This window comes from Nitrospiraceae bacterium (assembly GCA_020632595.1).
Classification (GTDB): Bacteria; Nitrospirota; Nitrospiria; order Nitrospirales; family UBA8639; genus Nitrospira_E.
Map to the genome: position 1 here is coordinate 115,343 of JACKFF010000010.1, position 44,339 is coordinate 159,681.

49 protein-coding genes and 1 tRNA gene (1 of these 50 cut by a window edge) are annotated in these 44,339 nt (G+C 51.2%); 28 read left to right on the forward strand and 22 right to left on the reverse strand.

Annotated features, from left to right (window positions below):
* The 4 genes from H6750_16315 to H6750_16330 form a co-directional block, all read left to right on the forward strand.
* Window positions 1–877, forward strand: partial view of a hypothetical protein gene (locus tag H6750_16315; GenBank protein ID MCB9775871.1) — the 3' portion only. 635 nt of this gene lie to the left of the window's left edge; the window shows 877 of its 1,512 coding nt (coding positions 636–1,512); its start codon lies beyond the left edge, outside the window; it ends in the stop codon at window positions 875–877.
* A gap of 144 nt (window positions 878–1,021) precedes the next feature.
* A tRNA-Leu gene (locus tag H6750_16320) sits at window positions 1,022–1,108 on the forward strand.
* 131 nt (window positions 1,109–1,239) lie between these two features.
* Complete coding sequence (locus H6750_16325; GenBank protein MCB9775872.1) at window positions 1,240–1,524, forward strand: hypothetical protein; 285 nt, start codon at window positions 1,240–1,242, stop codon at window positions 1,522–1,524.
* Between the two features lie 499 nt (window positions 1,525–2,023).
* Entirely contained in the window at window positions 2,024–2,203 is a 180-nt protein-coding gene (locus H6750_16330) for a hypothetical protein (GenBank protein MCB9775873.1), read from the forward strand.
* A gap of 197 nt (window positions 2,204–2,400) precedes the next feature.
* On the opposite strand, the gene H6750_16335 is transcribed toward H6750_16330, so the two are convergent.
* From H6750_16335 to H6750_16355, 5 genes are all read right to left on the reverse strand, one after another.
* Entirely contained in the window at window positions 2,401–4,323 is a 1,923-nt protein-coding gene (locus tag H6750_16335) for a Na+:solute symporter (protein MCB9775874.1), read from the reverse strand.
* A 54-nt stretch (window positions 4,324–4,377) separates the two neighbouring features.
* The gene (locus H6750_16340; protein ID MCB9775875.1) at window positions 4,378–4,788 is read right to left on the reverse strand and encodes a hypothetical protein; all 411 of its coding nucleotides are present in this window, start codon (window positions 4,786–4,788) and stop codon (window positions 4,378–4,380) included.
* Window positions 4,785–5,279, reverse strand: coding sequence for a gamma-glutamylcyclotransferase (locus H6750_16345; GenBank protein ID MCB9775876.1), 495 nt, complete (start codon window positions 5,277–5,279; stop codon window positions 4,785–4,787). The genes H6750_16340 and H6750_16345 overlap by 4 nt, the downstream gene beginning before the upstream one ends.
* A gap of 104 nt (window positions 5,280–5,383) precedes the next feature.
* A complete protein-coding gene (locus H6750_16350) occupies window positions 5,384–6,688 on the reverse strand; it encodes an MFS transporter (protein ID MCB9775877.1) in 1,305 nt (434 codons plus the stop codon).
* Between the two features lie 312 nt (window positions 6,689–7,000).
* Window positions 7,001–7,606, reverse strand: coding sequence for a hypothetical protein (locus H6750_16355; GenBank protein ID MCB9775878.1), 606 nt, complete (start codon window positions 7,604–7,606; stop codon window positions 7,001–7,003).
* A 607-nt stretch (window positions 7,607–8,213) separates the two neighbouring features.
* Between H6750_16355 and H6750_16360 the strand changes: the two genes are divergently transcribed.
* The 3 genes from H6750_16360 (at window position 8,214) to H6750_16370 (ending at window position 10,308) form a co-directional block, all read left to right on the forward strand.
* Window positions 8,214–8,810, forward strand: a complete 597-nt coding sequence (locus H6750_16360) for a hypothetical protein (GenBank protein ID MCB9775879.1) — start codon at window positions 8,214–8,216, stop codon at window positions 8,808–8,810.
* A complete protein-coding gene (locus H6750_16365) occupies window positions 8,797–9,759 on the forward strand; it encodes a hypothetical protein (GenBank protein ID MCB9775880.1) in 963 nt (320 codons plus the stop codon). Before H6750_16360 ends, H6750_16365 begins: the two co-directional genes overlap by 14 nt.
* 132 nt (window positions 9,760–9,891) lie before the next feature.
* The gene (locus tag H6750_16370) at window positions 9,892–10,308 is read left to right on the forward strand and encodes a thiol-disulfide oxidoreductase DCC family protein (protein MCB9775881.1); all 417 of its coding nucleotides are present in this window, start codon (window positions 9,892–9,894) and stop codon (window positions 10,306–10,308) included.
* On the opposite strand, the gene H6750_16375 is transcribed toward H6750_16370, so the two are convergent.
* Window positions 10,301–11,215, reverse strand: a complete 915-nt coding sequence (locus H6750_16375) for a metallophosphoesterase (GenBank protein MCB9775882.1) — start codon at window positions 11,213–11,215, stop codon at window positions 10,301–10,303. The two genes, H6750_16370 and H6750_16375, sit on opposite strands and share 8 nt — an antisense overlap.
* 207 nt (window positions 11,216–11,422) lie before the next feature.
* Between H6750_16375 and msrA the strand changes: the two genes are divergently transcribed.
* The gene (gene msrA / locus H6750_16380) at window positions 11,423–11,986 is read left to right on the forward strand and encodes a peptide-methionine (S)-S-oxide reductase MsrA (protein ID MCB9775883.1); all 564 of its coding nucleotides are present in this window, start codon (window positions 11,423–11,425) and stop codon (window positions 11,984–11,986) included.
* Between the two features lie 36 nt (window positions 11,987–12,022).
* On the opposite strand, the gene H6750_16385 is transcribed toward msrA, so the two are convergent.
* Entirely contained in the window at window positions 12,023–12,457 is a 435-nt protein-coding gene (locus H6750_16385) for a hypothetical protein (GenBank protein ID MCB9775884.1), read from the reverse strand.
* Window positions 12,458–12,628: 171 nt separating this feature from the next.
* On the opposite strand from H6750_16385, the gene H6750_16390 reads away from it, so the two are divergent.
* Window positions 12,629–12,946 carry a hypothetical protein gene (locus H6750_16390; GenBank protein MCB9775885.1) on the forward strand — a complete coding sequence of 106 codons (318 nt, stop codon included), beginning with the start codon at window positions 12,629–12,631 and terminating at the stop codon, window positions 12,944–12,946.
* A 21-nt stretch (window positions 12,947–12,967) separates the two neighbouring features.
* Here the strand turns inward: H6750_16390 and H6750_16395 are convergent, their stop codons facing one another.
* The 3 genes from H6750_16395 to H6750_16405 all read right to left on the reverse strand — a co-directional run bounded on the left by H6750_16395 (window position 12,968) and on the right by H6750_16405 (window position 15,181).
* Window positions 12,968–13,447 (reverse strand): CDP-archaeol synthase, encoded by a 480-nt coding sequence (locus H6750_16395; GenBank protein MCB9775886.1) that lies wholly within the window; start codon window positions 13,445–13,447, stop codon window positions 12,968–12,970.
* 116 nt (window positions 13,448–13,563) lie between these two features.
* Complete coding sequence (ttcA, locus tag H6750_16400) at window positions 13,564–14,400, reverse strand: tRNA 2-thiocytidine(32) synthetase TtcA (protein MCB9775887.1); 837 nt, start codon at window positions 14,398–14,400, stop codon at window positions 13,564–13,566.
* A gap of 220 nt (window positions 14,401–14,620) precedes the next feature.
* Window positions 14,621–15,181, reverse strand: a complete 561-nt coding sequence (locus H6750_16405) for a hypothetical protein (protein MCB9775888.1) — start codon at window positions 15,179–15,181, stop codon at window positions 14,621–14,623.
* Window positions 15,182–15,535: 354 nt separating this feature from the next.
* Between H6750_16405 and H6750_16410 the strand changes: the two genes are divergently transcribed.
* Window positions 15,536–15,730 (forward strand): DUF2892 domain-containing protein, encoded by a 195-nt coding sequence (locus H6750_16410; GenBank protein MCB9775889.1) that lies wholly within the window; start codon window positions 15,536–15,538, stop codon window positions 15,728–15,730.
* 146 nt (window positions 15,731–15,876) lie between these two features.
* Here H6750_16410 and H6750_16415 read toward each other — a convergent pair whose 3' ends face one another.
* The 4 genes from H6750_16415 to H6750_16430 all read right to left on the reverse strand — a co-directional run bounded on the left by H6750_16415 (window position 15,877) and on the right by H6750_16430 (window position 22,556).
* Entirely contained in the window at window positions 15,877–17,694 is a 1,818-nt protein-coding gene (locus tag H6750_16415; protein MCB9775890.1) for an OPT/YSL family transporter, read from the reverse strand.
* Window positions 17,695–17,775: 81 nt separating this feature from the next.
* Window positions 17,776–18,984: an osmoprotectant NAGGN system M42 family peptidase gene (locus H6750_16420; GenBank protein ID MCB9775891.1), complete on the reverse strand. Its 1,209-nt coding sequence runs from the start codon at window positions 18,982–18,984 to the stop codon at window positions 17,776–17,778.
* Window positions 18,985–19,009: 25 nt separating this feature from the next.
* Window positions 19,010–20,746, reverse strand: coding sequence for an N-acetylglutaminylglutamine synthetase (ngg, locus tag H6750_16425; GenBank protein ID MCB9775892.1), 1,737 nt, complete (start codon window positions 20,744–20,746; stop codon window positions 19,010–19,012).
* A 37-nt stretch (window positions 20,747–20,783) separates the two neighbouring features.
* Complete coding sequence (locus H6750_16430; GenBank protein MCB9775893.1) at window positions 20,784–22,556, reverse strand: N-acetylglutaminylglutamine amidotransferase; 1,773 nt, start codon at window positions 22,554–22,556, stop codon at window positions 20,784–20,786.
* A 525-nt stretch (window positions 22,557–23,081) separates the two neighbouring features.
* Between H6750_16430 and H6750_16435 the strand changes: the two genes are divergently transcribed.
* From H6750_16435 to H6750_16495, 13 genes are all read left to right on the forward strand, one after another.
* Window positions 23,082–23,345 (forward strand): hypothetical protein, encoded by a 264-nt coding sequence (locus H6750_16435; protein MCB9775894.1) that lies wholly within the window; start codon window positions 23,082–23,084, stop codon window positions 23,343–23,345.
* Window positions 23,346–23,410: 65 nt separating this feature from the next.
* Window positions 23,411–23,815, forward strand: coding sequence for a RidA family protein (locus tag H6750_16440; protein ID MCB9775895.1), 405 nt, complete (start codon window positions 23,411–23,413; stop codon window positions 23,813–23,815).
* Between the two features lie 254 nt (window positions 23,816–24,069).
* On the forward strand, window positions 24,070–24,393 hold the full coding sequence (locus H6750_16445; GenBank protein MCB9775896.1) for a glyoxalase: 324 nt from the start codon (window positions 24,070–24,072) through the stop codon (window positions 24,391–24,393).
* Between the two features lie 87 nt (window positions 24,394–24,480).
* Entirely contained in the window at window positions 24,481–24,930 is a 450-nt protein-coding gene (locus H6750_16450) for an OsmC family protein (GenBank protein ID MCB9775897.1), read from the forward strand.
* A gap of 334 nt (window positions 24,931–25,264) precedes the next feature.
* Entirely contained in the window at window positions 25,265–26,524 is a 1,260-nt protein-coding gene (locus H6750_16455) for an RNA polymerase sigma factor (protein ID MCB9775898.1), read from the forward strand.
* Window positions 26,525–26,748: 224 nt separating this feature from the next.
* Window positions 26,749–27,135, forward strand: coding sequence for a YciI family protein (locus H6750_16460; protein MCB9775899.1), 387 nt, complete (start codon window positions 26,749–26,751; stop codon window positions 27,133–27,135).
* Between the two features lie 77 nt (window positions 27,136–27,212).
* Window positions 27,213–27,584, forward strand: a complete 372-nt coding sequence (locus tag H6750_16465; protein ID MCB9775900.1) for a YciI family protein — start codon at window positions 27,213–27,215, stop codon at window positions 27,582–27,584.
* Window positions 27,585–27,780: 196 nt separating this feature from the next.
* The gene (locus H6750_16470; GenBank protein MCB9775901.1) at window positions 27,781–28,206 is read left to right on the forward strand and encodes a YciI family protein; all 426 of its coding nucleotides are present in this window, start codon (window positions 27,781–27,783) and stop codon (window positions 28,204–28,206) included.
* 80 nt (window positions 28,207–28,286) lie between these two features.
* Complete coding sequence (locus H6750_16475; GenBank protein ID MCB9775902.1) at window positions 28,287–28,886, forward strand: DUF1579 domain-containing protein; 600 nt, start codon at window positions 28,287–28,289, stop codon at window positions 28,884–28,886.
* 124 nt (window positions 28,887–29,010) lie between these two features.
* A complete protein-coding gene (locus tag H6750_16480; protein ID MCB9775903.1) occupies window positions 29,011–29,367 on the forward strand; it encodes a YciI family protein in 357 nt (118 codons plus the stop codon).
* A gap of 86 nt (window positions 29,368–29,453) precedes the next feature.
* On the forward strand, window positions 29,454–29,939 hold the full coding sequence (locus H6750_16485; protein ID MCB9775904.1) for a VOC family protein: 486 nt from the start codon (window positions 29,454–29,456) through the stop codon (window positions 29,937–29,939).
* Window positions 29,940–30,052: 113 nt separating this feature from the next.
* On the forward strand, window positions 30,053–31,231 hold the full coding sequence (locus H6750_16490; GenBank protein MCB9775905.1) for an exo-alpha-sialidase: 1,179 nt from the start codon (window positions 30,053–30,055) through the stop codon (window positions 31,229–31,231).
* 5 nt (window positions 31,232–31,236) lie between these two features.
* A complete protein-coding gene (locus H6750_16495; GenBank protein ID MCB9775906.1) occupies window positions 31,237–31,530 on the forward strand; it encodes a MoaD/ThiS family protein in 294 nt (97 codons plus the stop codon).
* A 64-nt stretch (window positions 31,531–31,594) separates the two neighbouring features.
* Here the strand turns inward: H6750_16495 and H6750_16500 are convergent, their stop codons facing one another.
* Entirely contained in the window at window positions 31,595–32,344 is a 750-nt protein-coding gene (locus tag H6750_16500; GenBank protein MCB9775907.1) for a 2OG-Fe(II) oxygenase, read from the reverse strand.
* The gene (ada, locus tag H6750_16505) at window positions 32,341–33,420 is read right to left on the reverse strand and encodes a bifunctional DNA-binding transcriptional regulator/O6-methylguanine-DNA methyltransferase Ada (protein MCB9775908.1); all 1,080 of its coding nucleotides are present in this window, start codon (window positions 33,418–33,420) and stop codon (window positions 32,341–32,343) included. The genes H6750_16500 and ada overlap by 4 nt, the downstream gene beginning before the upstream one ends.
* A 278-nt stretch (window positions 33,421–33,698) precedes the next feature.
* Between ada and H6750_16510 the strand changes: the two genes are divergently transcribed.
* Window positions 33,699–34,028: a hemerythrin domain-containing protein gene (locus H6750_16510; protein MCB9775909.1), complete on the forward strand. Its 330-nt coding sequence runs from the start codon at window positions 33,699–33,701 to the stop codon at window positions 34,026–34,028.
* Window positions 34,029–34,256: 228 nt separating this feature from the next.
* Here the strand turns inward: H6750_16510 and H6750_16515 are convergent, their stop codons facing one another.
* On the reverse strand, window positions 34,257–35,267 hold the full coding sequence (locus tag H6750_16515; protein ID MCB9775910.1) for an SDR family oxidoreductase: 1,011 nt from the start codon (window positions 35,265–35,267) through the stop codon (window positions 34,257–34,259).
* Window positions 35,268–35,374: 107 nt separating this feature from the next.
* Window positions 35,375–36,748 (reverse strand): mechanosensitive ion channel, encoded by a 1,374-nt coding sequence (locus H6750_16520; GenBank protein ID MCB9775911.1) that lies wholly within the window; start codon window positions 36,746–36,748, stop codon window positions 35,375–35,377.
* A gap of 684 nt (window positions 36,749–37,432) precedes the next feature.
* On the opposite strand from H6750_16520, the gene H6750_16525 reads away from it, so the two are divergent.
* Complete coding sequence (locus H6750_16525; GenBank protein MCB9775912.1) at window positions 37,433–38,554, forward strand: AI-2E family transporter; 1,122 nt, start codon at window positions 37,433–37,435, stop codon at window positions 38,552–38,554.
* A gap of 12 nt (window positions 38,555–38,566) precedes the next feature.
* Window positions 38,567–38,821, forward strand: coding sequence for a GlsB/YeaQ/YmgE family stress response membrane protein (locus tag H6750_16530; GenBank protein MCB9775913.1), 255 nt, complete (start codon window positions 38,567–38,569; stop codon window positions 38,819–38,821).
* Between the two features lie 151 nt (window positions 38,822–38,972).
* Here H6750_16530 and H6750_16535 read toward each other — a convergent pair whose 3' ends face one another.
* The 3 genes from H6750_16535 to H6750_16545 all read right to left on the reverse strand — a co-directional run bounded on the left by H6750_16535 (window position 38,973) and on the right by H6750_16545 (window position 41,828).
* Window positions 38,973–39,713, reverse strand: coding sequence for an HAD family hydrolase (locus H6750_16535; GenBank protein ID MCB9775914.1), 741 nt, complete (start codon window positions 39,711–39,713; stop codon window positions 38,973–38,975).
* A gap of 766 nt (window positions 39,714–40,479) precedes the next feature.
* A complete protein-coding gene (locus H6750_16540; GenBank protein MCB9775915.1) occupies window positions 40,480–41,238 on the reverse strand; it encodes a methyltransferase domain-containing protein in 759 nt (252 codons plus the stop codon).
* Window positions 41,239–41,327: 89 nt separating this feature from the next.
* On the reverse strand, window positions 41,328–41,828 hold the full coding sequence (locus H6750_16545) for a GNAT family N-acetyltransferase (protein MCB9775916.1): 501 nt from the start codon (window positions 41,826–41,828) through the stop codon (window positions 41,328–41,330).
* A gap of 524 nt (window positions 41,829–42,352) precedes the next feature.
* On the opposite strand from H6750_16545, the gene H6750_16550 reads away from it, so the two are divergent.
* The gene (locus H6750_16550; GenBank protein ID MCB9775917.1) at window positions 42,353–42,901 is read left to right on the forward strand and encodes a hypothetical protein; all 549 of its coding nucleotides are present in this window, start codon (window positions 42,353–42,355) and stop codon (window positions 42,899–42,901) included.
* Window positions 42,902–42,987: 86 nt separating this feature from the next.
* Here H6750_16550 and H6750_16555 read toward each other — a convergent pair whose 3' ends face one another.
* Complete coding sequence (locus H6750_16555; protein MCB9775918.1) at window positions 42,988–43,386, reverse strand: YjbQ family protein; 399 nt, start codon at window positions 43,384–43,386, stop codon at window positions 42,988–42,990.
* Window positions 43,387–43,594: 208 nt separating this feature from the next.
* Between H6750_16555 and H6750_16560 the strand changes: the two genes are divergently transcribed.
* The coding region (locus H6750_16560; GenBank protein MCB9775919.1) for a hypothetical protein at window positions 43,595–44,339 on the forward strand (745 nt) is incomplete at its 3' end.

The window sequence follows — 44,339 nt, forward strand, 5'->3', positions numbered from 1 at the left end:
GGCGGCCTTGCCCTATCGAAGTTTGCTCTGCCGGTATGAACTGCCTTTAGTAAAAGATGCGGGTGGGATGCTTCTCCAGGACTTTGGCTTTGAAGCACAGATGTCTCATTTTTTTGCCAAGGCCAACGCCAAAAAAGTCTCATTGCGAAAAAAATATGACCGGTTCAGGGAACTGACTCCAATTCTGGCCTACAAACGCGACAAGCAAAAAGATCTGAACGAAGTAAAATTGTTGGAATGGCGATTACTCACCCAGCTCAGTGACTGGCAAGGGAAAGTCAAAAATATCGATAAAACGCTCCGGGACTATGAGGCCCTTCCCATTTGGACACGGATGAGTATGCAGGTAGCCGGCAAAAACATCGAGACTCTGGCCGAATACCGGGAAATTTACCAAGGCAAAATTCTTGGACTCATGAAAGAAGTCGAAGTTGCACAAAAGCGAATTAAAGAGTTGATCCCCGAAGCGACCGTTCCCAAAAACCTGCGACCGGAATACGATGAATTGAAAGAAGAAATCAAACGATTGGGCGGCACAAAAAAAATTCGGGAAATGCTGGCCGCTGGAGAAGGCACCAACCGCCAAGCCTTCGCACAAAACAAACGCATCATAACCTGCACACCGGGCCGCATCCTTACAGACCCGCTCTTCCGAAAAGTTCCGTTTGATTTACTGGTTATTGATGATGCCCCACGCATCCCTGCACCTCTTTTGCTTGGTGCCACCGGTACCATTCGTGAGCGAATCATTCTCAGTGGTGACACCTCCGACCTGCTGCCTGGAGAACCGGGGACGACGGCTTCTCCTGGCCGCTGGCCACAAGCCTTTCTGGAAACCCTTCTGGGTCCTTCTTCTCAACCTACCAGCGTGGGATAACTTTACAAAAAGTTCCCTCATGCTTGTCTCACCGATGTCTCATGCAGGAATCATGGCTGGAGGGGATAGATACAAAAAAACCTCAACAATCGAATAACGACAACTTGACCGCATTTCTATAAAAGATGATAATCGCATTCACGTGCCGAAGTGGCGGAACTGGCAGACGCACTAGATTCAGGGTCTAGCGCCCTCCGGGGTGTGCGGGTTCAAATCCCGCCTTCGGCACCATCCTTCTTATCTCTTTCGTTTTTTCGGGTCTCCTAAGAGTACTCCTTCATCAACCCGTTGTTTGAAATGTTTAAACTCAGGGACCATGAGAACTGCGGGAGAAAAGAATTCTTTTATAAATAGGAGGACGTATGAAATCAGGAATACTTTTAACATTCTTCGGACTCATTCTTTTCCCTGTATTTGCTCTGGCCCAGGGTGGTGAAAACATGGAGCCGAAGTGCCAAAAATTAGCGCATGAATTTGCAGAAAATCCAGAGTCTCTCAATGAAATGCAACTCAGGCAACTACAATTCTGCGTGACTCAAATTATCGACCGGCGCTATAAAACCGATCCTCCCGATCTACTCAGAGGGACGATCATTGAGCCTCCCGTTTCTACAGAAAACCCAGACATGAAAACTCCCACTCCATAAAAACATCCAGATAACCAATAATTAAAGGGTCACTCCCTCCCTTTTAAAGAGAGCATCAGAAATTCCTGACGTTAACAAAGACAAAAGTCCGAGTTAGCTTCTAACCACGACATCCCTCCCTTTCCTGCTGTCCGTTGCATCAAATCATGTAACGTCGTTGGACATCCTTTCCAGATAGTTGCCGTTATTCCCCCGGTTAGACATAAGCCATCTAGAAATATTTGACAGGACTTTTTAGGAATGGAGCGCAACCCTCCGCATGAGTAATCTGGGAGTGTTGAATAATTAAGATTAACAAGGACAAATTTGCCCAGGATTAAATTACTCATCAAAGGCTCCGGGTCGGTTCAAAAAAGTCCGTCCAGCAAGGCCGCAGCCGTTTTTACGCGCGGAGCGTACGCTGAGTACGTGAGCACGGAAAAATGGCAAGAACGCCGCTGGCGGCTTTTTTCAACAGACCCAATCTGGCAGATAACCAATATTGAACCAGGAGATAGTCATGTGGATAGATGAAATGGATACGATTCAAACGTGGGTCAATGGCGAAGAAATTATCCTCAAAAAAATTGGCCGAGAATATTCGTACCGTCCAGCAAATGAAACCGGAGATTGGCTGAGGGGACTCCCGGAAGGGATGGTGTGGGCGGATGCTCAAACCCTCTTTGAAGACTCCCTATAACCATTCTTTTCTTTTTGCTTCGTCCGGCCCGATATCCCATTTCCTCTGGTACAATCAACCCCTTCTGCAATCTCAACCTGCATGGATGCTTCTTCAGGACACGAGTTGTCCTCCATCCGCAACTCCCCGGAATACGGACTATGCTCTTTATTTCATGGCGTTCGAATCCACAACTATGGATTGTTCCTCTCCATTCTCTATCGGGTCTGCGTCACAGAATCAGATTGGCGAAAACCAACGGTGATCCAAAGGGGAATTAAGAGGATTCCCAGCAGCAAGAGTCCGGTAATCCACGCCTCACGCCAGGGCATCCATGCGGGGGCAGGACTTCCCACCAGCCAGGTTCCGATACCGGTGAGCAAACAGAAGATGGACAATGCCGTAAGCCCCATGGCCATAATCGCCCGCCAAAATCGCCGAACTCCATTTCGCTGCTCAGATTGAACCCGCAGTTCGATGGGGCCCCAAAATCCCGGAGGACGTGCACGCCGGTAAAAGGTCTCCAAACGATCGAGATTTTCCGGTCCGGTGAACCAGGACACGGCGATACCAATCGCACCGGCTCCCAGGCCCATGATCAACAACCGCAATTCCTCTTGCTGTCCTGGAAGTGCCCACAGCAAAAGGGGAGCCAAGAGCACAGAAGCCGCAATACAGGCTAATTCGCCCCATGCCGTAATTCGCCACCAGATCCACCGAAGCACCAACACTACGCCCATTCCCGCTCCCAGCAACAAACTGATTTGCCAGGCAGTTTGAATCGATGACAACCACGGAAGAATGCAAAGGGCAATCACGAGAATCAGCAGGTTACTCGCACGGGCAACCCACACCAGTGCACGTTGCGAAGGTTCGCGCTTGAGCCACCCCTCACAAATGAACCGGCGATAAATATCATTAGTCCAATAAGACGCCCCCCAATTCAAATGCGTATCGACCGTGGAAGCCAGGGCCGCCAACATTCCGACGACCATCAACCCTTTAATTCCGGGTGGTAACAGTTCATGAATGCCTTGCACAAAGGTATATTCGCGAGCCGCAATAAACTGAGGGCCTATCATTTCCGGTGGTGGTGGAAATACTACAAGTAATCCCAAGGCCAAGGGCAACCAGATCAAACTCCGAAGCACCACTTGGGCCACGGTAAACACCACCGCCGCGACCCGCGCATCGTGATCGCTGCGGCATGCCATGGATCGTTGAGCCAAATACCCCGTCCCATCCGCGTTCATTTGTAGGAGCCATTGAAATCCATAGACCAATAACACCATCATGGTCGCATCCCTGGCCCCAAAGGGAGTAAAAGCCAGAATCTCATTCCCCGTCAGTGGGTACCCAACCGCCGCCGAAAACTGTTTCTGAATGTGTTGAGTCAAGGACGCCAAGCCTCCCACATGATCCACCACTACCCAGGCAAATGCCCCGCTGGCAACGATCCCGATTCCAAATTGCACCAGATCCGTGGCGACGACGCTTCGGAGTCCACCTGCGGTGGAATACAACACCGTCACAGACACAATGGCCCCGATCGACAAAAGATTATTGGCCGAACGCACCCACACATTGTCCGCCTCCAACCCGCCAACCGTAAAAGGGACCCCTCCCCATTTCACCATGTGAACAAACACCTCAAAAAAGCCGGCAGGAAGCCATTGATCCCAAAGAAGAAATGGTTCAGCGAGTCGAGTGGCCGCCAATAGCACCATAGCGAGCACCGTGCAATTGACAATGGTGCCGAAATAAATGGCTTTGATGCCACGGAGCGCCGACGCTGCCCCCTGGCCATAACGCACTTCCGTCAGCTCGGCATCGGTGAGCACCCCTACCCGCCGCCAGCTCGGGGCCAGGAGAAACCCCATCAGGAGAAAGGCCAAGGCAAAAATCCATAAACGCCACAATGCGAAAATGCCGGCCGTAGCCACCAACCCTGTAACAAGCAGTGGAGTGTCAGCCGCAAACTGCGTGGCCGCCATGCTTAATCCGGCCTTCCAGCCCGAAAGACTGCGTCCTGCAAGAAAATATTCTTCCAGATTCTGGGATGCGACTGCTCGCTCTCGAAACCCCGCTTGCAGGGCATAGAGAATGAAAACGGCGAGAATCGCCCAATCCCATCCAGTCATAATTTTTGGCTCATCATGATGGGTGTACTGTCAAAAAAAAATGCATTCAGTCTATTAAACAATGTTTCCGAATTTCCAACCCACCACCGGCAACGTTACTCCACATACCACAAGAACAAACCCAAGCCCTGTCACACCCCATCCGACGAGCGTGGCCCGATCCCCCAGCATGACCGGTGTTTCTGCCCCAAATCCCATCCCCGCTGGAGGCCACCTCTGTGTGAGACGAATACGTGACCCAAGGTACATAACATAGGCTCCCATTCCCACTGCAGGCATACCTGCCAACATGGTCACGACCAACAGCAACATCCTGATTTGATGACCCGTGGATTCCGTCAGTTTGCTGTCCGGCTTGGTGACCTGTGAGAGATACTCCATGGTGAAATAGACTAAGGCCCCGCCAAAAACAAGAAACGTCACCAGCATCACCAACAGGAACAGTCGATTAGAAGACTTCATCATATCTGAGAGTTCTGGGAAGAATCCGTTAACGTCCACAACGTTTGCTTGCAGCTTTCCGGTAAGCCCTGGGAAGTGATCGTCTCATAAAACACGCGACACCGACTCACATATCCATCCAAATGGACATCGCTAAACCAATCCATCTGCCACAGTTCTGAAGAAAGCAAATGTTGCTGTTCGACTGGTAAGACATAGGCATGAGCCGTTATTTTAGAGCCATCTGAGCGGTAAACCTCAAGCAATTCTCTGCGATAGACCGGGTCTTCAAACCGGTCCAGGAGCTCCCAAATTTGATGACTCATTGAGCTATAGACGCGACCCTGTGTCAGAGCGCCTTCCCGGGCCACCATTCCCGGATAAATGCGGTCACTAAACCGGAACTGGGCGAACCCCGGCGCTTCCGCGGCCACCCATGGCAACGCCAGGCCGGTCACCGCTTCCATCACTTCGGGAAATTGCAACGTCCCATAAGTAAACAAGGCATCACTCATCTCATGATTCCAATCGAATGACCTCGGATGATTGGCCGTAAGCATGGGGTTCTTTTGCAGGCGACAATTTAAGCTCCATGCCAATTTTCACTCGGGAACAAGACTCATCGTCGCCGGATCGCTTCGTGTCGTCGCCCAAGCCACATACCGGTGGCAAGCCATAGACCTGCAATGGGCAGGGCGGCAAATGCCATGTGAGACAAGGTCATTCCCCAGCTATGAAGGACGGAAACAATCCCTGTCCCCGTCATATCAGCTCCTCGATGAACAACCGTATCAATCACATTTTTCGCCTGATATTTTTCTTCACGTGAAACGACGGTAAAGAGAGTTTCTCTCGTCGGCTTGGTGATGGAAAATTCCCCCGCACGCCGCAGGACACCAAACCCGATCAAGACCGGCAGGACTGTCAGCAAACCAAACACCCCAAATCCAATCAATGATACCAGGGGCATGACAGCCAACATGATCCCGACGCCAAAGCGCGTCAACAGCCAGCCTGTCGCGAAAAACTGGAGCGTGAACGCGAACACATTGATCCCAAGATCCACCGATGCGAACAATTGCATGCGATCTTCCGAACTCGGCATGACTTGGGGAATTAATATGGTTTGCTGCGAATATAAGAATGTTGACAGAATTGAATAACACATGAGATAGAGGGCAATGCCTTTCAAATAGGGCGAGCGAACCATGCACACCACTCCTATCCATAAGCTGGGAGGAGTGGCTTCAGTATTCCTGATGGAAGAAAGGTGTCGGTTTCCCAGATCAACCCCATGATGACCGTGATACCATTTTAACAACGCCATAATGCATCCCACCGCAATCACTAAGAAGCCCGCTGACACCAGGAGTAACCCGGAAACTCCGACCCCTTTTACCGCCATTGCGGTGATAAACGGGCCTGTCATAGCGCCAAGACTGCCTCCGGCGGAAATACACCCAAACAGTCGCCGAGCCGCATCAGTGGGAAACACATCGGCCATAAAACTCCAAAACACCGACACAACGAATAAATTAAACACACTCAACCATACAAAAAAGATCGGCCCAAAGGCTTGCAACCCGACTCCACTTTGCAAAGCCACAAAAAATGCCAGAAGATTCAGGATGAAAAACACATAGACAGTTGGCAATAATCGACGGATCGGAAAATGCCCCGCGACCCAGCCAAACATCGGGATCACGGCTAGCATCGTGATAAACACAACTGAGAACAACCACGGGAGAGTATGAGCCCCCGAGAGCACTCCCATTTCATCGCGAACCGGTCGCAAAATATAGTAGGCCGCCAGCAGACAAAAAAAATAGACAAACGACCAAATAAGCGCAGGGAGTTCATCCCGGTCAACCGGTACCACCCGGCTGATCGACCAATGAAGAAACTGTTTAGAAGATTTCACCATTCTGTAGAAATTCGTCTTGGTCACTATAACTGAGCCGCATCGATGGGTACATTATGACGAATGCCATCCTTAGAGTCTTCAGACATCACACTTCATATCGCCCCACCATGCGTTTTCGATACCCATAGATGGATTTTCAGAAAAATGGAAATGGGACTTAAAAATTGGAGAAGAATCGCAGTGGCAATGATTGAAACCAATGGGAAAAGCCTAGAAACGACCTTTCACAATCCCCATCAGGATTCTCAGAATCCACCACATCATGATTGGAAGGTGAAACCCCAAGGGTTCGCAAAAAACCGAAAATTGCAGTTAGTGGGAAGGGGAAAAGGATAGGAGATGGGTGATTTCAGGATGATCCAGGATGGCTTGCACATGAGCCAAAAGCTCCTCCTGGTCTTCGGTTCGTTCAACTCGCTGTTGAATGACGCATGCCACCGTATTCAACGCGGCGTGCAGTGTATCAGAGGATGCGGGAGATGGAGAAAAGCCGAGGTGTCCCAACGAGCCGAAGGAAGGCTCAGGATTGGTACCCGAAATATCCGGCCATTCCTTCTGTGATGCCAGGGGAGAATGAGGAGGCCGTTTTTCTAGCTCAGACAGCATGTGCTCAAGATCATTTAAGATAAGGTCAAGATGCTCAGCCTGACATTCTTCAGACAACGCACGGACATAAATATCCTCCCGGCCACTTGAATCTAAATGAATGCGGTATCGACCCTTGCTAAAAGTTCCTACAGATTCCTCTATGGAAGCAAACTGCTGACAAAGAGTATCCCGTAAGGCCTTTGACGGTGATGCGTCCACCTCACCTGAGCCGTTGCGGGGCAGTCCCTGATCCGACCCGGTTATTGCCCTATACTGAAGAACTCCCTGTCGAAATTCTTCGAGACGATCAATGAACACAGCTACTGTCATTGACTCCCATTCCCTACCTATTTGTAAAATTGGACCTTATATGCGGATGCACCAGGGGCAAACCCCGACAGCAATCCACAGATTGAAACCATCTGCCAACCGGGAAGCACTACTCAATTTTTAGAGAGAACATTGCGACAGGAACAACTAGAGCAGATCACTGAGGACGCACCATCTTCCTGCGATAATCAATTCTTTAACACAGAAACTGCCAGGGGCACAAGTCAATCAAGATCCATTGCTAGATTCCCAAATCTTCAAAAATTGAAACCTATCCCTAAGACCAACACTCAAAAAGAACCAAAAGGCTCCAGCACTATATAAATCCTGACAGAACGACTCGCGAAAATTCCTACTCCTCAACAGTTCTATCTCAGGCTATCTCGTATCGGCGCCTCTTTAATTCTAATAAAACATTCGACAACAATCCCCTTGCCTCTCCTGCCCGATTCCTGACTCACCTGACCAATAATTTTTTGCACCCTCTTTACTATTGAGTTCTCTTATCTTTCTTAAGATAATGGGCTTTCCCGTCACTTGGACCTTCACCTCAAGGGGGAGACACCCACATGAATACCCCGCTCAATACATCGCAAGAAAGGTTTGCGTGAGCAAGCGGACCACCAACCTGATTCTTGTTGTGTACTTGACCATCATTTGGGCGGCGGTCATATTTCGAATCGATTACTTTCCCTTAACCTGGGTCCCCATGTATAGCGTGTACGAACCCAGCGAAACCATTTCGACAAGCATCAAGGATAAAGCCGCCATTAAGAAAGGGTTTCGTGTCACCCACCGCGATGGATCAATCAGTTATGTGTCGTACAAGGACCTGAATATGCCCAAGCCTAACTTTGGTCGGTTATACAACGCCATCATATTTGGACATGATCCCCCAAAACATAAACAAGGGAATACGTCCCTCGGGTCAATCAACCGGTGGATTCGAGGACTGGATGACAATGAGCGCAACTTCTCTGTGGACTGGGAGTGGCGAATGTTTTGGACCATCAACAAAACGCTTCGATTGGAACCTGGCGACCCACAATTCATCACCCGCATTGAGTCCTCCCATCAAAAACGAGTGTACAAAAAAGCGGATTTATTAAAGGGCGATACCCACAAGGTCGAGATTCAAACCAACACCGTTGTGATCGACTGGCAAGAGCAATGGATCGAAAGATGGAACCATGGCCTCCTGTAAATCCCTAAATCGAATCTGGAATCAATTTTTCTTTACCGGATTTTCAGGGGAAAGTCTTGGCCTGTTACGCATGTACATTGGGATTGGACTCCTCTTCTTCCACACGTATCAATTTGCCACCGTCCTGACGCTTAACCCGATTGGGGCCATGTATTACTTTGTTGAGCCCATTTGGTACTTCAAGTTGTTAGGTATTCAGTATCATATACCCGCCCTGTCGTTTGTGATGTATATCATTCTCATGTGGGCAACGGTATCGATGATTATAGGGAAAAACACCCGGGCGTCGATCCTCGTGATCATTCTCTGTATTTTTTATCTGAAGGGCGTGCGGGATAGCTTTTCAGGAGACGTGCACCATCGGTATATCATTCCCATGCAGATTCTTTTTCTCTTTTTGCTTTCCAAGTGCGGAGAAGTCCATTCTCGTGATGCCAGGCAACGTCATATGCACAAAGACATTCAGGAATGGGAAGCCAGCTGGCCCATCAAAACCATGCAACTGTATGTGGCGCTGTTTTATTTCTGGAGTGTGATTGCTAAAGTCCGAGTCTCTGGATGGGTCTGGTTTGCCGGCGAAGGCAGAATTCAGGAAGTCCTCATCAAACGATCCGTTCGATGGGGTGTGAACGATCAAGGAGAAGTCGTCAAAAATGGGCTCAGCTTTGAGCTAGCCCAGCACCCGGACCTCATTCAATTTTTCGGAATTCTCGTCCTGGCTTTCGAACTCGGCTTTCCCCTGCTTCTCCTCATCAAATCCGTCAAGTTGCGGCTCGCATTTATTTTGGGTGTTACCGCATTTCATATTTCCACCTTTGTCTTGATGGACGTCAACTTTTTATTAATTCCATTTGTCTATCTGATTTTCTTTGACCTTGTTCCCATTCATCAATGGCTCACAACCCGCGCATGGCCATTATTCAGGCGAGGTCCCTCTATAGCAGGGTAGGCCCGAAAGCCTCACCCATGCGGAAATATTCACCTCCACCGTATTATAATGGGATATGCCATGCCAGATATACCGTCACACAGCAAGGAAAGATCTGACAACTAAGAGGAGCACGTGAAACAGGGATCTCTCATACAATCCCACCAATGGGGCCAGCACGCGAAGGTGATTGTCTTTGACGGGGTGTGTAATTTTTGCAATGCGTTTGTCAATTTTGTCCTCGAGCGGGATTCCCGAGGATTATTTAAATTTGGAACGCTTCAATCCCAACCGGCACAAGCCATTCTTACTCAATTACACCTTTCCACCCAGGACTATGAAACATTTTTACTCCTGGAACATGGGAACGTCTTCACAAAATCCACTGCTGCCCTCAAAATTCTTCGCTGCCTACCTGGAGCTTGGCCCTGGCTGTACGCCTTCATCATCATTCCCCGCCCTCTTCGAGATATGGTGTACAGCTTCATCGCCCGGCATCGCTATCGGTGGATGGGAAAATCGGACACGTGCCGTGTGCCTACTCCGAAAGAACGGGCCAGATTTATTTAGCGGAACCTGATTGCCTTCCGGACGCATCAGTTTCTACCGATGGCCCTCCTTCACTATGTCTGCCTTCTACTAACATTGACTGAGGAAACAGTTCTTCAAGGTCACAGCTCTCTTGAATACAGGGAGCGCCATATTCGGCAGAACCCGTCAGAACCCGTAGATTGGGTCGCAGCTGAAGGGTCCCCGCATGGTGGGTATGGCCACACAAGACGGTGATCTGGCAATCCGGTCGTTTCCGTGATGCGTAGAGTAACACCTCGCCAACCGCCTGGCAGGCAAAATAGGGAAGCCAATCATCATTTCCCATTTTCCCCTGATACCAGCAGGCTTCTTTAAACGGCGGGACATGGGTCAGGCAAATGACGCGCTGATATGATGACAAGACCTCATCCAAACGATCCCGCAAATAGCAAGCCGCCTCATCTCCCAACGCACGGAGTTTGCGTAACACTGCCTCCCGATCTAAATCCTGAAAATCCGCGATCAACCCCTGATCACTGAGCCTAACCGGGGACCGATGATAGTTCCCATAGCGCCCGTCTCCCCATCCGTCGTGCCCGACCAACGCCGTCGTCGGAGTCAATTCAACCAATCCCCGTGTCGAAAGATAGGTGAGTCCCGGCTGAATCTGGCACCAGCCTTTCAAATCATGTCGAACTTGGGAAACCGACCCATAGTAAAAATCATGATTCCCCAGGACGAAATATAACGGCGCGTGAATGGCTTGACGCATTTCATGGAGCAGCGGGGTCAGCGATGGAGCTTCAGCAATGTCTCCGGTCACAAAAACGACGTCCGGCTGCTGAGCACGAATGGACGAAAAAAAAACCTCCCGCCCCTCGAAACCCAGAAAATTCAAATGGATGTCGGTCGCCCACACTACCCGCATATGACTTGCTCCTCTCATCACCAGTCAACAGTCTGGCAGAAAATCTTCCAAGCCTATAAAGAGGCCAAACAAAAAGTAAAGCAAAGAATGTCAGGGGAAAAAGTCACTCCCGCCTCTCCCCCAATGAAACAAGCAGTGGCCCAAGAAAGCAGGGCGTGGTATAAATTTGAAGCCTGACACTTCCACCTCACAACTTCAGTCATTTTCATGAGCAAGGAGTAACGCATGTCTGACTCGGCCATAGGTTCAACAGGGAAGGAACTCGCCACATTGGGTGGCGGCTGCTTCTGGTGCCTCGAAGCCGTATTCGATCAGGTCAAGGGCGTCGAGTCCGTAGAATCCGGCTATATGGGCGGTAGTCGCCCCAATCCCACTTATGAGGCCGTCTGCAGTGGAAACACGGGTCATGCCGAGGTGATACAAATAACCTTTAATCCCGGAATCATCACCTACCGGGAACTCCTGGAAATCTTTTTCGGCACCCATGACCCCACCACGCTGAACCGGCAGGGGAATGATGCGGGCACCCAATATCGCTCTGTCATTTTCACCCATTCATCAGCACAAGACGCGACCGCGCACGAGGTCATTCGCACGCTGACGGAAGCCAAGGTCTTCGACGATCCCATTGTAACTCAGGTGGAACCCGCCTCCCCCTTTTACATGGCCGAAGCCTACCACCAGGAATATTTTGTGCAGAACCCGTCACAACCTTACTGCGCCTACCTCATTAATCCCAAAGTGGCGAAGTTCCGGCAACGCTTTTCAGACAAGCTCAAATTCTCCTGAGCACACGGGGATAAACAGCTTCAGGATCGATCCTGTTCAGCGACCGGAGGAAAAGCGCCCAAGCGTGTCCCGCAGGCCACCCCACAGGTCCGGCTGTAAGGTCACCTGATGGGGATACACCATAACCGGCTTCCCCGGTAGGCAAAAGGGTGGATCAGTCTTTTCAAGACCAACCGGTTCGGCAATCATCGCCTTTTCTGAGGGAGGTCCCATTTGCTGCACCACTAACTGTACCCGTGGCTCAAGAACACACATCGCAGGATCTGTTTCAATCTCCTCACCTTTAGAAACCATTATCCGTACACGATGACGATCCTTGGCAAACACCACGTCACCAACTTTGGCAGGCCCATCCGGGCCTATAGAATACAGAAATACCGGCACCATGAGGACGGCGAAAACCGCAAATCCTATTGATATGAGGGGTGTCCGGGAATTGCCCGAAGAGGTTTCTTCAGATGAGGGATCCATATTCATCTCTACACCAGGACCTCCGCATATTGCCCTCGCTGTCCCTGATTCATCTGGATATCATTTCATGAACCATGGCATGAAGCACACGCCGGAGCCATCCTCTCTTCCACTAAGATTGCCAAACACATCCCTGTTGGAGTGGAATGAGCATGTCAAGAAAGCGTTCCTATGACCTTTGAGGAATTACGAACCCGTTGGCCCTGGCGGCCCATCCGAAATTGTCCGGGACGGCTTGTTCTCCGTAGGTTGGAGCCTCGCGTTTCCTTCGAAATGCTACTTGGCAGAGCCTGTTCACCTCAAGCCTTTTCCAGCCCTCAGGCCAAAGATCGAATACTCGTCTGGCCGCTACAGGATGGTGGACTTATTACCTATGAACAGCCGGATGGGCGCTTAATCCATACACTCAACACGCCTGCGGGATTTAGCCGGAAACTCGCCCAATTGGGGATTACCCTCATCAAAACCAAAAACTTTGACAAGGAATAGGTCCGCAGCGTGAATACAAAATTAATGTGGATTTTTACGAATGCGGAATCGATATAAAATCGGAGAAATAAACAGTTCGAACACCATAAACGCACCTGCAGTGGCCATTATGCCGATAGCCGACAACGACAGGGGTCCCCATAGCCCCAATAGGGGAAAAAGGCTTTCCGGAATTTGATCCAAGCCCAAGGCCATTCCGCCTGAGGCATAACCCAACCGTCGCTTGATAAAACTAGAAAGGCAGTCGCCGGTCATCGCCAACCCTCCCGTCAACAGCCCTATGTCCCAGGGCATAGCCAGGACATCCGCCGCCAGAACCGTGCCCACCAATGAAAAAACCACGCCGCGATAGGTTTTCGAGGGTCCCAACCACGGCTGCCCATCAAAAAAGGTTGCTCCCCCGTCAAGAGGAGCATTCCAACGCCCTTTCATAAGCAGCCGCCCGAAAATCGGGGCGGCATTGGCCGCCATAATTAACAAAAAAACCTGGAGATAGACCATGATGATGCTCGGCAACAACCGCACACACAGGAGGGGCGAGGGAATACACACCATCGGATAGGATCTGGCAGGTCGGTCATCATTCGCACGGGAACCACCTTCAGGCCAACCTACGACTAGAGCTCGCGAACAGTCTCAAAATCAAATAATTGACGATCGAGAAGATGACTGGGTATGACCTTGGACAGGGCCGCAAATACGCTGTCGCCCGAGCCGGGATACCGGATATCCCAATCCTGGAGCAGGGCCTTCACTTCTTTGCGTTTCAAATTTTCCTGTGAACCGCACAGGTCGCAGGGAATGATGGGAAAGTTTCTCATTTCCGCATAGCGGGCCAGGTCGGCTTCCTTCACATATGCCAATGGTCGGATCACCACATGTCGTCCGTCATCAGATCTCAGTTTCGGCGGCATGCTTTTAAGCGTTCCGTTAAATAACATGTTCAGCAGTAAGGTCTCCATCATATCGTTACGATGATGGCCAAGAGCAATCTTGGTCGCGCCCAACCGTTCCGCCAACCCGTACAGGATGCCACGACGCAACCGTGAACAAAGCGAGCAGGTCGTCTCGCCTTCGGGGACCAGCCGTTTCACCACCGAATAGGTATCGCGTTCTTCAATATGAAACGGCACACCAAGCCTCGTGAGATAATCCGGCAGCACATGTTCAGGAAATCCCGGTTGCTTCTGATCCAGATTCACCGCAATCAGTTCATAGGACACCGGAGCACGAGACTGCATGGACATCAACACGTCCAACATCGCATAACTATCCTTCCCCCCGGAAAGGCACACCATGACCTTATCGCCTTCTTCAATCATGTTGAAATCGGCAACAGCCTGCCCCACCATCCGGCACAAACGGGTATGAAGCTTCTCGCTGGATCCGGTCAAATGGGACAATGGTTGGATGGGTTGAATATTCTGCAACATAGCTTCGACTCTACTCCTCATTTCTGAAAAAGATGTATTCGTTATAATTCACAGAGACGTGCAACAGCTCCTGCAACCGGCACGATGTCCGCATTCTACCCTCGGAAACAATCAAAGAGATAGACAGTCAGAGTCGGAGCAACCTAATGGAATGGCAGGAATGGCCGGGGGAAAATCGTGTCACGCACCAGTTGAAATTAAGACAAGGAAGTGGGACCGACTGAAGCACGACCAGGCAACATCAAATCTTTCGTTGCTTTTTTTTACCCGTCTTGGACGTGTGGCCTGTCCCCCAAGAGGCAGTATCGACCAACGATAAGACTTGAGACGCTAAACTAGCCTCACGACCATAAAAGCCCTTGGTATGAAAGGAGTCTTTCAGACCTAAACAATCGTAATCCAAATGATGACACAGTTCGTGCAACAAAGTGCGCAAAAACGTGCGAAAGGCGACGACTTGATGCCGTTTTGCCGTGCGCATCCACACTTGAATACGCGGGATCCGCCGTCCTTCCATGGGATAATACAGCCCATACAGTTCCATCCGGGGATTGGAGGGTCGGATATCCAACAATTCAAATCGAATAGGCCGAATATGGAGTTGGCTCGTTAACATATTCAGAAGGCGTTGAGTCCATTTTTGTGTGCGCAAATGACTTTCGGCCTGTAACGCTTCAAATATTTTTCGCACGACCGGTCGAACGACAGAGACATTGGGCAATTGAAAATCCGACACCTTGTCGCTTGCCCGGTAGATTCGCTGCGCCTTGGCGTTAAGCTGGTGGTAATAGCCGAAAGGCATGTCTTGGTCTCCATTCTGCTTAGTGAAGGTCTTCGAGCACCCCAAAGAGTAGCACCCCTTGAACCTGACGGAAAAGACGGGAGATCTACTGAGGCAAATGATGAAATTCTTGTTTATTTACAATGCATTGCCTAGAAATTAATCAACTTGAAATTCACGAGAAAATATAGATAAAATTACGTATTTTTCAAAAAAGTACCCGGCGTAAGACACCGCCTATGGGTTTCTCATTTCAATAAACATAAAGACTAAAAAAAGTCTAAAAAGGTGAAGAATTGTCAACAACACAAAAAAAGCTCTTGGCTTGGATAAGAGGGAAACCCGGAAGAACGAACGTTTCTACAAACAGGCGGAGTGAAGGTAAAACAAAAACGCCAACTCCATGACGGAATCGCCGGTGCGCTTATTACGGCAGGCGTCACACTCGTGTACGACGTGAATCCTATATGGTTGTCACCTCCGGGAATCCTTGGAATCACATTTTTGCAAAGCCGGTTCACCGGGTTTTGCCCGGTCTATATTCCCGACACAACCTGTCCTGAGGAATAGAAGCAGGCCAGGTATCGGCGGGGGATGGTCAAACATGACCGGATGTGGTGTTTGGAGGAAAATGAATAACCGGCAGGAAAGTTTTGAGAACACCGCCAGGCCACAGCGACTTTCAAAAACCTCTGTGGGCCCCTATTTGGATCAGGTCAAAATAATATTTTAACAAGAACACTCGCAACACCTGCGAGACTTTCCCCAGCAACGAGCCCGGCAGCCAGCGCCATGACAAATCGTTCCGCCCAGGTTTTCACATACCTCATTAAAATGGCCCCAAGAAAGGCACCGAGAAAGAGGGATACAGAGTTCCAGGCAGGAATGACAAACGCCAGACCCATTGTCGAGGCGCTGGGGATCCATCGGCTAATGGATGGTGGAACAGATTGATCGAGAACCACCATCCCCACGCCTAGTAAACCCGCAATGCTCATGGCCAAAAGACTTCCTGGAGGGATAGCCTCTGTACCGAGTTGAAAGACCTCCGCCACAGCCTTCCAGGTTGCTACGGCAGGCGCCGGCCATTCGATGGTTAACAACATGGATTGAGGATCAGGGATGAGCACCAGATATACCGCACTGCCCACAAGCGAGCCCGTTAACACTCCGAAAATTTGTGCCAGAGCTTGAAAGCGCGGCGAGGCGCCCAGGAGCAGACCGGTCTTCAGGTCGTGAAGAAGATCTGCGCATTGGCCGGCCGCTCCACCGGTGACGTTGGCCGCCATCAGATTGGTCGTGACATGACCCGGAATGAGGAAACCAAACGTGAGTTGTGTAACTTTCCCCATGGCACCGATCGGCGTAATCCCGGTTTCCCCCGAAACTCGACCCGCCACAATCGCCAACACAAAAGAGAGAAGGACCGCGAGGACCGCAATACCCATTGAAATGTTGAATAACGTTATCTGGGTCCCCACCGCAAAGACCAAAGCAATACATAGTCCAATCACAAACCATTGCCGTGGAATGACAAAAGGATCATTCGGGGTGAAAAGAGATGCTGGGGTTTTTCGAGAAACCATGTTACCGGTCATCATTGTCCCCCAGGAGCAGGCAAACGACGTGAGCGAGGCCATGACCATCAGAGTCACCCCCGGCCAGAGCAACCATTCCACCAGGGGTCCGAACCAGTAGCCGTCCGGCGTCAGATTTTCCGCAGGAATCCAGCCCCGAATTAAGACCCATGGACCAATGATGCCCCAGGCAAGGATCGCTCCAATGAGCAGGGAGAGTCCGGCGCGAAGCCCGATAATGGCCCCAAAGCCCACCATCAAAAGCGAGGGATCGAGAACGAACCCAAGATTGGAAAGGGACACAGTAGATAACCCGGTCTTGCTGAGCGCTCCCTTAAAGGGAATGGCCAGGCCCGTTGCCATTTTAGGGATTGGTAGAATAGCTTCGTTGAAAATTTTTATGACCCCGGCAATCCCGCCAGCCGTAAGGAGAACTTTCACGCGAGCCAGGGCTTCCCCCCCTTTTCCGTAAATTTCCCTCACGGTTTCCGCTGTGGCAACGCCGGCGGGAAACGGCAATCGGTCACGAATAAGCATTTGTTGCCGGAGACCGACCGCAACCACAATACCAATCAGGCTAACGGAAAAGACCCAGACAGAGAGGAGGGACCAAGGTAATTGCTCGCCCGTCAACATGGCCAAGGCGGGAATCGGGGCCACCAGGCCTGACGAGATAATGGATGCAGCCGAAGAGGCCGTGGTTTGATTGATATTATTTTCGAGAAGACCCCAGCGCTCGGTTTGGGCGGTGGTTTCGAATATTTTCCAAAACGCATAACTGAGTAATGCTGCCGTAATAGACATATTAAATGTCCAGCCAATCTTCAGCCCGCTATAGATATTGCAGGGGGTAAGGAGCGCTCCTAAGACCATCCCGGTGACAATGGCACGAAGCGTCAACTGTGGATGGGTCGTATCAGGTGGAGGAAAAGTAGAGATGGGCGGATGAGAAGACATCAAACCAGGAAGAGAAATAAGGAGAACATCCGCATAGAGCGTGCAACGAACATCCTGTCGTCTATCCTCAGCGAAGAAGCCCTATGGGTCATCATGGGGTTCACCATGGCGTCGGACCATGTCCTCGAGGGTATGAGGAAAAGACGTTTCTTCAATCGGTTGAGTAGGAAAATCATTATCGGACCCTAACGTATCGCGATCTCTCCAAAACACCGGCTCATTTTGCATATACACGACCAGTAATTTCGCAATGGCCTCGAGTCCACTCACATGAGTCCGCTCATACCCGTGAGAAGAATCGACCCCAAACGTGAGGAGGGCGGTCCGAATGTCGTTCCCGGCCTCTACGGCCGACGCACTGTCACTTCTGTAGTCACAAAAAATGTCGCGCTGAAACGTAATGTCATGTTCTACACATAAGGCGATGAGCCGCCTGACCAGATGATAATCAAAAGGCCCGGCTGAATCGGCCATAGCAATCGTCGCACCAAATTCGCTCGAGGCTTGAAAGGGAGCGGGAGTGCCGTTATCGATCGTAATCATTTCTGCAACATCTCCATGTAAGATCGCCGAGGCCCCTGACCCAACCTCTTCGGATATCGTAAACAGTAAATGGCAATCCACAGGAAGCGTGGCCCCTGACTCAAGAATGGATTTGGCAGCAGCCAGGATGGTAGCCACTCCGGCTTTATCGTCCAAATGCCGCGAGTTGATAAATCCATTGGGTCCGACTTCAGGTGAGGGATCAATGGCAATGAAATCACCAACATGAATCCCGAGTCGCTGGAGATCCTGTTCGGTCGATAAGGGCTGGATACGTCCGTTGACGTCCGTCACAGTTTCATCGAGTCGAATTTCCAGATTCTTCCAGGAGACCGGTTGCGTATCAATTTCGTCCCCATAGGTGTGGCCCGAGGCTTTCAGGGGCAGGATGGTGCCACGATGCATACTGGTATCGGAAAAGACGGTCACACGGGCACCCTCGGCAAAACGGCTGGACCAGGTTCCGATTGGCACAATGGCCAGCCGGCCATTGGTTTTGAGCCATTTGACCAGAGCCCCCAGCGTATCCAGATGCGCCACAATCGCTCGATCAGGCGTACTGACTTTTCCTGCCATGGTGGCTCGAATGGCTCCGCGCCGCGTGAGTTCGAAGGGAATTCCTAATTGTTTCAGCTCACCCGACACCGCATGGACAATTTGATCGGTATAGCCGGTCGGACTCGGAATCGCCAAGAGTTTTTGGAGAATATGAAGGAGGTACTGCGTGTCAATTTTTGAATCGATCATACAAGTCCCTATCACACCCAAAGAACTACTTCAATTTTGTGGGCGTTTTGGTTTGAGGAAATAACAGGTCAATAAATCGTTCCGCCGTCGGTTGCGGTTCATGATTGGCGAGACCCGGTCGCTCATTGGCTTCAATAATGACATAGTGAGGCTTGGAAACTGTCGTGACGATAAAATCGAATCCCACCACCGGAATAGCCAGCGCTTTGGCGCCAATCACCGCCGCAGCGGCTAAATCAGGATGCAGTTTTCCCGTCACGTCATGGATCGTTCCTCCGGTATGCAGATTGGCCGTCTTACGCACCGTGATGGTTTTGCCTTTGGGCAAGACCTCTGTGAGGGTATAACCCCCTTCCTTGATACACCGCTTGGTTTCTCCGTCCAAAGGAATGCAACTCTCGCCGCCGGTCAATCGTGCCCGTCGCTGACTCTGCCGATCAATCAATTCGGCAATCGTATGATGTCCCGTCCCGGTAATTCGTGGTGGTCGTCGAACGGCAGCGGCAACCACTTCATAATTGATCAACACAATGCGTAAGTCCTCACCTTTCACATACTGTTCCAGAATAACGTGATCACCATATTTACCGGCACGGGTGATGGCGGACTCCATTTCCTTGACTCTACGCACATCTACACTCACGCCGGCTCCCTGTTCCCCCGTTGCCGGCTTGACAACAATGGATCGATACTGGTCAAGAAATTCGCCATTGCGCTTCCGCCCATTGGCCACTCTCTGAGCGGGAACGGATAGGCCGGCGTCTTGTAACACGCGCCGGGTAAGCGTCTTATCCGCACAACGGCTCATCGCAATCGCCGTGGTCAATTCGGACAACGATTCTCGACAGGTAATGGACCGCCCCCCAAACGTCAAGCGGAAGTAACCATTCTCGGCATCCAGCACATCGACGTCGATGCTTCGGCGTCTGGCCTCATTGACAATAATGGTGGCATAGGGGTTGAGGCGCTGGTCCGGTGAGGGGCCTGCAAACAGTTTTTCATTAATAGTATTTCGCGTTTTCACTGCAAACACAGGAATTCGTCCGAATCCCAGCTTTCGATATAGGGCAATAGCTTCATGATTGTCATGCAGCACCGAGAGATCGACATAGTTGCACCCGCGGGCTTTCATCCGTTCGGCCGCATGACGAATCAACGCTTCCCCCACTCCGGGATGGTAGGCTTGAGGGTCAACGGCCAGACTCCAGATGCTACTGCCTTTTTCGGGGTCGTCAAAAATCAAGCGATGATTCACAGCTAAAATGACCCCAATCACTTCATTTGTGGCCTGGTCTTTCGCGAGGAAATAGCAGAGTTTTTGGGAGCGGCGATGCCTCATAAGGAGATCGCTGTCGGCCGTGACCATGCCCCGTGCCGCATAGATCCGATTCAAAGCCGTGACATCGGCCTCCGACTGGATGGGAGTGATCACCATGTCTGATTTCTGAATGGCAACGGATTGATAATCACCCAACCACAATCGAAACGTATGGGATGGATCCAGAAACAGCTTGTGCGGGCGCAGGGCCAGGACCACATGAGGATCCCGTAAATAAAAGGCAATATCCCGGTGCCCGGGACGTTCCTGCATCAGGGTGGAAGCCACCTCTTCGGGTCCTGTAAAGGTGTGGGCAAAAATGAGCCGCCCCCAGCCGCAATCCAGGACCACCTTTGGTTTCACTCGCCGGCCCTGGTAGGTCGCCGGCCCAACTTCCCAGTTTTTGACCGTCGGCCCGATCGGTCGTTGGCGGGGGCTCGTCATGTGGAGAGCTTGCGTGGCCTTCAAAACATCGCGATCCTTAGATGCCATGGGACTGAAGCCACAGTTCCAATAACCCAAGCTGCCAAAGCTTTGACCCACGTAAAGGCGTAAGATGGTCATCCGGATTCTTTAACAATTCATCAATATAGTCCCGCTGAAAGATCTCGCGGTTTTGACTGGTCTGTGATAAAAGCACCTCTTTCACCATGCCCAGATACGGACCCCGCAGATATTTCAAGGCGGGGACGGGGAAGTACCCTTTGGGCCGATCAATGACCTCTGCAGGAATCACCCGGCGGGCAACTTCTTTGAGGATACCTTTCCCCCCTTGCGCAATTTTCATTTCCGCAGGCACTCGTGCCGCTAATTCGACGACTTCATGATCTAAGAACGGCACTCGCGCTTCCAGGCTCCATGCCATCGTCATGTTGTCGACACGCTTGACCGGATCGTCGACGAGCATAATGGTCGTATCAAGCCGTAAGGCCTTATCAATCGGTCGAGAAGCGCCCGGTTCGGAAAAATGCGTCTCCACAAAACGCTGACTATGATCGTCTCCATGAAACCGTGGATGAACGACTCGAAGAAATTCTTTCTGGTCGCGATCAAAAAACACCTGGCGATATTCATCAACCGGATGTTGACTGTTCAACAGTGGGGGATACCAATGATATCCTGCGAAAATTTCATCGGCTCCCTGCCCACTTTGGACCACCGTGACATGCTTGGATACTTCTTTGGAGAGCAAATAAAACCCGATGGCATCGTGGCTGACCATTGGCTCAGACATGGCATGGATGCAACCCGGCAGATTAGGCAGAACGTGCGTCGTATCAACGGGCAGCTTATGGTGACGGGTGGAAAATTCGTTGGCAATGATATCGGAGTAAAAGAATTCGTCCCCTTTTTCCTCTGCCACCGTTTCAAACCCAATGGAAAAGGTATTCAGGCCCGTGGCGCCTTCAGCCGCTAACAGGCCCACGATAAGGCTCGAGTCCAGCCCACCGGACAAGAGGACCCCGACAGGCACATCCGCAATCAGCCGTCGGCGGACAGCCAAACGCAGGACCTCATACAGCCGGTCCTGCCAGTCTCCTTCCTTCCACGTCCTCTCATCTTCACGCGGTTCGAAAGAGAGTTGCCAATAGTGATCATGTCGTCGTGCTCCCGTTGGCTCGATGACCATCATGGTGCCTGGCGCTAACTTCCGAATGCCTTTCAGCAAGGTGTATGGTGCGGGCACCACGGCATGAAACATGAAATAGTGATGAAGGGCCACGGGATCCATATCCGTGGAGACGCCCCCCCCCGCTAATAGTGCCGGCAAGGTCGACGCGAATCGAAACTGCTGAGCCGTTTCAGTGAAATAGAGCGGTTTAATTCCCAAACGATCACGCGCCAGCACAACCCGCTCTGAATCTCTTTCCCAAATAGCGAACGCAAACATCCCGTTCAGGCGATGAATAAAGCCTTCTCCCCACGCATGGTAGGCCTTGAGAATGACTTCGGTATCCCCCTGGGAAAAGAAGGTATAGCCTTTCCCTTCCAGCTCGTGTCGCAATTCCTTATAGTTGTATATCGCCCCATTAAACACAATTCCCAGCCCCAAGGTAGAATCCACCATGGGTTGCTGGGACGATTGGGTCAAGTCAATGACTTTGAGACGTCGGTGCCCGAATCCCAATCGGCCCTGAACATACAGTCCCACTCCATCAGGACCGCGACTGCCCATGGTCGCATTCATGGCCATCAAGTCTTTGGGGTCCACAGGACACCCGGAGAAATTTATCTGTCCAAGAATTCCGCACATCTGCTCATCAACCTTTTTATCATCTTGAAATGCTTTTATCCCACATGTGATTGTTGACGATCACATTTAAATACAAACATACCTGGCTCATCCCCTTTGAAGAGGAAATCTTCACCAGGGATAGTCTTTTTAAAAATTGGCCCATTGTGAACGGGAATAATGTCCGGAGGATAGGAAAACTTACCCTAATAATTAATCTCGGCTTTGTCAAACAAATCCAATGGACATGCACGCATCAGAGGACTGAAAATACTCTATGCGAAAGGGATCTTCTGCGTGATATTTTCAATCATTTAAGGGAGCATATTGGGGAGGCTCCAGGTTTCAAAATTTTTCGATGTTCAATGTAGCGAAGCGGGAAACAGGAGGAGGGCCCAGCCAGAGTGACGGAGATCGCTCCCGGTCACTATTCAATTTCGATCTATGTTCCGGAAATCAATCTCCGATTCAATCATTTTCTGATGAGGGACGAAAAACCACTTCCTGCATGGTCTCGCAGATCAACAACCCAAACAGTTGGCCTTTATGCATGGATCCGCATTTGTGGGAGACATTGAACAGGCACTGCGGGACCTGGTAGAGACTATGCGAGAGGTGTTGGGTCAAGGAGCCAAGAGTGACCCTCAACAACGACTCACAGACCTCTCGATCTTGGACGTGTCGAGGGATAATCAGGTCGGTTTAGAAATTCTGGATTTGCCTTCAAGAGTGAGACGATTCAACGCACCGATACCAGGCCAAATGAATAGCCTCCGATTAGATATACTGAACCATCTTCGTGTGTCATGAATGAGCAATCGCAGCGCCAAGACGTTTTTTGAGGTCTTTTTTGATAGCAATAAGGAGGTGGTACGATGAACATCACACAAATCCGGATCGATCCCGATCCCTACGAGCCCTATCGTCTTTCACAGGGGTATCGGGTCGGGGATCTGCTCTTTATCTCAGGTCAGACTGCCATCGATACGAGCGGTCGAATCGTTGGCGCAGGCAACTTTGATGTCCAGGCCAAACAAACTTTTGATAATCTCGAGCGGGTACTGCATGCGGGAGGATCAAGCCTACGGAACGTCATCAAAGTGACGATCTTCCTGACCAACATGACCCATTTCGATAAAGTCGTTGAACTTCGCGGTCAACGGTTTACGGCACCATATCCGGCAGACACCATCGTGGAAGTCCGCTCACTTTATTCTCCCGACGCGATGATTGAGATTGAAGCCATTGCCGTTGCCGATTCTGCGGCTGAGCGGAAGTAAGAGTCATTCGGGTAAAATAAACTATGAATGCATTCTTGAAAACAGAGTCGGCGGCCCGCTTGGTAGAATCCGACCAGCTTCCCATGGAACTTCCAGGCACCGGTACAATGAAAATATTGTCTGGCGGACATTTTCTTCAGACGAACGGCCTCATATTTGGATGCACAAATTACACATCATTAATAGTGGATCTGTGAATGAGGGAAAATACCCGAGTACGGAAAACCGCGGCAATTACTGCGAAATGAAGGGTATTGTTTTATGAAAAACTTTTGCCGGCGCTCGGGTTCACGCAAGAGACCGGCATTGAGGGATGGGTGACGTATGAGGCGGCCGGAACGGATGGGGCTACCGAATTTTTCGGGGTGACCGAATCGCCACAACACGTTCCCAATGAAAATCGGATCGCGTTTGGGGCCGATAGCATCCGCAAGGTCGATCGGCTGGCTGCGATTGCCATCCAGGCTTACGCGCGAAACGTCGAAGGGCCAGTTTATGAGGAGCGGGGCTATTATGCTGTTTTCTTTGAAGATCCCAGCGGCAATCGCCTTGAAATCTGTTACCGCGAATGCCCATAAGTTCCCGGATGGGTTTTCGATCGTTCACGCACAGGTAATTTCGCTTTATTAAGCAAAGATTGTCACGTTTTCGAAAGGGGTCAATCAATGACTGAACATAAGATCACGCTGGAATGGAAGAGGGAATCAGAGAACTTTTCGTACGAATCGTATAATCGAGACCACGAGTTGGTCTTTGAAGGTGGCTTTCACGTTCCCGCATCCGCCGCATCGGCCTATCGGGGGAATCCCGCTCATGTGAATCCTGAGGAAGCTTTCGTGGCGGCCTTGTCGAGCTGTCATATGCTGACTTTCCTGGCGATGGCAGCCAAGAAACGGTTCGTTGTGGATCGCTATAGTGATCATGCTGTTGGATTGTTGGAAAAAAATCTTAACAAAAAACTGGCTATGACACGTGTCATCTTACATCCTCGAGTAGTATTCAGTGGGCCGACTCTTCCGACTCAGGAACAGATACACGCTCTCCATGAGCACGCTCACAGCGAATGTTTTATTGCCAATTCGGTGACAACAGAGGTCACGGTTGAAGCCGAATAACGAGCAATATCCTCTCTCATCATCCCTCCGCAGAGGCGATCACTCCCCCGAACGCGCGCCTTACCTCAGTGGTCTTTCCGTGCCTCTCAACGTGAGGCCTTCTCGATCATGAGGGGAGTGTTGAAAAAAGCCGCCAGCGGCGTTCTCGCCCCTAGGCCGTGCTCACGTACTCCTCCGTACGCTCCGCTCGTCCAAGCGGCTTCGGCCTTTCCTTCGAGAAGCCTCAGGATAGGACTGGACCGGCCTTTTTGAACACTCCACCATTTTCTCTGGTGAGCCTCGGTGACTCGGAAGCAAATGAAAAAGCAAAATTTTTACAATATTCAACAGCCCCATGAATAAAAAACCGGCCAAACAGGTGCGGGAGGTGGTGGAAGAAGTGTACCGCACTGAATCACGCCGGATTCTCGCGACCTTGATCCGGCTGCTCGGCGACTTTGATGCGGCTGAAGAAGCGTTGCACGAGGCATTTGCGGTCGCCGTCGAACAATGGACCAGGGATGGGATCCCGGCCAATCCTCGCGCCTGGCTCGTGTCGACCGGACGCTTCAAAGCGATCGATGGGCTGCGGCGACGGACCAGGTTTGACGCCTCTCTCCCAGAACTCGCCACGCAGTTGGAAGCCGGCATTGATGACGCTCAAGAAAATCCGGATGAAAGTATCGACGACGACCGGCTGCGTCTGATCTTTACCTGCTGTCATCCCGCACTTTCTCCGGAAGCGCAGGTGGCGATGACTCTCCGGGAGGTTTGTGGCCTGACGACCGAAGAAATCGCGAAAGCCTTTCTCACATCCCCGCCCACAGTGGCTCAGCGGATCGTTCGCGCCAAGACAAAGATTCGGAAAGCACGCATACCCTATGAGGTGCCTTCTGAGACCACCTTGCCCGACCGTCTGGATGCGGTGCTGCGGGTGATTTACCTCGTGTTTAACGAAGGATACTCTGCCTCTTCGGGGGAATCTCTCACACGTCATGACCTCTCGGCTGAAGCTATTCGCCTGGGGCGATTAGTGATGGAATTATTGCCGGACGCGGAAGCAATAGGACTCTTGGCATTAATGCTGCTCCATGACTCCCGCCGCGCCGCACGCATCTCGCGAACGGGAGACTTGATTCTGCTTGAGGACCAGGATCGTACGCTGTGGAACCGGGATCAGATCGCAGAGGGGATAGCCCTGGTAGAACAGGCGTTTGCTTCACGCCAGATCGGCCCCTACACCATCCAGGCCGCGATTTCCGGGTTACATTCCCAGGCCACACACCCCGCGGCCACGGACTGGGCTCAAATTGTGTCACTCTACGACCTGTTGATGCAGGCGTCTCCTTCACCTGTGGTGGAACTGAATCGCGCCGTCGCAGTGGCCACGCGTGACAGTCCCCTAGCGGGTCTTACCCTCATCGACGCAATCTTCGCACGAGGGGATCTCACGAATTATTACCTGGCACATTCGGCGAAGGCGGAGCTCTGCCGACGATTAGGCCGAATTGCGGAAGCCAAGGCCGCCTACAAACAGGCTCTCGGCCTCACTCACCAGAAGCCCGAGCAGCGATTTCTTGAACAACGGCTGGCCCTGTTACAAGATGACAATTAATCCCCCTCCCCCTCCGCACCAATAGTGACAACCAGGAGCTTTTCCGACTTTAAGTGACCAGACCATGGCCACCCACAACATATTGTTGAGAATTTTTCGAAGCTCTCTATTCCTAGAGTGCCAATGGCGCCGCCAGAATTCAGGATGACCGTTGTCGAATTTGATCCTCCTGAACGACTAACTGGCAACACGACCGATTAACCACCTATTCGGAGACGGAAGTGATGCAATATCTTCTCTTTTGTTGCCACGAAGAAAAGAAGTTCGACAGCATGCCCAAAAGCGAGGGCGATGCTCTCATGAACGAAACGTTGACCTACTGCGAGAAACTCAAGAGAAGCGGCCACCTCATTGTCGCAACACCCCTTGAGCCAATCCAGATAGCGGTAACCGTGCGGGTCCGTAATGGCGGACTGTCCCTCACCGATGGTCCCTTCGCCGAAACGAAGGAACAGATCGGCGGATTCTTTCTGATCGAGGCCAGAGACATCAATGAGGCTGTCCAGATCGCTTCCAGATTTCCATCAGTGCGCCTCGGGAGTATTGAGGTTCGGCCGGTGAGGGAACTGCCCCGGCAAGAGACTGAAGGGGAACCTTATCAGAATGAGTAAGTTTTTAAGAGGAGCGATGAGATCGGGGAAAGTCGATAGGGTCATTCCTAGTATAACCACCTGATAGAGGCATTCACATGAAATATTTATTGTTGGTGCACCATGACGAAAACGCATTCAGCACAATGAGTGAGACCACCCGCAAGGAGATGCTTGAGGAATCCGTGCAACTCACCCATCAGCTCCACTCTAAGGGGCAGTATCTAAGTGCGTCGCCGCTTCATCCGGCATCGACGGCTGTCCTCGTTCGTGTGCGCGAAGGCAAGCCATTGGTGACTGACGGTCCTTTTGTGGAAACACGCGAGCAACTGTCGGGGTACTTTTTGATCAATGCCAAGAGTTTTGACGAGGCGATCGGTATCGCATTGCGGGTTCCAGGAGCACGCATTGGCACTGTCGAGGTGCGACCGTTGATCGAGATCTCCGGTCTGCCGACTGAGAAATGTTGATGATCAGGAAAGAACCCGCTGCAATCCTGTCCATTCTGCCTTGTGGCTCTAAGATCAGAAACACATGGTGGCAGAGCGGCGACTACAGAGTATTTTCACATGTCGATTTTAGCAGCCCCGTTCGACAATTAAGGTGAATCCGGATAGGGCTATTTTTTCATTCAGTTCAATGAACTAAAACCAAGGAGATTGGGTGATGCGATTCATGATTATGGTCAAAGCCACCAAAGACTCGGAAACCGGCGTGATGCCAAGCGAGCAACTTCTTACTGAGATGGGAAAATTCAACGAAGAACTGATAAACGCCGGCGTCATGCTGGCGGGAGATGGCCTCCACCCGAGTTCAAAAGGGGCGCGCGTGCAGTTTTCAGGAAACAAGCGCACAGTTATCGACGGACCCTTTGCCGAGACCAAGGAACTGATCGCCGGCTATTGGGTCTGGCAGGTGAATTCGAAAGAAGAAGCGATCGAATGGGTCAAGCGTTGTCCGAATCCTGCCGGTCATGACAAAGAGGGCGAGATTGAGATTCGCCAACTCTTCGAGGCGGAGGACTTCGGACCGGAGTTCACGCCTGACCTGAGAAAGCAAGAGGAGCACCTGCGCAAAAAATTGTCTTCATGAATGTAGCCTGTGGGACAATCATTTACAGCATGGCATACTGATCTCAACTGTGTTTTTTATCTCATCACAAGGAGGCATCTATGCGTTTTACGAATATCACATTCACCTGTCTCTGTATGGTCCTGACGGCCATTCCCGTGTTCGCCACAGACAAAGACAAAGAAAAGCAGATGGACCCACAAGCCATGATGGAGATGTACAAGAAGCTGGCCGCTCCCGGCGAACCGCACAAGTTGTTTGCCAGCCTAGCCGGGAGCTGGACGACCAAATCCAAAGAATGGATGGAACCAGGCAAACCTCCCACAGAATCGACCGGCACCGCAGAAATGAAAATGTTGCTGGACGGACGCTATCTCTACCAAGCCTACACTGGCCAAATGATGGGACAACCATTCTCCGGGATTGGAATCGACGCCTACGACAACATCACCAAGAAATATGTCACGGCCTGGATGGATACGATGGGGACGGGGATTTTCATCATGGAAGGGACGGCGAGCGACGATGGCAAGACCATTACGCTGAATGGATCGCATCCTGAGCCGGGCGGAGGGCAGATGACGCATCGAGCGGTCTGGAAGATCGTCGACAACAATACTCAGACGTTTGATATGTATGGGACTCATCACGGCGGCAAGGAAATGAGGATCATGGAGATCACCTATACCAGAAAGCAGTAGCGGAACACATGGCGGGACGAAAAAACCTTCCGTTGCTATCCGTCGCATCGGTCGCCCTTTTGTCCAGCAAGGTTTGGGGCTCATTTGAGCATTGGCATTCATTCGTTCTAGAGGAGGAATTCATATGAAATACATGCTGTTGATTTACGGAACTGATCAGGCATGGGACGAGGCCGGACGTGAAAAGTGTTACAAAGAATCCACGGAGCTTGCACACCGGCTTAAAGCTGAAGGGAATTATCTGGCGGCCGCTCCTCTGCATCCTGTCACTATGGCGACCAGCATCCGTATACGAGAAGGCAAACGGCTCATCACCGATGGTCCGTTTGCTGAAACACGAGAACAACTGGGCGGCTATTTTCTTATCGAAGCCAAGGATCTGGATGAGGCAATGGACATCGCCGCACAAATCCCGGGTGCCCGGGTGGGCACGGTCGAAATCCGACCGGTTTTGGAGATCGGAGGTTTGCCAACGGAATAGGGACATTCCGCTAAGAGTACAATGGCACCCGGCAGGTCGCGAATTTGACAAACAGATCATATTAACACTCAGGGAAGGCGCAAAACATGATACAGAAAATCAGCCCGTGTTTGTGGTTCGATAATCAGGCTGAAGAGGCAGTGAATTTGTATGTGTCGATTTTCAAGAATACCAAGATAGGGAATATCACCCATTATGGAGAGGAAGGCGCAAAGGTTTCCGGTAGACCCAAGGGATCGGTGATGACCGTGACATTCGAACTTGACGGGCAGGAATTTATGGCGTTAAACGGCGGGCCGCATTTCACATTTACGGAAGCCGTATCGTTTATCATAAATTGCGAATCCCAGGAAGAGATCGACGAGCTATGGGAATCACTCTCAGAAGGTGGTGAAAAGAGTCAATGCGGTTGGCTGAAAGACAAGTATGGGCTGTCATGGCAAATAGTTCCCACTGTGCTGAACGAAATGATGCAAAGCCACGATTCTAAAAAAACCGAGAGAGTCATGAGGGCCCTTCTTCACATGAAGAAACTTGACATCAAACGCCTACAGGAGGCTTACGAACAATAGTAGGTCAGCACGACTCGACGACAACGGTCAACACGATTAACGATGAAATACGATCGCATTAGTCGTAAAAACTTTAAACGATAATCGCCCTAATTTTCAGAAAGGAGTGAGGTATGAGTGGAGTACGAGTGCTTGTTGGAACACGCAAAGGTGCGTTCGTGCTGACATCGGATGGCACACGCAAGCAGTGGGACGTTCATGGTCCCCACTTTGGCGGATGGGAACTGTATCACGTGAAAGGATCTCCAGCCGATCCGAATCGGTTGTATGCATCGCAATCGAGCAGCTGGTTCGGACAGATCATCCAACGATCCGATGATGGCGGCAAGACGTGGAAAATTCCCGGCGGAGAGAAGCTTCCTGAACCATACGATCCGCCTGGCGGCATGAGCAACAATTTTATTTATGATAGTTCACCGGAAACGGGCAAACCCCTCACCACCCATCAGTGGTACGATGGCACGCAGCACCCCTGGGAATTCAAGCGTGTCTGGCATCTCGAACCGTCATTGACCGATCCGGATACGGTATACGCCGGCGTGGAAGACGCCGCCTTGTTCCGCTCAACCAACGGCGGCAAGTCGTGGCAGGAGGTTCCTGGCCTTCGTGAGGCCAAAGGGCATCTTTGGCAACCGGGCGCCGGGGGAATGTGCCTGCATACCATCCTACTGGATCCAAACAATCCGGAAAGGATATTCGTCGCCATATCGGCAGCGGGCGCATTTCGAACCGATGACGGAGGCAAGACGTGGAGGCCGGTCAACCGCGGCCTGAAATCCCAGATGGAACTTCCTGACCCGCATGCCGAGGTTGGCCATTGCGTTCACTGCATCGCTAAACATTCGTCGCGCCCGAACGTGCTGTTCATGCAGAAGCACTGGGATGTCATGCGTAGCGATGATGCGGGCGAGTCGTGGCACGAAATTAGTGGAGACCTGCCCTCCGATTTCGGATTCCCCATCGCCGTGCATGCCCACGAGCCGGAGACCATCTATGTGGTCCCGATTAAGAGCGACTCCGAACATTATCCGCCGGAGGGGAAACTGCGCGTCTACCGCAGTCGGACAGGCGGAAACGAATGGGAAGCCCTGACAAAAGGATTACCGCAACAGGACTGCTACGTCAATGTCTTGCGCGACGCAATGGCCGTCGACTCGCTCGAACCCTGCGGGATCTATGTCGGTACCACCGGCGGACAGGTGTATGCCTCGGCCGATTCGGGAGACAGCTGGATGCCCATCGTCCGCGATCTTCCACCCGTATTATCAGTCGAAGTCCAGGCGTTACCGTGAGCACGATTCGGATTGTCCTTCCGGCTCATTTGCGAACACTGGCACGTATCGACGGCGAGGTGAACCTGGAGATGGAGGGTCCTGTCACCCCACACGCCATCCTCAACGCGCTCGAAACACGTTACCCGATGTTGCGGGGGACAATTCGTGACCAGGTGACACAACAGCGACGACCGTTCATCAGGTTCTTTGCCTGCGGGCAGGACCTCTCCCATGAACCAGCAGACGCCCTGTTACCCGACGCGATCACAACTGGAGAAGAACCGTTCCTCATCGTGGGAGCGATGGCGGGTGGCTAAACCGGCAAGAGTATTCCTTTTTCCGGCCAGAGAATTCCGTTTTGGAGGGGATTTTCCATCCGGTTTACTTGGCGTCGTGGAATATAATCCCGACCGTGTAGCGCTGCCCTGAGCGAACGCGGCTGACCCCATGCCGGAGGTTCACACGATACCAGCCTCTTCCCCCTCGCACAGGGCGATGATGAACTGCGAAAATGACGCCATCGCCTTGTCGCATCGGGACCACAATCGGCCGGGATTGCATACGTGGCCGCTGCTCGGTCATGACAAATTCACCACCCGTGAAATCTTTGTAAGAGTCAGATAAAAGAATGGCAAGTTGGAGCGGAAACACGTGTTCGCCGTAGAGGTCCTGATACAGGCAGTTGTAATCGTCAGTTTCATATTTGAGCATTAATGGGGTTGGCTTATCCTGCCCGGCGTGATGACAGCGGGCCAAAAAATCTTCATGCTTCTTTGGAAAGTGCATCTCAATACCCATAGCCGCATTCCACCGGTTCGCAACCGGCACAAGATAGGGGTATATCGCATGTCGAAGTTGTTCGATGAGATCAGGGAGGGGATATCGAAAATATTGATATTCCCCACGGCCAAAGTTATGGCGACTCATCACGATGCGGCTACGAAATATCTCAGGACGGAAATACAACATGGCCAATGTCTCACATTCTTTCGAAGTGAGGAGCCCCCCGGTCACGGCACTTCCTTCAGCGTCTAGATCGCCTGAGACCTGTCCCCAATCAATCGCGTGGGCCCGTTCCAGTATAGTCGCAGGCAACGCGACGGAAGGTGTTGACTGCCCGCTCTCATTCATGTGTGTGACTCACGTTCAAGCAACGCTCGTTTTCGTTCGATGCCCCAACGATAGCCCGACAGTTCCCCATTCGTGCGCACCACACGATGACAAGGAATCGCCACAGCTATTGCATTGGTGCCGCAGGCCCTGCCGATGGCCCGAACCGCTTTCGGTGCATCAACGCTCGCCGCGATGTCAGCATAGCTTACCGTCATGCCGGCGGGAATGTTTTGTAAGGCTTTCCAGACCCGCTGTTGAAACGCCGTACCTTGCACGTCCAACGGCAGATCCAACCCCCGCCCCGGCGCTTCGACAAAACCGATCACTGTGGCAACCAGGTGTTCGAAGTCACCATCACCCCCGATGAGATGAGCCTGAGAGAATTGCTTCTGCAAATCGCGCGTCAGTTGCTCCGGGTTATCCCCAAGAAGGATCGCACACACGCCTCGCTCACTCATGGCAACGAGGATTGACCCGAGAAAACATTCCCCCACGGCAAATCGGATGTCTATCCCGGAACCACCGGCACGATATGAGGAAGGTGTCATACCCAAAGCAGCATCGGAAATTTCATAAAACCTTCCGTTGGAATTGAACCCGGCTTCGTAAATAGCCTCCGTCACGGTGCCTGTATGATTGAGGTGCGACCTCACCCGTTTTGCCAGATGTGCCGCCGTGTAGCCTTTGGGAGTCAATCCCGTGACCGCTTTGAACACCCGATGAAAGTGATACCGGCTTATTCCGGCATGATGTGATAACTCTTTGAGGCCTGGCGCATGGTCCGAGTCCTCGATGAACCGGCAAGCTGCTGCGACTTTCTCCGCATATCGTTCCTGCAATCTGGGCTGGTTTGGCGTGCACCGCTTGCAGGGACGAAAGCCAGCCTTCTCGGCATCATCGCATGAAGCATGGAACCGGACATGTTCAGGCCGGGGCAAGCGGGATGCGCAGGACGGGCGGCAGTATACTCCGGTGGTGTTGACGGAATAATAAAATGTACCGTCAGCTGTTGAATCACGGGAAACCACGGTTGTCCAACGGGGATCATGGTGCGTTGCAACGGAACATTTCCCCCGGCTCGCTGTGTTTCTCATAACTACTACCTGTTACAGACGGCGAAAATTGAAAGGATAATTTACCAAGAAATCTCCCATCCTGACATTCCACATTTCCGAATATCGATATTCTTATACAAAAGTCGGGGGCCGAGCACACTCCGTTTCTTGCTTTTCAATTCGCATTTCCCTGTCGGTCCCAGGGTTCTTACCAGTTCACGTGTGGAAAGGTACAAGATTATTCTTCGAGCAGGGAATCGAAGTTTCTATTTTTTCAGTGAGTAACCATCGGTCATTGACCGGAAAGGAACCAGGGAATGGACATTTTTCAAATTTTAAAAAAAGATCACCAAACGGTAAAGGACTTATTTAAAAAATTGGAAACCACCGGGCCACGTGCAATGAAAAGCCGGGAGAAATTATTCTCTCAGTTAAAAGATGACCTTGAAGCTCACTCCCATGGGGAGGAGGCCGTCTTCTATCCTGCCCTCAGAGAAAATGCAGAGATGGTAGACCTGATTAATGAAGCCACGGAAGAGCATGCCGAAGTCGAAAACCTTCTGGAAGACCTTGAGGCGATGGGCGCAGAATCCGAGGAATGGAGTTCAAAACTTGCCGAGCTCAAAAAAGTGTCCTGCACCATGTGAAGGAAGAAGAAGGCGAAATTTTCAAAAAGGCCAAGGAGATCCTGGAGAAGGAAGAAATTCAAAAAATGGGAAAAGAATTTCAGGAGGCAAAAAAGCAGGCCACGGCAGGCTAACATTTACCATGTTCAAATGCCCAGGGATGGGCCTCCAGGTCGAGAGGCTGATCTTGCATCAAGCAGATCAGCTTCTCGATCGGAGAATGGATTTCATTGAGGTTTCCTTCATTCTCTACTGATTTACCTGTGACCACTTGCGGGCCCAACCTAGCGCAAGAAGACACCCGACGCCCGCCACCGCCAACCACCCCCGGTTCATGGAAGCCCATAGTTGAAAACTGGATGACCGGGCCTGGTCATCAAAAGTACCATGTGCCCCTCTGTCCTGCGGGACAGGCCTGAATAAATTATCAGCGCGATCAGGATTGACGGGGATATTTGTCTGTTGGCCTGTATAGGCTACTTCGGCGAGATAATGGTCCAATAACCCCGGAATAAATTTTTCCCCGATGATGGTTTTAACTGTCGGCATTCCAACCCACAACTCTCGACGATCGTGATCAGCCGACCAGACGATAGCCCGTGCCATCACCTCCGGCTGATAGATGGGCGGGACCGGCTGTGGCTCATAGGGAAGGCGGTTTTTAATCCATCCAAATTGAGTCGTATTGACTCCCGGCAAATGCACCATGGAAAGGCGGACCCGGCTTCCCTCGTGAATCAGCTCCGATCGGAGCGACTCCGTGAATCCTTTGATAGCATGTTTGGCACCACAGTAGGCCGATTGAAGTGGAATCGCACGATACGCCAACGCGCTGCCGACTTGAATAATGACACCCCGATCCCGGGGAAGCATCCGACGGAGTGCTGAAAGGGTTCCATAGACATATCCGAGATAAGTGACGTTAGTCACACGCTGGAATTCCGCAGCCGTCATATCTTTTACGGGCGACAGTACGGAAACCATGGCATTATTGATCCAAATATCGATCGGGCCAAAGGTCTCCTCAACCTGGACAGCGGCTTTTTCAACCTGATCGGGATCGGCAACATCTGTCGGAATCACGACAGCTTTCCCTCCAAGCTTTTCAACCTCCCGGCGGGCTCCTTCCAAACCCTCCTGGCCACGGGCCAGCAAACCGAGAGATGCCCCCCGTCGAGCATAAGCCCGTACGGTGGCTCGACCGATACCTGCAGAAGCTCCTGTGATGACTACTACCTCTGGTTGTCGATTGCTTTTCATCTCTTTTCCTCTTGTGTTTCAGGGGCTACGGAATGGAGGAACGGGGGCGGTATAGGAAGTTCTCCCGCCAGGGTGAGAAGGGAAATATCCTTCGAAAATCAAAGCTCTCACTTCAGTAAATCCTTTTCCTGATTCTCTGCTCGATCATGCGAAATTTGCTCAACAATATGATTATCTTTAGTGACATCAGCCTGAGAACTTACTAGCACAGCGGGTGCCGGAGCATCCCTTTTATGATCGGTCTGTTCAACAACAGCCTGTGCATCGACAGGGGGAGTCCCTTGCATCTTCAACCGATAGATGGGTTCGGGCATTTCATAATTGGCCAGGTCAAAAGCCTCTTTCACCGCTCGAATGGCTTCACTTCTGACCTTTCCGAAATCATATTGATCCTGGGTCGTCCAGGCGAACATTTTTAGAACCACGTTCGAATCGCCTAGTTTTTCTACCGAGCACCGTACCGGGGGATCAGCAATCACCCCTGGGGTGTGTTCCAAGGTGGTGAGAGCCAGTTTCAAGGCAGATTGGATGTCGACAGCGGTATCAATACCGACCTCAAAGGAGAAACGACGTTTTGGATTTCGGGAATAGTTGAGAATAATACCCTTGTAGACGGTCGCATTCGGAATGCGAACATGATTTCCGTCTAAGGTCATGAGAATGGTCTCCCGGGACGTTAACTTCATCACCAACCCTTCGTAATTCTCCAGAACAATTTGGTCCAGTGGCCGAAACGGTTGTCTGATACTCAGCAGAATACTGGCAATGTAGTTTTCCACCGTGTCCCGGAGGGCAAAACCTATGGCCAGGCCCATGACCCCGGCTACACCCACGAGAGTTCCCAAAAGAGCCGTGGCGTCAAGGATTTCGAGCATGACGACAAAGCCAATAAAGATGACCGTCCCTTTGACGATTTGTTTGGCTAATGATTGTAAAAACGCATGTGGAGTAATTTTTTCATACAGGTTATCCCATTTGGTCATAAAGGATGCGAGGAACCAGAACACAAGAAATACCGTGAGGCCGATGATCAGAAGTGGCAGATAGGAGATGAAATTATTGAGTTGATCAACCATTTTTTCCTGCACAACGGTCAACCGTTCACGGACTTCCCGTTTCTGCGTGATTTCATCTGTCACGCTGACCACACCATCCACGCGTCCGGCCAGTTCAAGAGCCTGTTCGTGAGCTTCCTTTGTGTAAGTCTGTCCGGTTAGTCGAACCACACCCGCATTTACGTTGATAACGACACCGGCAAGGGCAGGTAAGTTCTTAAATACATCTGCAAGACGTTGCTTGATAAGCCGATCTTCAACCTTGTCTGCTCCAACCGCAATTTCCTGTGGTATATTGGTGGCGCGTGAATCTGTGGGAGCCTCCAGCTTACCCACAGGCTCCTGGGACCACACGGGTTCAAACCGCACACTCCATGCGCCAAGGATGAGGAATACGATGATTATCGAATAAAATCTGAAGTGCATACTATTCACCCGATCCTTGTTCTTATCATTGACTGCTCCCGGAAACCGAATAACAGCGTGCTGGACCTCTCTCGAAAAAGTCTCATCACCGCCTCAAGCGAGGCCAGAATTTATCCAGCCGCGAGAAAACGCAGCGCTCCTCTTGAGAGAGGAATTCGGCATTGCCATATAAGAGAACACCACTTCAGTATGCGATAGATTGGTCAACTGGAGAAAGGGAACACACATGCAGCTCAGAATAATCTCAGAAGAATGGCCGTAGGCGAAATGACACATGATTCAAGGCTTGTTGAGATTATCATTTTTTATAGTTCACGAATAGCTATAAATTTTTCAACAGACAAATTCAGGTCTTACCATCTGAAAACATCCGTCACAATTGCTCTCTGAATAGGATGGGGTTCCCGAAGTAGGGAGATGGATTCTAGAGAAGTTCCACCGGGTGATTTGTCCATAATAAGTGACAGGCGCGGTTTCTTATCACACATTTGAGTGCGGTATGCGTGGCAACATTCCAGACCATAAAGATTCCTAAGATGCGAATACTAGACAGAGCGTGAATCATGTTACACTGCAAAAATGTATCATGCAGATGATCGTCATGATGATCCTGTTTCCGTCTCCGCGACAAGTCGGGTATCCTTTGGTGTGTCCATCCACCAAACCTTAGGGGTGACACCATAAATGTCTCCACAAGTTCTCTCAGCGGCATTCCTTTTGTTGTGTTCCCTCCTGCTGTACGTGTTGGCTCTAATTTTTGCCCCCTTCATGACACCCATTTTATGGGCCATGATTTTGGTTCGTCTCTTCTATCCTCTCTATCAGTGGCTAACCCATAAACTGGGTGACAGAACAACAGCTTCCGCGGCTCTCAGCACTCTGAGTGTCATGTTGCTTGCCGTCTTGCCCGTGGCGTATCTGGTCTTTCTGGTGGTGACAGAGACCCTTAATGCCTATCAGCTCGCCATGAATTGGGTGCAAGAGGGTGGACTGCAACGACTGCCCGATCTCGTCGCCAGACTGCCTCTGATCGGAAACGTGTCTCAAGAATTGTTGGGCCGACTTGTTCTGGCTTACGCAGACCTTCAGCCGAACCTTGTTGAAGGCGGGAAAGCCGTCAGCGGAGTTCTGCTATCCGGTGTCGGTGGGTTGGCCACAAACGCCATTGATCTCGTGATGGATTTTTTTGTAATCCTGTTTACCCTGTTCTTCCTGTTTCGCGACGGACACAAACTCTATCGTGCCTTTTATGAGGCGCTCCCTATCGAAGAAAGCTATAAAGCGGTGATCATGGATCGCCTTGACAATGTGATGGGGGCTGTCGTTCAGGGCACCCTGCTCACGGCCCTGGCACAGGGTTTCACCGCAGGGCTTGCCTACTGGGCGTTGGGCGTCCCGTTTTCCGTTTTTCTGGGAGCCCTGAGCGCCCTTCTTTCTCTAGTGCCGATCGGCGGCACGGCATTAGTCTGGGGCCCGGTCGCCGCATATCTTGTCTGGACCGGCCCCATTTGGAAAGGCATCGTCATGATCGGCATCGGGATCGGGTTAGTCGGGCTCATGGATAATTTATTGAAACCGTTTCTCGTCGGATCGAAAGCGGACTTGCCGGTCCTGTTTCTCTTCTTCGCCTCGTTAGGGGGGCTCGCCTACTTCGGGTTCATCGGATTGTTTCTTGGCCCGATTCTGCTTGGGATCGCCGTGGCGGTCTTTCAAATTTACCGTGAGAACTATCAGGCTCAGGCCGGGCTTTTGGTAAAAGCAGAATCGGGACACCCAAAAGAGCCGGGCAACCCCATCATGAAATAGGAGGGTTGACGTATGAGTGTCATCGGTTGGATCGTCTTCGGATTAATTGTGGGAGTCGTTGGAAAAATCCTCATGCCCGGCAAAGATCCGGGAGGGTTTCTCGCTACTGTCGCTATCGGGATCATTGGGGCGCTCTTCGGTGGAATGCTCGGGCGAATGATCGGCATGTATGGCCAGGATGATCCCGTCGGGTTTGTCATGGCCGTTATCGGGGCCATCCTGTTTCTCTGGCTCTACCGGGTGGTAACCCGACGTGGAGACACCTGACGTCAACCATTTCCCCCGGACTGTGTGGACCTGTTCTTTCACTCACTGACGAGTCATGTGTCCTGCTCCCACGTGAGGAGAATGACCCAAGATGGGATCTCGCCTGGATTCCGGGTGCAGATAATCACCTATCGCAGAAAGCCGCCAACTTCTATCTCACCTCAAATGTAGCAGGAAACCCGGATGCCAGAAGTTCTGCACAATCCTTATAGACCGCCACCGCTCCAGCCGCATAGAGCTCCTCTCGACTGAAGGCTCCTCCTGTTTTGACCGCAATCGTCTGAAGCCCACAACCTTGAGCAGATTGAATATCCCAAATCGTGTCACCGACCACAATACTTTCCTGCGGAGAACAGCCAGCTCGCTCCAGAGTAAGTTGAAAGATATCCGGTGCGGGTTTCGCACTGGCTACATCCGCCGACGACACCAGCCCGGCCAGCTTATCTTTCGCCTCAAGTGCGTGAACATGATGTTCCAATTCTTCAGACTTCGCACTCGTCGCCAGCCAGATGGCGATGCCTTGCGATGAAAGGCTTGCAATGATTTCTTTGGCGCCAGGCAATGGATACGTATGATCTTTCATCTCGGCAAAAAATTGGCTGTGTAACTCATTGGCCCGTCCGTGCAAGGCCTGATCCGTAAGAAGGGCATCCAGCATCAGGCCCGATCCCTTCCCAATCTGACGATGGATTGCCGCACGCGGGACTGGATGTTTGACTACCGAAAAAGCACGGGCCCATGCCTCCACATGCAAATAATTCGTATCCATAAGCGTGCCATCAACATCAAAATCACCACTCCTATCATGGGGAAATCTCCCGTCAGTCAGGCCGAAATGCCAGAGCTTGACTTCGCCCTCATAGATGTAATGCCCGGTTTTCTTTGCCATCATATCGGACATCATGAAATCCCTTACTTTCCCGGTTGCACACCAGGCCGGTTCTCATCTTTGACATATCTAAGCCCAGTCGCCTTTACCCAACAAGGCAAATCATGCTTCGGTTGCAGATGATGGCCCCACGGTCAGAGGATATGTCATCCCTTCTATGGACAAGGAATCTCAAATTCTCAATCCATAACGGATAACCGTCTTAGACCCGGGCTCAGCTTTCCTATTATTAGGATATTTTCTCTATTGATTGAAATGGATACTTTTCAATTTTCATCAGAGGATTCGTCTGTCCCTTACTCATCGGCCGCATCATCTCTACGGTCTTCCCAACCGGGATTAGCTGAACGTCTCACCTAACCGGCATCACCGGGCTTAACAGGACACACTCATTGCTTAAAAAAAGTTAGATAACAGACTGCATGCGGCAGGTTAAATTTGACAGAAAAGCTGACAGGGATTGCCCGCTGAAACGGCATCCTATTCTGACATCACGAGTAACCACGTGACAGGCAACAATGGCGGCTCAAAGGTTGATACGTGTTTGACGTTTCCAATTCTTCAGGATTTTGTGTGGGTAAACGCAGGGAACAATGATTGAGACTATGGGTTTCCCCATCCCTTCCCGTTATAGAACGAGGGGATCCCGCACAGATCCGTCTTGCCCGATTAACCATACGATTTCCTGAAAAGCCACCTTTCAGAGATCACTCATGGAAAGTGATGAATCATGGATGATTCCCCTCCTTATTTCTCTCAGGAAACCTACTCAAGCAACCTTTTGTCCAACCGTGATAAGAATCGGGTAAGCGAAATGAATCTCACTACCCATGCGATGCACACCAACACCCATGGCATCTTTTCCAATGTCAGACTCAAACATCCGGCGAAGCTTGTCTTTGTCCCCAGGGTGAGGGAAGGAAGCAGCCAGCTGACGTTCCAGCTCCATTTCGACCTTATAGCGTCCCGTTTTGATATTAGTCAGGCCCGACGTCTCAATAGCTGTCGCCATTTCGGCAAAACTGAGAGCTTTGGTATGGGAGGGGTCCCGGAGTTGCTCCATCCGATTGTACGCCTCGGTTTTTTCTGATGGAAGGACCGCGTCCACCACCATGACTCTCCCGTGGGGCTTGCAAACCCGAACCATTTCCAACAAGACGGCCATGGGGTCAAGGAAGTGATGGAAGCTATAGCGCGTCACCACACATGAAAAATGGGCACTAGGAAACGGGAGTGACAATACGTCACCAATGTGCCAGGACACATTGGTGAGATTCTGTTCCTGCTGGCGTTTCCCCGCTTCCTCAATCATGGTAGGAGTGAGATCGAGACCTGTCACATGAGCCGCATGCTTTGCCAATTCGCACGCCACAATGCCGGGACCACAGGCAACATCAAGAACCGTATCCCTGGCACCCACCCCACTGAATTGCACCAGCATATCCATCGATGCGGAATGCCCGGGAAGCTCCGCGAAAGGCACGGCCTGCAATGTAAACTGGGAAATGATCGTGTCGTGGTGTTCCATGGTTTCTTTCTCTCGTCAGAATGCTGGCTTCATGCCAAGTTCAGGGGCATGCCTTTATTGACCCGATCGGTTTGAGTGGCGGGTAAGGCTCAAGGCTTGAACAGGCGCAAGGCCATTTGTTCTTCGTCTAAGTAAGAATCACCCATTTTTAGTCCGCGTTCTTCGCGTGCGAATGATGTGAAGCCTTCTGATGCATAGAGGCGCTTCGCTCGTAAGTTGAGCGAAACCACCGTCAAGTTGATGTTCTCCAGACCTTCGATGCCTCTGGCACGCCTCACCACTTCCTGGACAAGTTGTCTGCCAATTCCTCTCCCGGAGCACTCCGCATGCACATACATTCGATACAACAATCCTTTATGTCTCAGCTTTTCCTGCGTCTCTCGCGCAAAACTCACCACTCCAGCCAATTGTCCTTCATGTAACCAGGCTCCCAGCGTAAAGGAATCCCCACGGTTCGACGCAAACGGAACCATAGGTTCTCCGGCATCTTTGGCACTGATGCGAAACGATTCAGGATGTGCTTGGAGACCGCAAAGCATGAGGGCTTGATAGGCCGTCACATCCGTCGATATTAACTCGCGAATTATCATGCTTGTCCCGCAGACCTCCGTGTATTTCTTTGGCGCTCAAAAAGGAAAAGATAGATCCGCCTCAGGTGCGGATCTCGGATTTTCCGGCTGTATTATAGACCATCCATTCCTCCGGACAATACGGGATCATCGGTCTGATTTCAGTTCCGTTCCTGCCCTACGGACATTGATGACAGCATCATCTCTCGATACACGACATCCTGTCTTTCCTCACTCACCTCTTTCATCAAATGGTTTCCAATCAACGCGGGGAGATTCCTGGTCAAGTGGCAAAATCCGTCACAATGGGATCGTCATCCTGAACAAAGAGCAAATGATCTGTGCCCAGGCGAAAAGGTCAACAGCGAGTTCTTCCACAATAGAGGAAATAAGATCAGTTGTGGATCTGGGAAGGTGGAAAAGGAAGCGAGGCATCTGCCCATGCCCGGCAGGGTCTTGCAAAAATCCCCGTAAAGTTCTAATTTAAGAAGGCCTGAGAGGAAAAACCTCCGGGAGAACTCTCCTCCGTTTGAAAAAAGGACTACATGAGAGACAATGCTGTTACCTTGCTTCTCCTCGGAGCGCTGCTTGGGGGCGTCATCAATGCAGCCGTCAGGCGATACGCCACCTTCAAAGAAGGCAAAGGCATCGCCCTTGCCATACAGGGAGAGATTACCGCCATCATTGAAATTGTCTTAAAACGACGGTACCTGCAACACCTTGAAAAAATCATACAGAAACTTTCCGACCCGGCCCATCAGCTGACCGCCAACGATATTTTTTCACCAAGAATTTCCGAAAATTATTTCCCGGTGTTTAACAGCTTAGCGAATAAAATCGGTTTGCTGACAGATCGGAGTGCTGCCGTTGCAGATTTTTACACCAAAGCAAAATCCATTATTGAGGATATCCATGCCCTTGAGGAGATGAGGGACAACATAACGACAGGCTCAAAGGACATTGACAGGCCTACCTTGCTGGAATTGACTACGGAACTGCGTGATCTGCTTCATGATGCAATGCGTGTTGGAATTCAAGCAGTGGAGGACTTGAAAAACTTCCAGGACAGATCCTGGATGTTAGGAATCCGGTGACACACGATTGTACCCTGGGCAACCATGCTCACGCATTAAGGCAATTTTACTTTCCTCTCAATCTGAAATCCTCAATGTCATTGGCTTCACGCTGTAGGAGCTAAGCCCACCACGAGCTGACGTTCACGGGGTCCATCCAGTTCAATTAATAAGACCGATTGCCAGGTACCTAAACGCAACTCACCGTCCATTACGGGCAGGGTTAGCGACGCTCCGATCAGGGAGGCTGCCATATGAGACCACGCATGGGAGGGATCATGGGCATGACGAAAGTTGATCCGTGGAATAATTTTTTCAGCGACTTCGAGGAAATCTTCCTCCGTGCCCTCTCCTATTTCACCTGTCGTGAGCGCGGCCGTGGTATGTATCAAAAAGACGTGGCACAAGCCATTTTGAAAATCCCTCTTTTTAATTATACGATTCAGTTTCGGGGTGAGATCCACAATATCCTTGAGTGTGTGTGTGTTCACCTGGAAGGTGTCCATCAGCTTCTCCTTTCAAGAAGAGTCATTCGGACCATTGAATGATGGTGGTACTCTGTTCACAGAGTGTATACAAAAACCCATACTTTTAATAAAAGCAAAACCTGCCGAATATTTCTACAGACAACAATCGCATTGCATGACCGCACCTATATAAGTATGGTAAGACTTCAACTCACGTGATGCATGACACGGGAGGGACGAAGCGAACATGCCGATTTGTGAAGCTGATCCCTGGAGGATGCAGTATTTCGAGGGCATTCCATGCCCGCCGGAAGTCAACATCCCTACCGAAGACGGCGATGCCTGGGCGTGGTATCCACAATACAAGTGGATTTATAACAAACTGATGATTGCCGAGAGCCAGAACCTGCCGTGTGCTCCGCACGGGTTGGATCCATCCTTCTTTCCGGTTTTCTCAAAACCGATTTACAACATGCGGGGCATGGGTGCCGGAAGCCGTGTGTTGCGTTCGTTAAAAGAATACAAACATTTGGAACGACCGGGACACATGTGGATGCCGTTACTCCAAGGGGATCATGTGTCCAGCGACGTCGCCGTGGTGAAGGGCGAACCATACTGGTGGCGACATGCCACCGGCAAACCGCTGGAAGGAGGAATGTTCGATTATTGGACGGTGTTGGCAACGCCATTTCCAACCATCGAAGCCTACTGTGGCGACTGGCTGCACCGGCATCTTGCCGGATACACCGGCATGATTAACTTTGAGACGATCGGCGGCAAAATCATCGAGGTGCATTTACGATTCGCAGACCAATGGCCGGATTTGTACGGGACCGGTTGGATTGAGTCGCTCGTTCGGCTGTATGCCGAAGAACAATGGCAATTCGATGAATCCCATCGGCAAGAAGGATATAGTGTCGTCCTATTTGGCGCCCATGGTGTCCATTATCAGCATCCACCCAAAGACGTGATCGCCGAGTTGCGCCAAACGC

Bases quoted from the DNA above. Each gene is read 5' to 3' on its own strand.
- H6750_16325 (MCB9775872.1), top strand. From the start codon at position 1,240: ATGAAATCAGGAATACTTTTAACATTCTTCGGACTCATTCTTTTCCCT.
- H6750_16330 (MCB9775873.1), top strand. From the start codon at position 2,024: ATGTGGATAGATGAAATGGATACGATTCAAACGTGGGTCAATGGCGAA.
- H6750_16335 (MCB9775874.1), bottom strand. From the start codon at position 4,323: ATGACTGGATGGGATTGGGCGATTCTCGCCGTTTTCATTCTCTATGCC.
- H6750_16340 (MCB9775875.1), bottom strand. From the start codon at position 4,788: ATGATGAAGTCTTCTAATCGACTGTTCCTGTTGGTGATGCTGGTGACG.
- H6750_16345 (MCB9775876.1), bottom strand. From the start codon at position 5,279: ATGAGTGATGCCTTGTTTACTTATGGGACGTTGCAATTTCCCGAAGTG.
- H6750_16350 (MCB9775877.1), bottom strand. From the start codon at position 6,688: ATGGTGAAATCTTCTAAACAGTTTCTTCATTGGTCGATCAGCCGGGTG.
- H6750_16355 (MCB9775878.1), bottom strand. From the start codon at position 7,606: ATGACAGTAGCTGTGTTCATTGATCGTCTCGAAGAATTTCGACAGGGA.
- H6750_16365 (MCB9775880.1), top strand. From the start codon at position 8,797: ATGGCCTCCTGTAAATCCCTAAATCGAATCTGGAATCAATTTTTCTTT.
- H6750_16375 (MCB9775882.1), bottom strand. From the start codon at position 11,215: ATGAGAGGAGCAAGTCATATGCGGGTAGTGTGGGCGACCGACATCCAT.
- msrA (MCB9775883.1), top strand. From the start codon at position 11,423: ATGTCTGACTCGGCCATAGGTTCAACAGGGAAGGAACTCGCCACATTG.
- H6750_16385 (MCB9775884.1), bottom strand. From the start codon at position 12,457: ATGGATCCCTCATCTGAAGAAACCTCTTCGGGCAATTCCCGGACACCC.
- H6750_16390 (MCB9775885.1), top strand. From the start codon at position 12,629: ATGACCTTTGAGGAATTACGAACCCGTTGGCCCTGGCGGCCCATCCGA.
- H6750_16395 (MCB9775886.1), bottom strand. From the start codon at position 13,447: ATGGTCTATCTCCAGGTTTTTTTGTTAATTATGGCGGCCAATGCCGCC.
- ttcA (MCB9775887.1), bottom strand. From the start codon at position 14,400: ATGAGGAGTAGAGTCGAAGCTATGTTGCAGAATATTCAACCCATCCAA.
- H6750_16405 (MCB9775888.1), bottom strand. From the start codon at position 15,181: ATGCCTTTCGGCTATTACCACCAGCTTAACGCCAAGGCGCAGCGAATC.
- H6750_16415 (MCB9775890.1), bottom strand. From the start codon at position 17,694: ATGTCTTCTCATCCGCCCATCTCTACTTTTCCTCCACCTGATACGACC.
- H6750_16420 (MCB9775891.1), bottom strand. From the start codon at position 18,984: ATGATCGATTCAAAAATTGACACGCAGTACCTCCTTCATATTCTCCAA.
- ngg (MCB9775892.1), bottom strand. From the start codon at position 20,746: ATGACGAGCCCCCGCCAACGACCGATCGGGCCGACGGTCAAAAACTGG.
- H6750_16430 (MCB9775893.1), bottom strand. From the start codon at position 22,556: ATGTGCGGAATTCTTGGACAGATAAATTTCTCCGGGTGTCCTGTGGAC.
- H6750_16435 (MCB9775894.1), top strand. From the start codon at position 23,082: ATGCATGGATCCGCATTTGTGGGAGACATTGAACAGGCACTGCGGGAC.
- H6750_16440 (MCB9775895.1), top strand. From the start codon at position 23,411: ATGAACATCACACAAATCCGGATCGATCCCGATCCCTACGAGCCCTAT.
- H6750_16450 (MCB9775897.1), top strand. From the start codon at position 24,481: ATGACTGAACATAAGATCACGCTGGAATGGAAGAGGGAATCAGAGAAC.
- H6750_16455 (MCB9775898.1), top strand. From the start codon at position 25,265: ATGAATAAAAAACCGGCCAAACAGGTGCGGGAGGTGGTGGAAGAAGTG.
- H6750_16460 (MCB9775899.1), top strand. From the start codon at position 26,749: ATGCAATATCTTCTCTTTTGTTGCCACGAAGAAAAGAAGTTCGACAGC.
- H6750_16465 (MCB9775900.1), top strand. From the start codon at position 27,213: ATGAAATATTTATTGTTGGTGCACCATGACGAAAACGCATTCAGCACA.
- H6750_16470 (MCB9775901.1), top strand. From the start codon at position 27,781: ATGCGATTCATGATTATGGTCAAAGCCACCAAAGACTCGGAAACCGGC.
- H6750_16475 (MCB9775902.1), top strand. From the start codon at position 28,287: ATGCGTTTTACGAATATCACATTCACCTGTCTCTGTATGGTCCTGACG.
- H6750_16480 (MCB9775903.1), top strand. From the start codon at position 29,011: ATGAAATACATGCTGTTGATTTACGGAACTGATCAGGCATGGGACGAG.
- H6750_16485 (MCB9775904.1), top strand. From the start codon at position 29,454: ATGATACAGAAAATCAGCCCGTGTTTGTGGTTCGATAATCAGGCTGAA.
- H6750_16490 (MCB9775905.1), top strand. From the start codon at position 30,053: ATGAGTGGAGTACGAGTGCTTGTTGGAACACGCAAAGGTGCGTTCGTG.
- H6750_16500 (MCB9775907.1), bottom strand. From the start codon at position 32,344: ATGAATGAGAGCGGGCAGTCAACACCTTCCGTCGCGTTGCCTGCGACT.
- ada (MCB9775908.1), bottom strand. From the start codon at position 33,420: ATGAGAAACACAGCGAGCCGGGGGAAATGTTCCGTTGCAACGCACCAT.
- H6750_16510 (MCB9775909.1), top strand. From the start codon at position 33,699: ATGGACATTTTTCAAATTTTAAAAAAAGATCACCAAACGGTAAAGGAC.
- H6750_16515 (MCB9775910.1), bottom strand. From the start codon at position 35,267: ATGAAAAGCAATCGACAACCAGAGGTAGTAGTCATCACAGGAGCTTCT.
- H6750_16520 (MCB9775911.1), bottom strand. From the start codon at position 36,748: ATGCACTTCAGATTTTATTCGATAATCATCGTATTCCTCATCCTTGGC.
- H6750_16525 (MCB9775912.1), top strand. From the start codon at position 37,433: ATGTCTCCACAAGTTCTCTCAGCGGCATTCCTTTTGTTGTGTTCCCTC.
- H6750_16530 (MCB9775913.1), top strand. From the start codon at position 38,567: ATGAGTGTCATCGGTTGGATCGTCTTCGGATTAATTGTGGGAGTCGTT.
- H6750_16535 (MCB9775914.1), bottom strand. From the start codon at position 39,713: ATGATGGCAAAGAAAACCGGGCATTACATCTATGAGGGCGAAGTCAAG.
- H6750_16540 (MCB9775915.1), bottom strand. From the start codon at position 41,238: ATGGAACACCACGACACGATCATTTCCCAGTTTACATTGCAGGCCGTG.
- H6750_16545 (MCB9775916.1), bottom strand. From the start codon at position 41,828: ATGATAATTCGCGAGTTAATATCGACGGATGTGACGGCCTATCAAGCC.
- H6750_16550 (MCB9775917.1), top strand. From the start codon at position 42,353: ATGAGAGACAATGCTGTTACCTTGCTTCTCCTCGGAGCGCTGCTTGGG.
- H6750_16555 (MCB9775918.1), bottom strand. From the start codon at position 43,386: ATGGACACCTTCCAGGTGAACACACACACACTCAAGGATATTGTGGAT.